50 protein-coding genes (1 of these 50 running past the window's edge) are annotated in these 57671 nt (G+C 62.5%); 18 read left to right on the plus strand and 32 right to left on the minus strand.

From position 1 onward, the window contains the following. From VSR71_RS29915 to VSR71_RS29925, 3 genes are all read left to right on the plus strand, one after another. Positions 1 to 544 (plus strand): alpha/beta hydrolase-fold protein (locus VSR71_RS29915; protein ID WP_342917183.1); only part of this gene is annotated, 544 nt, incomplete at its 5' end. Positions 545 to 670: 126 nt separating this feature from the next. After that, the gene (locus VSR71_RS29920; protein WP_342917184.1) at positions 671 to 808 is read left to right on the plus strand and encodes a hypothetical protein; all 138 of its coding nucleotides are present in this window, start codon (positions 671 to 673) and stop codon (positions 806 to 808) included. Between the two features lie 165 nt (positions 809 to 973). Next, entirely contained in the window at positions 974 to 2176 is a 1203-nt protein-coding gene (locus VSR71_RS29925) for a GGDEF domain-containing protein (protein WP_342917185.1), read from the plus strand. A gap of 6 nt (positions 2177 to 2182) precedes the next feature. Here the strand turns inward: VSR71_RS29925 and VSR71_RS29930 are convergent, their stop codons facing one another. Beyond that, complete coding sequence (locus VSR71_RS29930) at positions 2183 to 3199, minus strand: AraC family transcriptional regulator (protein WP_342917186.1); 1017 nt, start codon at positions 3197 to 3199, stop codon at positions 2183 to 2185. A 181-nt stretch (positions 3200 to 3380) separates the two neighbouring features. On the opposite strand from VSR71_RS29930, the gene VSR71_RS29935 reads away from it, so the two are divergent. The 5 genes from VSR71_RS29935 to VSR71_RS29955 all read left to right on the plus strand — a co-directional run bounded on the left by VSR71_RS29935 (position 3381) and on the right by VSR71_RS29955 (position 9149). Next, positions 3381 to 4514, plus strand: coding sequence for an acyl-CoA dehydrogenase family protein (locus VSR71_RS29935; RefSeq protein ID WP_342917187.1), 1134 nt, complete (start codon positions 3381 to 3383; stop codon positions 4512 to 4514). A gap of 44 nt (positions 4515 to 4558) precedes the next feature. Then, entirely contained in the window at positions 4559 to 6082 is a 1524-nt protein-coding gene (locus VSR71_RS29940; protein ID WP_342917188.1) for a CoA-acylating methylmalonate-semialdehyde dehydrogenase, read from the plus strand. Between the two features lie 238 nt (positions 6083 to 6320). Beyond that, a complete protein-coding gene (gene mmsB / locus VSR71_RS29945; protein ID WP_342917189.1) occupies positions 6321 to 7226 on the plus strand; it encodes a 3-hydroxyisobutyrate dehydrogenase in 906 nt (301 codons plus the stop codon). Continuing rightward, positions 7223 to 7993 (plus strand): enoyl-CoA hydratase, encoded by a 771-nt coding sequence (locus VSR71_RS29950; RefSeq protein WP_342917190.1) that lies wholly within the window; start codon positions 7223 to 7225, stop codon positions 7991 to 7993. Before mmsB ends, VSR71_RS29950 begins: the two co-directional genes overlap by 4 nt. 10 nt (positions 7994 to 8003) lie before the next feature. Then, positions 8004 to 9149, plus strand: a complete 1146-nt coding sequence (locus tag VSR71_RS29955) for an enoyl-CoA hydratase/isomerase family protein (protein WP_342917191.1) — start codon at positions 8004 to 8006, stop codon at positions 9147 to 9149. Positions 9150 to 9200: 51 nt separating this feature from the next. Here the strand turns inward: VSR71_RS29955 and alaC are convergent, their stop codons facing one another. From alaC to VSR71_RS29975, 4 genes are all read right to left on the minus strand, one after another. Further along, positions 9201 to 10412 (minus strand): alanine transaminase, encoded by a 1212-nt coding sequence (gene alaC, locus VSR71_RS29960; RefSeq protein WP_342917192.1) that lies wholly within the window; start codon positions 10410 to 10412, stop codon positions 9201 to 9203. Between the two features lie 120 nt (positions 10413 to 10532). Next, on the minus strand, positions 10533 to 10925 hold the full coding sequence (locus VSR71_RS29965) for a hypothetical protein (protein ID WP_342917193.1): 393 nt from the start codon (positions 10923 to 10925) through the stop codon (positions 10533 to 10535). Positions 10926 to 11003: 78 nt separating this feature from the next. Further along, the gene (locus VSR71_RS29970) at positions 11004 to 11831 is read right to left on the minus strand and encodes a siderophore-interacting protein (protein ID WP_342917194.1); all 828 of its coding nucleotides are present in this window, start codon (positions 11829 to 11831) and stop codon (positions 11004 to 11006) included. Positions 11832 to 11913: 82 nt separating this feature from the next. Beyond that, positions 11914 to 12612: a PadR family transcriptional regulator gene (locus tag VSR71_RS29975; protein WP_428979475.1), complete on the minus strand. Its 699-nt coding sequence runs from the start codon at positions 12610 to 12612 to the stop codon at positions 11914 to 11916. Between the two features lie 231 nt (positions 12613 to 12843). Here VSR71_RS29975 and VSR71_RS29980 point away from each other — a divergent pair, with 231 nt between their 5' ends. Further along, entirely contained in the window at positions 12844 to 13896 is a 1053-nt protein-coding gene (locus VSR71_RS29980) for a hypothetical protein (protein ID WP_342917196.1), read from the plus strand. A 36-nt stretch (positions 13897 to 13932) separates the two neighbouring features. Here VSR71_RS29980 and VSR71_RS29985 read toward each other — a convergent pair whose 3' ends face one another. The 21 genes from VSR71_RS29985 to VSR71_RS30085 form a co-directional block, all read right to left on the minus strand. Further along, positions 13933 to 15294 carry a cytochrome P450 gene (locus VSR71_RS29985; protein ID WP_342917197.1) on the minus strand — a complete coding sequence of 454 codons (1362 nt, stop codon included), beginning with the start codon at positions 15292 to 15294 and terminating at the stop codon, positions 13933 to 13935. A 16-nt stretch (positions 15295 to 15310) separates the two neighbouring features. Next, the gene (locus tag VSR71_RS29990; RefSeq protein ID WP_342917198.1) at positions 15311 to 16489 is read right to left on the minus strand and encodes a hypothetical protein; all 1179 of its coding nucleotides are present in this window, start codon (positions 16487 to 16489) and stop codon (positions 15311 to 15313) included. Continuing rightward, on the minus strand, positions 16489 to 16830 hold the full coding sequence (locus VSR71_RS29995) for a hypothetical protein (RefSeq protein WP_342917199.1): 342 nt from the start codon (positions 16828 to 16830) through the stop codon (positions 16489 to 16491). Before VSR71_RS29995 ends, VSR71_RS29990 begins: the two co-directional genes overlap by 1 nt. A 469-nt stretch (positions 16831 to 17299) precedes the next feature. Next, positions 17300 to 18790, minus strand: coding sequence for a glycosyltransferase family 2 protein (locus tag VSR71_RS30000; protein WP_342917200.1), 1491 nt, complete (start codon positions 18788 to 18790; stop codon positions 17300 to 17302). Between the two features lie 12 nt (positions 18791 to 18802). Further along, on the minus strand, positions 18803 to 19975 hold the full coding sequence (locus VSR71_RS30005; protein ID WP_342917201.1) for a nucleotide sugar dehydrogenase: 1173 nt from the start codon (positions 19973 to 19975) through the stop codon (positions 18803 to 18805). A gap of 85 nt (positions 19976 to 20060) precedes the next feature. Next, positions 20061 to 21056: a hypothetical protein gene (locus tag VSR71_RS30010; RefSeq protein ID WP_342917202.1), complete on the minus strand. Its 996-nt coding sequence runs from the start codon at positions 21054 to 21056 to the stop codon at positions 20061 to 20063. 54 nt (positions 21057 to 21110) lie between these two features. Beyond that, positions 21111 to 23318, minus strand: a complete 2208-nt coding sequence (locus tag VSR71_RS30015) for a glycosyltransferase (protein ID WP_342917203.1) — start codon at positions 23316 to 23318, stop codon at positions 21111 to 21113. A 66-nt stretch (positions 23319 to 23384) separates the two neighbouring features. Continuing rightward, positions 23385 to 25547 (minus strand): hypothetical protein, encoded by a 2163-nt coding sequence (locus tag VSR71_RS30020; RefSeq protein WP_342917204.1) that lies wholly within the window; start codon positions 25545 to 25547, stop codon positions 23385 to 23387. A gap of 11 nt (positions 25548 to 25558) precedes the next feature. Beyond that, a complete protein-coding gene (locus VSR71_RS30025; RefSeq protein ID WP_342917205.1) occupies positions 25559 to 27490 on the minus strand; it encodes a hypothetical protein in 1932 nt (643 codons plus the stop codon). Positions 27491 to 27570: 80 nt separating this feature from the next. Then, complete coding sequence (locus VSR71_RS30030) at positions 27571 to 29010, minus strand: capsular biosynthesis protein (protein ID WP_342917206.1); 1440 nt, start codon at positions 29008 to 29010, stop codon at positions 27571 to 27573. Positions 29011 to 29095: 85 nt separating this feature from the next. Further along, positions 29096 to 31096 (minus strand): capsular polysaccharide biosynthesis protein, encoded by a 2001-nt coding sequence (locus tag VSR71_RS30035; RefSeq protein ID WP_342917207.1) that lies wholly within the window; start codon positions 31094 to 31096, stop codon positions 29096 to 29098. A 55-nt stretch (positions 31097 to 31151) separates the two neighbouring features. Next, a complete protein-coding gene (locus VSR71_RS30040; RefSeq protein WP_342917208.1) occupies positions 31152 to 32897 on the minus strand; it encodes a polysaccharide biosynthesis/export family protein in 1746 nt (581 codons plus the stop codon). A 2-nt stretch (positions 32898 to 32899) separates the two neighbouring features. Further along, a complete protein-coding gene (locus VSR71_RS30045) occupies positions 32900 to 34033 on the minus strand; it encodes a chain-length determining protein (protein WP_342917209.1) in 1134 nt (377 codons plus the stop codon). After that, a complete protein-coding gene (locus tag VSR71_RS30050; protein WP_342917210.1) occupies positions 34030 to 34692 on the minus strand; it encodes an ABC transporter ATP-binding protein in 663 nt (220 codons plus the stop codon). Before VSR71_RS30050 ends, VSR71_RS30045 begins: the two co-directional genes overlap by 4 nt. Next, positions 34689 to 35480 carry an ABC transporter permease gene (locus VSR71_RS30055; protein WP_342917211.1) on the minus strand — a complete coding sequence of 264 codons (792 nt, stop codon included), beginning with the start codon at positions 35478 to 35480 and terminating at the stop codon, positions 34689 to 34691. The genes VSR71_RS30050 and VSR71_RS30055 overlap by 4 nt, the downstream gene beginning before the upstream one ends. 1150 nt (positions 35481 to 36630) lie before the next feature. Then, positions 36631 to 37713 carry an MBL fold metallo-hydrolase gene (locus tag VSR71_RS30060; RefSeq protein ID WP_342917212.1) on the minus strand — a complete coding sequence of 361 codons (1083 nt, stop codon included), beginning with the start codon at positions 37711 to 37713 and terminating at the stop codon, positions 36631 to 36633. A 166-nt stretch (positions 37714 to 37879) separates the two neighbouring features. After that, a complete protein-coding gene (locus VSR71_RS30065; protein ID WP_428979477.1) occupies positions 37880 to 39277 on the minus strand; it encodes an FAD-binding oxidoreductase in 1398 nt (465 codons plus the stop codon). 68 nt (positions 39278 to 39345) lie between these two features. Then, the gene (gene hpaI / locus VSR71_RS30070) at positions 39346 to 40161 is read right to left on the minus strand and encodes a 4-hydroxy-2-oxoheptanedioate aldolase (protein ID WP_342917214.1); all 816 of its coding nucleotides are present in this window, start codon (positions 40159 to 40161) and stop codon (positions 39346 to 39348) included. A 50-nt stretch (positions 40162 to 40211) separates the two neighbouring features. Next, positions 40212 to 41687 carry an NAD-dependent succinate-semialdehyde dehydrogenase gene (locus VSR71_RS30075; RefSeq protein ID WP_342917215.1) on the minus strand — a complete coding sequence of 492 codons (1476 nt, stop codon included), beginning with the start codon at positions 41685 to 41687 and terminating at the stop codon, positions 40212 to 40214. A gap of 35 nt (positions 41688 to 41722) precedes the next feature. Then, positions 41723 to 43246: an altronate dehydratase family protein gene (locus VSR71_RS30080; RefSeq protein WP_342917216.1), complete on the minus strand. Its 1524-nt coding sequence runs from the start codon at positions 43244 to 43246 to the stop codon at positions 41723 to 41725. Between the two features lie 53 nt (positions 43247 to 43299). Then, a complete protein-coding gene (locus VSR71_RS30085; RefSeq protein WP_342917217.1) occupies positions 43300 to 44316 on the minus strand; it encodes a tripartite tricarboxylate transporter substrate binding protein in 1017 nt (338 codons plus the stop codon). A gap of 141 nt (positions 44317 to 44457) precedes the next feature. On the opposite strand from VSR71_RS30085, the gene VSR71_RS30090 reads away from it, so the two are divergent. Next, a complete protein-coding gene (locus VSR71_RS30090) occupies positions 44458 to 45393 on the plus strand; it encodes a LysR substrate-binding domain-containing protein (RefSeq protein ID WP_342917218.1) in 936 nt (311 codons plus the stop codon). Here VSR71_RS30090 and VSR71_RS30095 read toward each other — a convergent pair. Next, positions 45390 to 46142, minus strand: a complete 753-nt coding sequence (locus VSR71_RS30095; RefSeq protein ID WP_342917219.1) for a sulfite exporter TauE/SafE family protein — start codon at positions 46140 to 46142, stop codon at positions 45390 to 45392. The two genes, VSR71_RS30090 and VSR71_RS30095, sit on opposite strands and share 4 nt — an antisense overlap. Positions 46143 to 46534: 392 nt before the next feature. Between VSR71_RS30095 and VSR71_RS30100 the strand changes: the two genes are divergently transcribed. Genes VSR71_RS30100 through VSR71_RS30110 form a run of 3 tightly spaced genes read left to right on the plus strand, consistent with a single transcriptional unit; the run spans position 46535 to position 49108 of the window. Then, positions 46535 to 47968, plus strand: coding sequence for a cytochrome ubiquinol oxidase subunit I (locus VSR71_RS30100; RefSeq protein WP_342917220.1), 1434 nt, complete (start codon positions 46535 to 46537; stop codon positions 47966 to 47968). 4 nt (positions 47969 to 47972) lie between these two features. Next, positions 47973 to 48980: a cytochrome d ubiquinol oxidase subunit II gene (gene cydB, locus VSR71_RS30105; protein WP_342917221.1), complete on the plus strand. Its 1008-nt coding sequence runs from the start codon at positions 47973 to 47975 to the stop codon at positions 48978 to 48980. Further along, positions 48980 to 49108: a DUF2474 domain-containing protein gene (locus VSR71_RS30110; RefSeq protein ID WP_342917222.1), complete on the plus strand. Its 129-nt coding sequence runs from the start codon at positions 48980 to 48982 to the stop codon at positions 49106 to 49108. The genes cydB and VSR71_RS30110 overlap by 1 nt, the downstream gene beginning before the upstream one ends. 61 nt (positions 49109 to 49169) lie before the next feature. Here the strand turns inward: VSR71_RS30110 and VSR71_RS30115 are convergent, their stop codons facing one another. From VSR71_RS30115 to VSR71_RS30135, 5 genes are all read right to left on the minus strand, one after another. Continuing rightward, positions 49170 to 50513: an epoxide hydrolase gene (locus VSR71_RS30115; RefSeq protein WP_342917223.1), complete on the minus strand. Its 1344-nt coding sequence runs from the start codon at positions 50511 to 50513 to the stop codon at positions 49170 to 49172. 267 nt (positions 50514 to 50780) lie between these two features. Beyond that, a complete protein-coding gene (locus tag VSR71_RS30120) occupies positions 50781 to 51371 on the minus strand; it encodes a VOC family protein (RefSeq protein WP_342917224.1) in 591 nt (196 codons plus the stop codon). Between the two features lie 36 nt (positions 51372 to 51407). Then, entirely contained in the window at positions 51408 to 51710 is a 303-nt protein-coding gene (locus tag VSR71_RS30125; protein ID WP_342917225.1) for a hypothetical protein, read from the minus strand. A 106-nt stretch (positions 51711 to 51816) separates the two neighbouring features. Beyond that, a complete protein-coding gene (locus tag VSR71_RS30130; RefSeq protein WP_342917226.1) occupies positions 51817 to 53394 on the minus strand; it encodes an aldehyde dehydrogenase (NADP(+)) in 1578 nt (525 codons plus the stop codon). Then, the gene (locus tag VSR71_RS30135) at positions 53391 to 54035 is read right to left on the minus strand and encodes an isochorismatase family cysteine hydrolase (RefSeq protein ID WP_342917227.1); all 645 of its coding nucleotides are present in this window, start codon (positions 54033 to 54035) and stop codon (positions 53391 to 53393) included. Before VSR71_RS30135 ends, VSR71_RS30130 begins: the two co-directional genes overlap by 4 nt. Positions 54036 to 54304: 269 nt before the next feature. Here VSR71_RS30135 and VSR71_RS30140 point away from each other — a divergent pair, with 269 nt between their 5' ends. The 5 genes from VSR71_RS30140 to VSR71_RS30160 all read left to right on the plus strand — a co-directional run. Beyond that, a complete protein-coding gene (locus VSR71_RS30140) occupies positions 54305 to 54802 on the plus strand; it encodes a winged helix-turn-helix transcriptional regulator (protein WP_342917228.1) in 498 nt (165 codons plus the stop codon). A 147-nt stretch (positions 54803 to 54949) separates the two neighbouring features. Continuing rightward, positions 54950 to 55807, plus strand: coding sequence for an ABC transporter ATP-binding protein (locus VSR71_RS30145; RefSeq protein ID WP_342917229.1), 858 nt, complete (start codon positions 54950 to 54952; stop codon positions 55805 to 55807). 6 nt (positions 55808 to 55813) lie between these two features. Continuing rightward, positions 55814 to 56650: an ABC transporter permease gene (locus tag VSR71_RS30150; protein ID WP_342917230.1), complete on the plus strand. Its 837-nt coding sequence runs from the start codon at positions 55814 to 55816 to the stop codon at positions 56648 to 56650. Between the two features lie 5 nt (positions 56651 to 56655). Further along, positions 56656 to 57459: an ABC transporter permease gene (locus tag VSR71_RS30155; RefSeq protein ID WP_342917231.1), complete on the plus strand. Its 804-nt coding sequence runs from the start codon at positions 56656 to 56658 to the stop codon at positions 57457 to 57459. Positions 57460 to 57638: 179 nt separating this feature from the next. Further along, positions 57639 to 57671, plus strand: partial view of a LamG-like jellyroll fold domain-containing protein gene (locus tag VSR71_RS30160; protein WP_428979476.1) — the beginning only. The gene runs 2022 nt beyond the window's last position; the window shows 33 of its 2055 coding nt (coding positions 1-33); its start codon is at positions 57639 to 57641; its stop codon lies beyond the right edge, outside the window.

The raw sequence follows: 57671 nt of genomic DNA on the forward strand, positions 1-57671 counted from the left end.
GGGAGCGGGCTTCTACCTCGACGCCACCGAGGCGCCCTGGAGCAGGCACTGGCGCATGGAGAGCTATGTCGCCGAAGAACTGTTCGACCTGGTCACCAGCGCGCTGCCGGGCGAAGCCTCCCGCGTGGGGATCTTCGGGCATTCGATGGGCGGCCACGGCGCGCTGGTGCTGGCGCAGCGTCATCCGGAGCGCTTCCGCTCGGTGTCGGCGTTCGCGCCGATCGCCGCGCCGACGCGCTGCCCGTGGGGCGAAAAGGCCTTCACCGGCTATCTCGGCAGCGACCGCGGTGTGTGGGCGCAGTATGACGCCACCGAGCTGATGGTGCGCCAGCAAGACGCGCCGTTCCCGGCCGGCATCCTGGTCGACCAGGGCCTGGACGACCAGTTCCTGCAGAGCCAGCTGCATCCGGATGCGTTCGAGGCCGCCTGCCAGGCCGTGGGCCAGCCATTGCTGCTGCGCCGGCACAGCGGCTACGACCACGGCTATTACTTCATCACGACCTTCATCGCCGACCATGTCCGGCACCACGCCGGGCAGCTTTAGCGCTTGAGCGCTCCGGCGCACCCGCGGCCCCGCACCGGCCCCCAATCAGGGGATGCCCGGTGCCGGGCCAGATCCCATAATTGCTGCTCGACCGGCCTCAGAGCCGGAACAAGATGGGGTCACATCATGCACCACGTCGTCTCACTCGGCGGGTATATCCTCGGCTGCCTGGCAGCGTTGCTGATCGCGGCAAGATGGTTGCTGCACAATGACCCGGTGCTGCGCGCCGACGAGCCGCACGAAGCGCCCCGGCGAAGCGACTAGCCACGCGCCGCCGCAGCCCCGACGCAGGCGGCGGCAACCTCACATTCGACGGACAACGCGACGGCGCGCCCTATCCGGGTGCGCGCTGGCCTTGCTCGACCGTATCATTACGGGTTGCGCGCCGGACCGGCGCATTCCCGTCACGCCCGCAGCCAGCCCCTTGCGATGTCCGTCCCGATTGCCCTGCTTACCATCACGACCGCGCTCAGTGCCATGATGCTGGCCATCGTGTGGTCGCTGCGCCGCTGCGGGCTGCCCGGCGTGGGCGAATGGTGCAATGCCAACCTGACCGCGACCGGAGCGCTGGTACTGTTTTCGTTGCGCGGCATGATCCCGGATCCGTTTTCGGTCGGCGTGGCCAACGCCACGCTGGCGTGGTCGCTGGCGCTGTTCTACGCCGGCTGCGTCCGCTTCTGCGGCGGCATGCCGCCGTGGCGGCGCCTGATCGCGGCGACGGCCGTGACGACTGCCGGTGTGCTCGCCTGGCGCTATGCCGTCGATGTCTTCACCACGCGCGTCGTGATTGTCTCGGTGTTCCACGCGGTGCTGTGCGCGCTGATCGGGCTGACCTTGCTGCGCCGCCGCCCGCGTGGCCAATCGGCACGTTTCTTTATCACGACCGCCTGCTTTGCGCTGTTCTTCGCCACCGGCCATGCGGTGCGCGGCACGCTGTCCGCGCTGCAGTGGCTGGGCAATCCCTACCTGCAGGAATCCATGTTCCTCAACACGGTGTTCCTGACCCTGGGCGCGCTGGTGATGCCCGCGATGACCATGGGTGCGGTGCTGATGATCCATGACGCCATCGTGCGCCGGCTCGAAGCGGTCGCCAATACCGATACGCTGACCGGCGTGCTGTCGCGCAAGGCATTCGAGGAAGGCGCCCTCCGCGAGCTGGCGCGCGCTGCCGGCGGCAAGCCGGCCCCCGCGCTGCTGATCATCGACATCGACCATTTCAAGTCGGTCAACGACACCTACGGGCACGCGGCCGGCGATGCCGTGCTGCAGGCGTTCGCGAAACTTGCGGCGGCGCAGCTGCGGCCCGGCGACCTGCTGGGCCGTCTCGGCGGCGAAGAGTTCATGGTGCTGCTGCCCGCGACCGGCGAGGCCGGCGCCAGCGCGGTGGCGGAGCGCATCCGCGCCAGCGTGCAGCGCCATGCGGTCGCGACGGTAGCGTCGGACGGGGCCACCCACACCGTGCGCTATACCGTCAGCGGCGGCACCGCCGGCTGGCATCCGGGCCTGACGCTGGCGCAGCTGAGCGCGCATGCCGATGCGGCGCTGTATCGCGCCAAGGTGGGCGGGCGCAATCGCATCGCGGCGCACAGCGGGCCAGCCCCGGCTACGCAGGCGCACGCGCTGGATGCCTGAGTCGCGTCAATCCTGTTCCGCCACGCGCCGGTAAGCGCCGGGCCGCGAGCCGGTCCAGCGCCGGAACGCCCGGTGGAAAGCGCCCGGCTCGGCAAACCCCAGTTCCGCCGCGATATCCGCAACCGGGCGGCCGGAGTGGCTGAGCGCCTCGATGGCAAGATCGCGCCGCAGCCCGTCCTTCAGGTCCTGGTAGCTCACGCCCTCGTCCATCAGCCGGCGCCGCAGCGATGAGGCCGACAGGTTCAGGCTGACCGCCAGCGCCTCGAAGGTCGGCCACAGCTCGGGCCGCTGATTGCGCAACAGTCGGCGCACGCGCGCGCCGACGCTGCTGCGGTCGGAATACTTCACCACCACGTTGTGCGGGGCATCGCGCAGGAAAGCCTTCAGGCTGCGCTCGTCCTGCCGCACCGGCTGGTCCAGCAGCGCGGCGTCGAACACCAGCGCCGTGGCCGGCTGGCCGAAGGCGAGCTGGCGCGAGTACATTACGCGGTATTCGGCGCTGTAAGGCGGCTCCGCGTAGTCGAACGCCGCGAGCCGTACCGGCACGCGCCGCCGCAACAGCCAGCTCATCAATCCATGCAGCATGATCAGCATGGTTTCCTTGGCAAACACGCCGGGCTGCCGCCCCAGCGCCGCGCTGGGCGCGGTCAGCACCAGCGCGGCCTCGTCCCCATGCCGGTCCAGGCGCACGCCGATATCGTCCAGCAGCAGCCGGAAATACCGGGTAATGCGCTCCAGGCCCTGCCCCAGCGTGCGGCTGCCGACGACCGCGTGGCACAGCATGGCAAAGCTGCCGCACTTCATGCTGCGCGAATCCTGGCCGAAGAACTCATCGTCCAGCGCGGCGGCGACCCCCAGCCACAGCTCGCTGTAGCTGGCCGCCGACACCCTGGCCTGCGGCACTTCCAGCAATTCGGGCGCGATGCCGGCGCTGCGCAGCACCGGCCCCGGGTCGATCCCGCGCGCCTGCAGCCCGGCGATGGCATGGTGGACAAAACAAAGCGCGACACTGCCTTTTTCCATGGTCCGGCGGGTGGCAAACGAGTTCAGGAAGATTGGCGGATTTTGGCATAGGAGCCCGCCCCCGGCGTTCCTACACTGCTCGCAGGCCAGGACGCCGAGCGCGCATTCTGCCTCAGATGCAGCGCCGCGCCAACGCGCTTTACAGAAGCCCCCCTGCGGAACACCACCACGCCAACCCGCCATGCACAGCGACTACACCGAACAGCAACAGATGATCCGCGACAGCGCGCGCGCCTTTGCCAGCGAGCGCCTGGCCGCCGGCGCCGCCCAGTGGGACCGCGACGGCCGCCTGCCCGAAGAGGTCGTCGCCGAAATGGGCGCGCTGGGCCTGCTCGGCATGATCGTGCCGGAGGACTGGGGCGGCACCTACACCGACTATGTCGCGTACGCGCTCGCCATCGAAGAAATCGCCGCGGGCTGCGCGGCCTGTGCCACGCTGATGAGCGTGCATAACTCGGTCGGCTGCGGCCCGATCCTGCACTACGGCACCGATGCGCAGAAGGAACGCTACCTGGCGCGGCTGGCCAGCGGCGAGCTGATCGGCGCCTTTTGCCTGACCGAGCCGCAGGCCGGCTCCGAAGCCCACAACCTGCGCACGCGCGCCCGCTTTACCGACAACGGCTGGGTGCTCAACGGCAGCAAGCAGTTCGTCACCAACGGCCAGCGCGCCGGCGTTGCGGTGGTCTTCGCCGCGACCGAGCCCGAGCGCGGCAAGAAAGGTATCTCCGCCTTCCTGGTGCCAACGGACACGCCGGGCTTTGTCGTCCACGCGCCGGAGAAGAAGCTCGGCATCCGCGCCTCGGACACCTGCGCCATCACGCTGGAAGACTGCACCGTGCCGCACGACGCGTTGCTGGGCGAGCCCGGCGAGGGGCTGCGCATCGCGCTGTCCAACCTCGAAGGCGGCCGCATCGGCATCGCGGCGCAGGCGATCGGCATTGCGCGTTCGGCGTTCGAGGCCGCATGCCGCTATGCATCCGAACGCATCCAGTTCGGCCGCCCGCTGCGCGAGCATCCGCCCATCGCCAACATGCTGGCCGACATGGCCACCGAGCTGAACGCCGCGCGCCTGCTGGTGCACCGCGCCGCGCGCATGCGCAGCGAGGGCCTGCCGTGCCTGTCCGAAGCCTCGCAGGCCAAGCTGTACGCGTCCGAACTGGCCGAGCGCGTCTGCTCCAAGGCGCTGCAGATCCACGGCGGCTATGGCTACCTGGAAGACTACCCGGTCGAGCGCCACTACCGCGACGCCCGCATCACCCAGATCTACGAAGGCACCAGCGAGATCCAGCGCATGCTGATCGCGCGCAGCCTGTAAGCCTGTCTTTGCTTCTCATACAACCACACCGTCCGGAGACAACCATGAGCGCAGTGCCCAAGACCGACAACGCCGTGCCGACCGTACCGCTGCTGATCAATGGCGAATGGGTGGAATCGTCCGCCACCGAGTTCCGCCAGGTGGTCAACCCCGCCACCCAGGAAGTGCTGGCGCGCGTGCCGCTGGCCACGGCCAGCGAAGTCGCCGCCGCCGTCGGCGCCGCGCACCGCGCCTTTGCCACGTGGCGCCACACGCCCATCGGCGCACGGCTGCGCGTCATGCTGCGCTACCAGGCGCTGATCCGCGAGCACAGCAAGCGCATCGCCGCCATCCTGACCGCCGAGCAGGGCAAGACCCTGGCCGACGCCGAGGGCGATATCTTCCGCGGCCTGGAAGTGGTCGAGCATGCCTGCTCGATCGGCACGCTGCAGCAAGGGGGCTTTGCCGAGAACGTGGCCTCGACCGTCGACACGTACACGCTGCAGCAACCGATCGGAGTCTGCGCCGGCATCACGCCGTTCAACTTCCCCGCGATGATTCCGCTGTGGATGTTCCCGATGGCGATCGTGTGCGGCAACACCTTCGTGCTCAAGCCGTCGGAGCAGGATCCGCTGTCGACCATGGAACTGGTCAAGCTGGCGCTGGAAGCCGGCGTGCCGCCGGGCGTGCTGAATGTGGTGCACGGCGCCAAGGACGTTGTCGATGCGTTGTGCACGCATCCGGACATCAAGGCGGTGTCGTTCGTGGGCTCGACCGCCGTGGGCACCCACGTCTACAACCTCGCCGGCGCGCACGGCAAGCGCGTGCAGTCGATGATGGGCGCCAAGAACCACGCCGTGGTGCTGCCGGACGCGCACAAGGAGCAGACGCTGAACGCGCTGGCCGGTGCGGGCTTCGGTGCGGCGGGCCAGCGTTGCATGGCTACCTCAGTGGTGGTGCTGGTAGGCGCGGCTCGTGACTGGGTGCCCGAACTGGTGGCAAAGGCTAAGACATTGAAGGTCGGCGCGGGCGTTGAAGCCGGCACCGATGTCGGGCCGGTGGTCTCGGTGGCCGCAAAGGAACGCATCCTCGGCCTGATCGCCGCCGGCGAGCGCGAAGGCGCGAAGCTGGTGCTCGACGGCCGCAACGTGCAGGTGCCGGGCTATCCGGAAGGCAACTTCATCGGACCGACCATCTTCACCGAGGTCGGCACGGAGATGTCGATCTACACCGAGGAAATCTTCGGGCCGGTGCTGGTGGTGATCGGAGTCGAGACGCTGGACGACGCCATCGCGCTGGTCAACCGCAACCCCTTCGGCAACGGCACCGGCGTGTTCACGCAGAGCGGCGCCGCCGCGCGCAAGTTCCAGAGCGAAATCGACGTCGGCCAGGTCGGCATCAATATCCCGATCCCGGTGCCGGTGCCCTACTTCAGCTTCACCGGTTCGCGCGGCTCCAAGCTGGGCGATCTCGGGCCGTACGGCAAGCAGGTGGTGCAGTTCTATACGCAGACCAAGACGGTGACGGCGCGGTGGTTTGACGACGCGACGGTGAATGACGGGGTGAATACGACGATCAGTCTGAAGTGAGGCGTGGCACGACGGCCAACGGTTTGCTCCCCTCTCCCGCTTGCGGGAGAGGGGTTGGGGGAGAGGGCCAGCGCTTGCAGGACCGATTTCCCGAGCAAACCAATCGCGCACGACGCTTGCCGGATTAAGCCAATGCAGTAGCCACTGACACTCCCGCCCTCACCCCCGCCCCTCTCCCGCAAGCGGGAGAGGGGAGAAAACAAGCGGGATTTGGGACTTATCACGAAGGAGACACCCCATGCATATCGCCTTCATCGGCCTCGGCAACATGGGCGCGCCCATGGCGCGCAACCTGCTCAAGGCCGGCCATACCCTGACCGTGTTCGACCTCAATGCCGCCACCGTCGCCGCGCTGTGCGCCGAAGGCGCCGCCAGCGCCGATACTGCGCGCAAGGCCGTGGCGGAAGCTGATTTCGTCATCACCATGCTGCCCGCCGCCGCGCACGTGCGCAGCGCCTACCTTGGCGAAGACGGCGTGCTCGCCGGCGTGCGCCCCGGCGTGCCGCTGGTCGATTCCAGCACCATCGATCCGGCCACCGTGCGCGAGCTCGCCGCCGCCGCGCGGGCCCAGGGCAATGCGCTGGCCGACGCCCCGGTTTCCGGCGGCACTGTCGGCGCTCAGGCCGGCACGCTGACCTTCATGGTCGGCGCCACCGAAGCGCTGTTCGAGCAAGTGCGCCCGGTGCTGGCCGGCATGGGCCGCAACCTGGTCCATTGCGGCGGCACCGGCACCGGCCAGGTTGCCAAGATCTGCAACAACCTGATTCTCGGCATCTCGATGATCGGCGTGTCGGAGGCCATGGCGCTGGGCGTGAAGCTGGGCATCGACGCCAACGTGCTGGCCGGCATCGTCAATACCTCGACCGGCCGCTGCTGGGCCTCCGATACCTGCAACCCTTGGCCCGGCGTGATCGAAACCGCTCCGGCCGGCCGCGGCTACAGCGGCGGCTTCGGCGCTGACCTGATGCTCAAGGACCTGGGCCTGGCCGCCGATGCCGCGCGCAGCGTGAAGCAGCCGCTCTTCCTGGGCGCGCTGGCGCAGCAGGTCTACCAGGCCATGAGCCACGCCGGCGAAGGCCAGCTCGATTTCTCCGGCGTGATCCGCCAGTACCTGTCCGCCACCGACAAGGAGCGCCAGCCATGATCGAATTTGCCCTCGATGGCCACGTCGCCACGCTGACGCTGAGCCGCCCGCCCGCCAACGCGTTTACCGCCGACGGCCTGCAGCAATTGCGCGACCTGGTGGCAAAGATCGATGCCAACCCCGAGATCCGCGCCGTTGTCGTGACCGGCGCCGGAGAGAAGTTCTTCAGCGCGGGCGCCGACCTGAACGGCTTCGCCGACGGCGACCGTGCCCATGCGCGCACGATGGCGCAGCAATTCGGCAGCGCCTTCGAAGCCCTGCAGAACGCGCGCCCGGTGGTGATTGCCGCCATCAACGGCTATGCCATGGGTGGCGGCCTGGAATGCGCGCTCGCCTGCGATATCCGCATCGCCGAAGAACACGCGCAGATGGCGCTGCCTGAAGCCGCCGTCGGCCTGCTGCCGTGCGGCTGCGGCACGCAGACACTGCCGTGGCTGGTCGGCGAAGGCTGGGCCAAGCGCATGATCCTGACCAACGAGCGCGTCGACGCGGCCACCGCGCTGCGCATCGGACTGGTCGAACAAGTGGTGCCGCGCGGACAGGCGCTGTCCACCGCGCTGGAAATGGCGCAGCGCGCCGGCAAGGTCAGCCCGCGCGCCGCCGCCTACAGCAAGCAGCTGGTGCACCTGGCGCGCCAGGGCGTGCCGCGCCAGGCAGCGCTGGCGCTGGAGCGCGAGCGCTTTGTCGACCTGTTCGACGGCGCCGACCAGCGCGAAGGCGTCAACGCCTTCCTCGAGAAACGCGCGCCGCAATGGCGCAACGCCTAGGAGCAACGCCATGCGCCTGACCGAATCGGCGATCTCGCCGCGCAATGCCGGCACGCAGGATGCCGCCGAGCCCGAGGCCCTGTTCGACGTCGTCAACGGCGTCGGCATTGCCACGCTGAACCGGCCGCGCCAGCTCAATGCACTGTCGTACCCGATGATCGTCGCGCTGGGCGCGCAGCTCGAAGCCTGGGCGCAGGACGACGCCATCCGCGCCGTGGTGCTGCACGGTGCCGGTCCCAAGGCCTTCTGCGCCGGCGGCGATATCCGCGCCTTGTACGACAGCTACCGCGACGGCACGCCGCTGCACCGCCGCTTCTTTATCGACGAATACACGCTGGACTACCGCCTGCACCGCTATCCCAAGCCGCTGGTGGCGTTGATGGATGGCGTCGTCATGGGCGGCGGCATGGGCCTCGCGCAGGCCGCGCACCTGCGCATCGTCACCGAGCGCTCGCGCGTGGCCATGCCGGAGACCGGAATCGGGCTGGTGCCGGATGTCGGTGCCAGCCATTTCCTGTCGAAGCTGCCGGTGCAGCTCGCGCTGTATCTCGGCCTGACCGGCGTCACCATCGGCGCCGCCGACGCGCTGCTGTGCGGCCTGGCCGATGCCGCCGTCGACAGCGGCACGCTGGCCGGGCTGGAGCAGACACTGGCCGGTATCGCGTGGGGTAGTGACGTGCTCACCGACCTGCGCCAGGCGCTGGTGCCCGAACCCGTGACAGGCGCCGCCGACGCACCGCTGCTAGAGGTGCTGCCCGCGCTGCTGCGCCATTTCCCCGCGCACGCCACGCTGCCGGAAATCCTGGCCGGCCTGGCGTGCCAGGACGACCCGCGCTACACCGCGTGGGCCACGCGCACCATCGACGTGCTGCGTACGCGCTCGCCACTGTCGGCTTGTGCGACACGTGAACTGCTGCTGCGCGGCCGGCGCATGGACCTCGCCGACTGCTTCCGCATGGAGCTGGCGGTGGTGGTCAACACCTTCTCGCAAGGGGATTTCATCGAAGGCGTGCGCGCGCTGATCGTCGACAAGGACAACGTGCCGCGCTGGCGCACCTCCAGCTATGAGGCTGTGGCGCCGGAAGATGTGCAGGCACAGTTCCAGCCGTGGTGGGCGCCTGGCGAACAGCCATTGCCGCTGGTCCTTCCGGCCTGAACGCATCAAGCCAGGACCTGCGCCCCATCCGGGGCGCAGGTCACCTCGCCATCAGGCTTTTATCAGCCCATCCGCGCGGAACATCGCCTTGATGCCCCGCACCGCCTGCCGGATGCGCGACTCGTTCTCGATCAGCGCAAAGCGCACGTACTCGTCGCCGTAGTCGCCAAAGCCGATGCCCGGCGACACGGATACCCTGGCCTTTGCCAGCAACTGCTTGGCGAACTCCAGCGAGCCCAGCGCGCGGTATGGCTCCGGAATTCGCGCCCAGATATACATCGACGCCTTCGGGATCTCGACCGGCCAGCCTGCCTCGATCAGCCCCTTGGCCAGCACGTCGCGGCGCGACTGGTATTGCTCGGCAATCTCGCGCACGCATTGCTGGTCGCCTTCCAGCGCGGCGATGGCCGCGATCTGCACCGGCGTGAAGGTGCCGTAGTCGTGATAGCTCTTGATGCGCGTCAGCGCCGCCACCAGGTCCGGGTTGCCGACCATGAAACCGATGCGCCAGCCCGCCATGTTGTAGCTCTTGGACAGCGTGAAAAACTCCACCGCGATGTCCTTGGCGCCCGGCACCTGCATGATCGAGGGCGCCTGATAGCCGTCGAAGACGATGTCCGCATACGCCAGGTCATGCACGACGAAGATATCGTGCTTGCGCGCCAGCGCAATCACACGCTCGAAGAAATCCAGCTCCACGCATTGCGCGGTCGGGTTCGACGGAAAGCCCAGCACGATCATCTTCGGCTTGGGATAGCTGCCCCGGATCGCACGCTCCAGCTCGGCAAAGAAATCGATGCCCGGCACCAGCGGCACCGAACGGATATCGGCCCCGGCAATCACCGCGCCGTAGATATGGATCGGATAGCTGGGATCGGGCACCAGCACCGTGTCGCCGCGATCCAGCGTGGCCAGCATCAGATGCGCCAGGCCTTCCTTCGAGCCGATGGTGACGATGGCCTCGGTATCCGGGTCGATCTCGACGTCATAGCGCTCGCGGTACCAGTGCGAGATCGCGCGCCGCAGCCGCGGGATGCCCTTGGACGTGGAATAGCCGTGCGTGTCGGGCCGCTGCGCTGCCTCGGTGAGCTTGGCCACGATATGCGCCGGCGTGGCGCCATCCGGGTTGCCCATGCTCATGTCGATGATGTCCTCGCCACGGCGGCGGGCGGCCATCTTCAGCTCGGCGGTGATATTGAAAACGTACGGGGGAAGGCGATCGATGCGCGCGAAGCGGCGCTTGCCGGAGGAAGCGGCAGTCATGTGGAGTCCTTTACGTAAGCGCCCGGAACCGTCCGAGCGACGTCGGCAACTGCTGTCTCAGCTGCCGGGGACCCATGTTAGCGGGGATGCGGCCGTTGCACAACCGGCATGTGCAGATGCCTAGAGCCTGCCCCCCGGCAGACCTGTCGGCCGGTTCGCGGGCAGATGGCGCACGATGCAGTCGAGCGCGGCAGAATCGGAGCGCCCACCCAGCGCCGCGCTGACCGAATCGCGGTACTGTTGCGCAGAGATGCGCTGGTAGTACAGGCGCGAAGTCTGGTCCAGCCAGTAGACGTAGTCGTCGTCGCTGCGGCTGCCGCTGGTGCGCAGCCACTCGCTGATATTGTTCGTCCCGACCATCATGTTCGGGCACGCGGTCCGCAGCGAATCGAGATAGGCATTGAAGTCGGTGGCCTGGCGGCTGCGCACGGCGTCCGGCGCGCAGGCGGCCAGCATGGCAACGGATGCCGCGGCAGCGGCGATGATGCGCAACGGCTTGGATGCAGGCAGCACGTCAGTCCTCCCGGCGGTAAAGTTGCCTGCCATCTTATGGCAACGCCGCGCCCGCGTACACCGTGCCGCCGCCGTGGCTCAGTCGTCCAGCGTCTCGTGTACCGCCGCGTCGCCGCGCTTCCAGTAGGCCGATGCGCGGATGCGCTTCTTGTCGATGCCGCGCTCGCCGACCAGGTACTGGCGCACCGCCTTCATCGCGGCCGCTTCCCCCGCCGCCCAGACATAGCCCTCGCCCTGCGGCAACGTGACCTGGCGCAGCGCCGCTTCCAGCAGGCTGCCCTCCAGCGCCTCGCCGCGATGCAGCCAGTGCACCTCGACATCAGCCCGGCTCGGCAGCGAGATCTGCGCGGCCGCATCGCCCACTTCCATGACGACAATGGCGCGCGACTCCGCGCCCAGCTCTTCCAGCCGGCGGCCCACTGCGGGCAGCGCCGTATCGTCGCCGATCAGCAGATGCCAGTCGAAGCCCGTCGGCACCACGAACGAGCCGCGCGGCCCGCCCACGCCCAGGTACTGGCCCGGCCGCGCCTGTGCCGCCCAGGTCGACGCAGGGCCATCGCCGTGCAGCACGAACTCGATATCCAGCTCCTGCGCGGCAGCGTCGTAGCGGCGCGGCGTGTAGTCACGCGCGGCCGGTCGAGGCTGGCCTTCGGGGAAGCTGATGCCGTCCGGGCCCACCTGCGGCAGCACCGGCTTGTCGGCACCGTCCACGGGGAAAAACACCTTGACATGGTCATCGAACGACGCCGAGACAAAGTCTTCCAGCTCGGCGCCGCCCAGCGTGACGCGCAGCAATTGCGGCGTGACCTGCGTGATGCGCACCACTTGCAACAGGCGCATCCTGAGTGGATGGCGTACGCGCTGCACGGATAGATCGCGATTGGATTCAGGAGCGTTTGCAGTCATAGAGGAATTCCTTGGTTGCGGACCCGACACTGGCCGGGTCCGGGTGCCGATGACGGATGCCAGCGTCAGCGCCACCGGGGTATCAGGCCCTGGGCCCGGCTTCGATTTCGGCCACTGCGCGCATCAGGATCGCGGCAATGCGGCGCTGCTCGTCGGCGCCGGCTTCGCTGCGTATCACCATCGCGCGTTTGATGGCGGCACGCGCCTGCATCAGTTCAGGCACCCAGCCGCCCTGCTCCGGTTCCGGCTGCGGCTCGCCGCTCATGGCCCGGCGCATCCATTCCATCTTGCGCGCGACATGACGCAGCTTGGCCAACATCACATCGACACGCTCGCGGTTCGCAGCGAGATGCGCCTTGCCGGTTTCAGACAGCTGGTAGCGCTTCTTGTTGCCTTCGGTGTCGACGGTGGCGTAGCCGACTTCCTCCAGATAGGTCAGCGCGGGATAAACCACGCCGGGGCTCGGCTTGTAGAAGCCGTTGGTCCGCGTCTCCAGCGCCTTGATCAGCTCGTAGCCGTGGCTGGGCTTTTCGTCGAGCAGGCTCAGCAGCAGCAGTTGCAGGTCGTCGGCGCTGAACTTGCGGCCGCGGCGCCAGCCTTCGTTGTCGAACCCGCCCGGGCCATCGCCGCCGAAGCCGTCGTCGTCGCGGCCTCCCCAGAAGCCGGCGCCACCGCGCCCCATGGCGTGACGCATGAGGTGCGGAGCGAGGCGCATGAAAGCGTCCCGAACCTTGCCGTGAGTGGCGTGGGGGTGGCTTGGATGGTGATGATGGTGGCGCATAAGCCCTCCGATGTATCGTCAGATAGATCGTAAGATATATATCGTACGATCTAAAGTCAACCCCGGATACGGCCACGTCCGCGCGCCGGTTGCGTGCCTTACCGCACGAAGCCAGGTTGTTTATCCCTGCCCCGCTTTCCAACATTCATTTAACGCCAAGCAGCGCGACAGACGCCGCGGCACCCGAACAAAGATGGTTTGAACAACAACAAGTCCTACCGGGGAGACAACATGGGCGCCAACACACAGCGCAGGCTCACTGCAATCTGTCTCGGCGCCATGATGCTGGTGCCATGGGGAATGGCGCACGGCGCCATGGAGGATGCGCTGCTGAGCGCGGAACCGGTGGTTCCGGCGGCGCGGGGGTTTTACGCGGAAGCGGCCTATGACGGAGGTGGCCATTACCAGGGCGGGCATTTCCGCACGGGATACAAGCTGTCGCCCGCGTGGTCGCTGGAGGCAGGCTACTGGCGGCGGCACGTCACCTATGGCGACGATTCCGCCGGTATCGACAGCTGGCTGGCGTCCACCAGCTATGGCCTGGTCACGACGCCCGATGCAGGCAGGAAGCTGACCTTGCGCCTGTCCGCGTGGGGCAACTACACCGGCAGCCTCAGCAAGAGTGGCTCCGCCTCGTCCGGCAAGTTCAGCGATTTCACCATCGCGCACCCGAACGACACACAAGTGCAGGCCGACGTGATCTACACCGGCCAGCCCTGGACCAACCACTTCCTGACGGGCTTCCTGAGCGCCGGCTACAGCTGGGTTCGCGCCGGCGATATCCAGGGCACGCTGAAACAGGGCTCCTGCCTGTACAACGTCAGGGTCGGCGCCGACAACATGGCCATCGGCACGCTGGCGGCGCCGTGCCGGGTCGGCCGCGCCACCATCTCCAACGGCGGCTTCCGCATGAACGCCGGGCAGATCGGCCTGGACGCAGGCGATGGCTTCAACGACGACGGCGCATTCATCGGCGCTGGTGGCTCATGGCGGTGGCGCTATGGCGCGTGGAGCCTGGTGGCCGGCTACCACGCGCAATACTTCTTCCGTGAACTGGACGACCGCTATACCGCCTATGGCGCGCCCAAGTCGCAGTTCAACCAGACCATCCTGCTGCAGGCGTCATACGCGATCAACCGCTACGTCGACGTATTCGTGCGCGGCCAGGGCGCGCAGAACAGCCTGATGGGATATGTGCCGATGCTCTACAACCCGGTCACGGCGAGCAAGCTCGACCGGTCATTTGCGTTGTTCTCGATCGGGTTGCGCATCAGCGGGTTCTAGCGGCCGGTTCTGCCAGCCGATTCTGGCGCGCGCTGGTCAGCGGCGATGCAGGCGTACCCGGACGCCGTTGCCGGACCGGATCGTCACGCGCCCGACCACCTTCGGCACATGGCCAGGATCCGCTTCAACACGATAACGGCGCACGATGCTGGCAAGGATCAGCACCGCTTCCTGCGTGGCGTAGGCAGCGCCGATGCACACCCGCGGCCCCTTGCTGAACGGGATATACGCGCACTTCGACGACTCCTTGCCGGCTTGCGTATCGAAGCGGTCGGGATCGAACTCGTCCGGCCGTTCCCACAGCGTACGATGCCGATGCAGCAGCCACGGCGAAATCAGGATCGGCGAGCCCTCCTTCACCGACTTGTCGCGGATGCATTGCGACTGCGCCGCCTCGCGCACGAAGAACCCGACCGGCGGATACAGCCGCAGCGTCTCGCGGAACACATTGCCGACCGCCGGCAGGCTCTTGATATCGCTCAGCTCGAAATCGCGCTCACCGACTGCCTCCTGGATCTCCGCAAGCATCTTGTCCTGCAGATGCGGGCATTGCGAGATCAGGTAAAGCGCCCACGTCAGCGCACTGGCCGACGTCTCGTGGCCGGCCAGGAACAGCATGCACACCTGGTCCACCAGCTCTTCATAGGTGAAGCGGTCGCCGTTGACAGGATCGACCGCGTCCATCATGCCGGCCAGGATGTCCTGCTTTGCGCTCCCCCGCCCGCTGTCTCGCTCCGCCAGTCGCCGCGCAATGATCTCCGACAGGATCACACGGATCTTCCTGGCCGCGCGCTTGCTCTTCCACGCGGAGATCACCGGAGGCAGCCGATAGATCATCAGGATCATTGCCCGCTGCGCGTGATGCTGGAACTCCAGGAACGCGTCGTAGATCTCCTTCGCCGCTGACTCCTCCAGGTTCTCCGACAGGATCGTCCGGAAAATGATGTCCGCGGTCACGTACGTCATCTCGCCGTCAACCTCATACGACCGCCCGTCCGCCACCGCATCCAGCCGCCGGGTCATGCCCGCCACCGAATCGGCCATCAGCGAAAACACCAGCTTCAGACGCGCCTGCGCGAACGCCGGCTCCACCAGCCGCCGCTGCCGCTCCCACACCCTGCCGTTGGTCGTGAAAATGCTGGTGCCCAGCAGCGGCTCCAGCATCCGGTGCATCAGCTTGTGCTTGGGATATTCATGCGTATCGCCCAGGATCTTACGCACCCAGTCGGCATCGTTCACCATGAAAATGTCCATGCCGGGCTGCGAGATCTTGCCCATCTTCATCGAATAGCTGCGCTCGAACAGCACATCGATCCACGAATTCCAGCCACGCAGGAAGCGCAACAGGAACGAACTCTTGCGCGTATGCGGCTTGGGGTAAGGCGGCTGGAAATTCATTGCAATGGAGGCGAAATCAATAAGGCTGGACGCGGCTCGGACCGGCCGTCATCCGGAAATAGTCGTACTCATTCGGCAATGCGCTTGCCATCAGGTACTGGAAATGCAGGCGCTGCTTGCTGCGCTTCATGCGCGCGTAGTCCTGCTTGCTGAACATGCGGAAGGGGCGCACTACCTGCTGGATCGGGCGGCCGACCTTGGCGCCCTTGATACCGGAAATGTCGAGCGGATTCGCTTGCGAGAAGCACAGCGAATCGGCGCGCGCGTTCATGTCGAGCCATTGCATGTCTCGCTCTTCGGCGAGACGCTTGAGGTCCTGATGGAAGGGCTTGGCCGAAGGCATCAGGCTGAGCAGCGGAATGCACTGGCCGAGGGTGATCAGCGTCACGCGGCGACGCTGCGCGGGCGCCAGCGCATCCGTCAGCTTCGCTGCCAGCGCGACGCTGACGATCGAGCCAACGCTGTGGCCAACCACCAATGCTTCATCGCAGTCCGATGCCTCCAGGTCCTTCCGGATCCAGTCAGCAAAGGTATCGATTCGTGCCTTGATATCCTCCGGCTCCCGCTCGCCCCACCCCTGCACGAAGCGATAGATCTGTAGGAGCCAGAAGACCGCCAGCCGGTTCGCCAGCGCAACACCACCACTAAACAGCGCGGCGGCCGCAGCAACTCCTCCCGCCAACGCGAACCACGCATTGCCGCCTGCGGCCGACAGCAGCGCCTTGACCCCGATGCCACAAGCTGCCGACAGCAGCACCAGCAGCAACAGGAAAATCAGCGGATACAGGGCACTGTAGAAAGGCCCGCGGAATGTATTGCTGAGCCGGCCAAAAGCGCCACATCCGATATAGCGCGCATACCTGCCCAACGTCGAGAACACCAATCTGGGCAAGCTGGATTCCCAATGCTTGCGCACGAGATCGTCCCAATGCAGGAACTGGTATTGCGTGGACACCGCATGGCCATCCCACTCGCCATCCACGCTCCAAGCACTCACATGCTCACCCAGCCGCGACCGCTTGCCGACGGAAATCTCGCCACCATGGTGGACCGCTTGCTTGTCCGATTCCTCACGATACAAGCGGTGATAGTAGGCCGCGCCGCGAGGGTCGAAACCGCTGACGTAATAGACCTTGCGGTGCTTTACTTCGCTGGACCTGGCCGGCGAGCGCATTTCTTGAACCACTGCACTCATCACTGCGTCCGGTGGTGCAGCTTCTTCTTCAGCACCAGATCCACCACCGGCTGCTCACGCTTGTTTGCCCGGCGGCAGTGGTCCTGCTGGAATTTGTCGGTAAACCAGATAATGAAGCGCGCCCACCAGCGGTGTTGCTCGCGCCACGCATGCGATGAAACGGATTCCCAGGCATAGCCGTTAAACAGCGTCGCATTGACAAAATGGTCCAACGCCCGCACCCCGGCACGGCCACGTTCGGTCTTGCCGAAGAAGCCGATGTAGACGATCAGGAGGTATCCGAGGACGGCTAGCGGGACGATAAAGACCATCAGCAGGAAGCCGGCGATGCGTTCTCTCATGGGGGCGGGGGCGGTGGTATGAAGGCGCGTTCGGGCCGGGGGCAAGCGAAGCAATTACAGGTCACACCCTGTAACCTCGTGCTGAACTGTGTAAGTCAGGCGCGCAATAGTATAGCCACAGTCAGCACCTCTATACGCCGGTAAACAAGCAGCTTCGAGAAGTCGTGGAGGGCATTGTTCGCATTGTTGTACTTTTGAAACACTATAACGGGACATGGTTTTCCCCAACCGAAGGCATATGGCACCACTAGCGCACCGGTATGAGGGTTTCATCTAATTCAAGTCGCGCACGCGAAGACCGTTATATACAACAATACAACGTCAACGGACGATAAAGGACACGCATGCTGGCTCTCAGCCTTGCTTTACTGGCATTTATCGCATTTGCCGCTGTAGCGATTGCCTCCGCCGCAGCCGATTGGCAGGATGACCATATATAGCAAAATGCTCAGGGTGCCAATATGATAGGTCACCAACCCGCAATGGGATGCGCCAATTCATCGCCGTAAAGTCGCGCGCCTTCCAAACCTGCTTTCACATCACATTCTTTCAAAACAATGGAATCTGGTGCCGGAAACGGGCGGGCCCTCGCCCCAGATAGAATGTCTGCCGTCAATTGAGGCTGTCTGCCCGTCCTCAATGTCGCAATGTGCCAATGAGACCAAGCCTCCCAATATGCTAGACGCTGAGGTGAAATCCCGCTATCAGAGTATCCAGTTGCCTCCGCAGTCATCAACGACCCTTCTCGGTGAGAACCGAACGCAAGGGGCTGCCTTACACGATGTACAGCAGCAGACCCAAAAGCCAAGCGAAGTCTTGCAAGGAACTCGCTATCCGCACCCGTTCGCACGTTGTCCCACATCCCGGCCTTCTGATGCACCTTATCCCTTCGGAACAACGGCGACGATGGATTGATCCGTGCCAGTGGATGCACTTGCCGCGAGAAAAACACGCCATCGTCTTGAAGACGAATCCAGTTCGATGTCGTTGCGACTAGACGCTCGTCTTCCAAAAGCGGCTTCACCTGTCGCTCAATCTTTGATGGATGCGACCAGTCATCGGAGTCATGACAGGTGACGAACGTCCCTTTCGCGCGGGAAAGCCCGATGTTTTTCGCTAAGTAAGTTCCCCCATTACGTTCGAGCTGAATGAACTTAACCCGATTGTCACGGCGCGCCCAGGATTGGACAATTTCTGACGTACCATCACGGCTCGCATCATCAATCACAATCAATTCGAGATTTTGATAGCTTTGCTTAAGAACTGATGCGATTGCCACAGCCGCTCTATCACCGGTTTCGAAAGTTGTCATCAGTACAGTGACCAGAGGACCATCGACGTGAGCCAAAGGCTCTGCAGCTTTCAGGTTCCCAGGAGCGGGCGGCTTATCGACGTTTCGTAAGACCAGAGAAGGCACATTAAAAGTCCCTAAATAGGCATTCAACCGTGACAGTCGCTTCGCCGGCTCCTCTGCTAAAGCATTTGACATATGCAGATGCAATTCTGGGTATTGTCCTTGACGGCCCTCTGCAAGAGCAGAAGTCAGAAGACGCTGCGCAGCTTCCGATCGATTTGTCCGAAGCAGCAACGCCGCCTTCAACGACCAAGCGTTGACATCTGATTCGAGGAGCTCGAGCGCGAATTCTGGCAGATAAGGTGCCATAGCCGCCGCCAAAGCCGGCAACTGGGCGGCACAATCATCTCTACGCAACAGCACCCGCCCGCACTCCTCTGCCTTCTTTCTGTGTCCGCAAGCAGCAAACGACACCGCCTGGGCAAAGATTCCTTGCCAGGAATGATCGGCAGGCTCGTGGGAGATCACCGAGGCGTACATGCCGAGGCGGTAGTATGACCACAGCCTCCATCCGTTCGCCCGCTTGCCCTCTACATTCATATGCGCGAGTGCGTACGCAAACCTTCTCTTGCGCAGATGCCACAGTGAAAGCAAGCGATTCAACATCCAAAAATCCACTCAGAAATCACCACCAAAAAGATCCCGCGTATACACTCGATCCTCGATCTCTCGAATTTCATCCGTCAATCGGTTGGCAACGATGATATCAGCCTCGCGCTTGAATGCCGCGAGATCATTGACGACTCGGGAATGGAAAAAGTCGGGATCCTTCAGTACTGGCTCATATACGATCACTTCAATGCCCTTGGCCTTGATACGCTTCATGATGCCTTGGACAGACGAAGCCCTGAAGTTGTCCGACCCCGATTTCATGATCAAACGATAAATTCCGACCACCTTTGGCTTGCGCCGAAGAATATCCTCCGCGACAAAGTCCTTCCGCGTACGATTAGCCTCAACAATCGCGTTAATCAAGTTCTGAGGGACATCACTATAGTTCGCCAACAGCTGTTTTGTATCTTTCGGCAGACAATATCCCCCATATCCAAACGAAGGATTGTTGTAGTGGACACCGATTCTGGGATCTAGACATACGCCCTCGATGATCTGACGCGTGTCAAGGCCATGCACCTTGGCATAAGTATCGAGTTCATTGAAATAAGCCACACGCATTGCAAGAAACGTGTTTGCAAAAAGCTTTATCGCCTCCGCTTCGGTACTGTCCGTCAGAAGCACCTCCACATCTTTTTTAAGGGCTCCTTCGACTAAAAGATCGGCGAACTGACGCGCTCTGCTCGACCGCTCTCCCACAACAATGCGGCTGGGGTGAAGGTTATCGTGAAGAGCCTTACCTTCCCTCAAAAACTCAGGCGAAAAAATAAGATTGTCGCAGCCAATTTCCCCTCGCATCCGCTCTGTAAAGCCAACCGGTACCGTCGACTTAATTACCATAACGGCATCGGGGTTGATCGCAATAACATCCCGAATTACCGACTCAACCGATTTCGTATTAAAGTAATTAGTTTCCGGATCATAATCGGTTGGAGTCGCAATAATCACGAAATCCGCGTCACCGTAAGCCTTTTTCTTATCCAGGGTAGCGCGCAGCGACAAGCTCTTCGTAGCAAGATAGTGCTCAATATCAGAATCCGAAATCGGCGAAATTCTGTCATTCAGTTGAGCAACCCTTGTCGCATCAATATCTAGCGCCACCACCTTGTGATTCTGCGAAAGAAGCACTGCATTAGACAAGCCTACGTAACCCGTACCGGCAATCGCAATTTTTAACATGTTTCAAACGTAAAAAAGCAAACATCTTTCGCAAAGTGGCTCACCACATGACCCGAACCTAAGCAATCGAAAGTCAGCCCAACGGTTAATCTTGGAATCTGGAAGATTCAAATGCTTTGCAGACGCGGTCGTGCTTCAATTCCAGATACCGTGGCACAACCTTCATTGGATACTTTTGCAGCGAACGGGTTGAACAGTCCAATGCCTCCTGATACAACCCAAGCTTCATTAGACCTTCCGCCGCAAAATAAAGCGCCTCAAAATCCAGAACCTCGGCATTATCAGAAATCACATTCAACAGTCTTGTTCTTTCATCTTCTATAATATTCGAAACCGGAATATGTCGTAATCTATTAAGAAACACTTTATCATCGAACTGGTATACAGCGGCACACGCAACTCTCAAACGGCCAATATCGCTATCAGCGCCGCGACAGGATCTTTCGACGAATTCCTTAAACTCCTGTACTTTCACCAGCGCACGAGCAACATCATGCAACGCGAATGGAACTTCAAGCGTGTGAAATTGCGCACCAACGCCCGCAGACAGCAGTCGCTCAACGTGCAAAGCATCCTGTGCATGCCGCGCGTCATAAAAAATATAAGAATCGCAACGGACATCGCGCAAATTCTCTATTTCGTCAAACTGCAGCTCAACTTTTTTTCGCTCAGCCTCCCACCTAGTTTCCTCGGGAATTACTGCATCACTAATAAATATCTGTGGCGCAATTGCTATTGATCGGCTAGCGCGAAACAGCGAGGAGAAATGTAAGCTACCATATCCTCCCATTGAACTACCATAACAAACAATGCCGCGAGCGGTGTCGGCCGCAATCTCCTTTACACGTTCTGCAATTGCGCGCAACCCGTCTGTATGCCACCAGTGATTTCGATGCTGGACAATAAAAATTGCCGGCATCCGGCGAGAGTGAAAAAAACCTGGGCCAAAGGGCGTACCATTTCCCTTCAGATTCCACGCAGAAAAGCTCACCACGAGGTGATCACACTCACCTCCCCACACAAATTCGTTAGCAAATGCACTCGCGTCTGCGTGCGCAAATATCAGCCCAAGATCACTCACGTCAACACCATCAATTCAAATACTCAAAGCGCAATAAGTTGAGAAAAATAGTCCCTACTCATACTTTGGTTGGCCGATATTCCAAATATGCGGAACAAAGGCACGCCCCATTTCTTCGCCGAAATGATCCATGAACACCTTTTGCACGCCGTGCTTCGCCAGATACATCATTCGCTTCTGACCTGTCTTGCTATAAAAAAGGCTATTTGGGGAATTTTTTCGATACAAATACAGCACCCGTGGCACAATCGCTATCTTAAGGCCCTTCAGCGCTGCCTTGATATAGAACCGATAATCCACCATCGGTACAGCTCCAAAGTCGATTTCGTATCCTCCGACTGCACGGAATTTTTCCGCCCTAATAATGAAGGTACCTTTTCCGAAAAAGTTGCACGCGAAATTTGTTTCGTTGTTGCCGCCGAGGGCCAGCGACGCATATTCCACGCTAGGAAGCTGCACCCCTTTCTGATTTGCATGCTCGAACACCCCAGCAAAGCAACTTAGGACATCGACGTCCGGTTGCCGTGCGAAAGTTCGAACGTATGTCGAGAGCATCTTGACGTCGGCAAGATCGTCATCATCAAAGAAGCATATAAGAGTGCCCCGAGCGTGCTCAACTCCGAAGTTACACGCCGCGCCCTTATACCGCTTGTCATCCAATTTCAAATACTTCGCACCATACTCTTTACAAATATTCGCATTGAGTTCAGCTGCTTCGCTATTGTCATCCACAACGATTATCTCGACATCTTGATAACTCTGCCTGGCGATCGAATCAAGCGCTTGCTTTAGCAGCTCCGGGCGATCTGCCGTTGGAATGACTACAGAAACCAGAGGTCCCGACGAGATATCCGAAGTATCAGCCAAATGGGAGTAGTCCACTCTGGTCAGCAGGTCGATCCACTCCCTACGGTTATCATCCATATCAAACGAAAGACGCGCCGGCTTGCGGTTGCTTCGGCTCGAGAAATGGCTGTCGATGCGTGCCGCTAAATCCGTGTGATCGCCAGCTTTGCAAAATACGTCAGCGTGGTGCTCGTCGGCCACGAGCTCTTTGATCCCAGGAATATCGGAGACAACGAAATCCACTGATTCCAGAATTGACTCCACCACCACGCAGGATGATGTCTCACCCAATGTTGGAAATACACACAGCCCCTTGACTCGGCGCGCGAAATCGAAAATCAATGCCGGTTTAGTATCAAAGACAAAGTGCGGGACGACGCCGATCGCACCTAAACGTTCGCAGACGTAATCTTTGGCATCCACTCCATCAATTTTCGTCCCGTTTCCTGCGAACACGACATTGAAATCCTTCCCAGTATTTTTCAAGGTATCAATGGCGTCCATGAAAACATCAATTCCCTTCAGCCGTTCGAAACGACCATAGAAAACGACGGTATCTTTCTTCGCATCCGTAGGAAGAGATATCGGTTTGTCGCCGGCGGCAGGATCTGCCTTCGAAATTATGTTCGGTTGGATATGAATACCATTAATACCGAACTTCTCTTTGAACCAGTCGGCATAGTATTGACTGGGCGTAAACACTCTATCCGCGAGTCGTAGTGAGCTTCGCTCCATGTACATCACCGCCGACTCGGACCATGTTTGCACCTTCTTCGAGCCAAAGAAATACGACAGCTCATGATTTCCGTGAGCTGAGATGACAAGGTCAGTATTCTGGAGCATCAAGCCTTGCCTCTTGGCTACCGCACTGTAGAAGGCCAAGCCGCCGAAGTCGTGAAAGATGACTTTGTCGAAAGCCCCGTCGCGCTGCTCAAGGAAGCGAGAGATTGCGTAGGAACGCTTCATCTCGACGGAGCCATAGTCCTTCAAGTTGGTACCGAGCCCGATGAACTTTACCCCATGCTCCTCGCGAAGCACCTTCTCCCAGTGAGCAAAATTGCCCTTTGAATAATATGGATGCGCCGCATAAAGAACCGTTACCTGAGCGTTTCCCTCGCTTGCCACGGCTGCGATCATGTTAAAGAAACAAGTCGCGATACCGCCGCCAGCAGTGGGTCCTTTTAGCCCTGCTGTAACAAAAAGAAGTGACGGCCGCCACTCAGCAGCAGCTCCAATCGACGTACCTTCCGACCAGCGGCTATGACTCCACTTGATATTATCAACAAAATGAACGCGATCATGATCGACGACCAACTTCCGATATGCCTCAATAGCGCGTGCATAGTTGCCCTCCCGATACGCTGCATTTGCGATCTTTGCTAGTGAGTAAGTTGCCTGCGGATCTTCTTTAATCATTTTCAACTCTATTTTCGAATATCGCTTCCAGCCTACGCGAATGAATAAAATTCTGCTATTTAGAATTCAAATCACGTTGGATGCGAAATAGATGCCTTTTTCGCTCGAAACATTTTGATCGGAAATCCGAATTGACCTAGCTTTCCAATAATCTTTCCACATCTTGATCGCCTCTTTCTCTGCCGGCCTATTTGCGTCATCCAGGACGACGTCGATACGATGCTTCCCTAAGTGATCGAATATCTTCGGAATTGCCGGATATCTTGCGTTCTTGCAGGTCAGCTCCGGCGGCCCATCAACTAGAACGAGAATTGATAAATCGCGGCCCTCATTATGCTGTGCGATCTGGCGCAATGAGCTCGCGCAATCATAGTGAAGATACTTGGCACCGCTATCCTCGTGATCTAACAAAGGTGAATGAATCAGGTTAACGTAGCTGACTAAATCGCGCGATTTGAGTAATTTTAGTGTCTTGTCGTGATACGCCCGATCATGTTCGAAAGATACAACCCTTTTGCCGGCTGACAGCTCACCGCGATGTTCAAGACTCATCTGTGCAACCGCCCTTGCAAAAAGCACAGTCGACGTGCCGCTGCCAAACTCAATAATGAGGTCGTACTTTTCTTCATGGATCTTTCCAAGCAAGAAAATCCCCAAATCTGGACTGATGGGCCAACCGTGGAAATCGAGCGCACTATCGTCGAGCGGCAACCACCGTTGTATTCCGATGAATGCTTCAATTTGCTTTATCGAATTAGCTGTTGCATTCACCAATTCACGTTTTTGTCGCATCTCGACTTCTGCGAATAGTGCTTTTTGCTTTTCAAACTGCTCCTCGAACAGTCGGTCTGCGCTATCGTTGACATCCCCGGCAGTTAGCAACTCCATCGCCGCAGTAGTCGAATCCACTTGGGCCGCTACAACCTCTTTTAGAGCATCGACGCTCTTCTGTAGCTCGCAAATCTTGGCCGCTCCCGCATCAAGGCGTTCTACAAGCTGGTATGTTTGATTGCTGGCTTGCGTTGCTTCTCGAAGGGCGTCCAGCGCTAGTACGCGTTCAGTAAGCTGCACAACGCGCTTCAGTTCGGCTTGCTGTTGCCCCTCAGTCTCCACCAAGAGCGCCGTCTGTCTTTCCACACTAGTCTGAACAAACTTGGCAACGCTGGATGAAACGACCTCGCGTACAGCCTCGAGTGAGTTCTGGGCAAAATACCGTTCCATTGCCGCGTTAGAAACGTCCAGTTTTGAGACAATAAGCTGCTGTAGCGACTGAATGCCGTCATTCAGTTCATCTGCTTTCGTAGTGGCGACGTAAATACGCTCAGCGATCTGTCGAGATACCTCTGTCTCGCTCACCACCTTCCGCTCCCCGTCCAACTCGAGCACACGACGGGTAAGTTGAGCAATGTGGCTTTCCAAAGAAGCCACCTTATCAGTTTCCCCCTCCAACTCATGTACGCGACGGGTGAGTTGATCAATGCAGCCCTCCAGAGAGGCCACCTTGTCAGCCGCCTCCCGACTATTCGTCAAGAGTTGCTCGGTGGTGGCCGCATGCGCGTGACGCGCCTCTTCGGCCTGACTGACGCTCATGCGAATGTCGCGAACGAAAAGCGCGTGCCCGACACCAGGATGTCTTCCTGCCTGGGTCAAGACATGGATGAATCCATAGGTGGACAAAAATTCCCGGGCGTTAGTCAGGCCTACGCAGTCGTACAGAGACTCCTCTCCTTCCATCTGAACGATACGACCTACAAGGACATCGATCTGGCAGAGGCTTGATCCGTCTCCAAGTATCGACAGCATCGGCAGGCAGTCAATGACAAGCCAGTTCGGCGCGACCGCGGCATCCGCCAAGTGCTCATTTAAAGATATCCCCGAACGGCTGTCCGAGACTTCGACCGTGATATTGGGCCAAAGGTGAGCGAGTACTGCTGGGTCAAGCAGTCCACTCTCTGAACCGATATTTGCTTTATAGTAAATCGCGTGCTGCGTTCCATCTGTAATCAGTTGATGCACCACCCGGAACCCTGGCCGGTGCCCAAGATTCTTTTTCAGATATGGTAGATGTCGCTCCTCCGCCTCGACGAAGGTGATACTCAAAGCCGGACCTTGCACAAAGAACTGGACTAGCGGATCGGTACCATTGCCGGCACCGACGTAACTTACTGCCTTCGGTGCCATGACCGAAAACAGGTGCTGCAAATATGAATACAGCGACAAATCTGACATTGGTACCTTTATCACTTATTGCGCCTTTCTTCACGAAAAGCTGTCACTTCTTTTCTCAGAATGAACGGCATCCGAAGCCAGCCCAAGGGCGAAGTCGCGTTGCCAAGCATCTTTGAGCCCAGTCGATAAGAGAGATGCCGGCGCATGCGGTCTGCCTCCTGTGCATCGCGATAGGAGGCGATCGACGGAAGCCTCTCCTTGCCGCGCTGTCGTCTTTCGGCGCGAAAGCGCTTAGCCTCCTTCGCCAGGCCCAAGGGCATCGTCAGCCAGCCACCGACGTTATACGAATGCTTGATCATGGTTGCCCCTAATCGGTAACTCAGTTGGCGACGGACACGATCTGCAGCACCGTAGTACTCCTCCTGGCGCTTTGCGATGGTTGCGCTGCTACTGGGTACGCGCCTCTCTCCCTCTTCCTGCATTCGTTGAATCCGATCAACTAGAGCGTTGATTTCCCTTTGCAAGCTGCCATTTCGCTTCTCCAGCACGGTCCGGCCTGCCTCCAATTCGGCAACCCGCGTTTCCGCCTTGCTCTTGTGCTGATTCGCGAGCTTCAACCGCTCGTCCGCTTGGTTTTGCTCCGCCGAGGTGGAGCTGCTCTTTTCAAGTGCCTTGCGAAGATCGATATGGCTACGCTCAAGTTCTTCTTGAACGCCCAGCAGCGTCGCTTCCATTTCCCGCCTCTGCATACGGAAGTTTGCCGACTCCTTGGTCAGAGCATCCAGATCTCTCTCAAGCTGCACAACTCTAGCGCCATCCTTCGAATGATCCTCGTTCAGTTTCGTCAACTTTTGCTGAGCGTCGGAAGCGCTCGACTTCTGATCTTGTAATTCCTTCTCGAGCTTTTCGAGCGCCTTTTTCCTGTCTTCTGAAAGGCTCAGGAACTGCGAAGCCCTCGTCGATTCCTCTAGCAAGTCATTGCGATAACGCTCATTTTGCTCTTGTGTTTCGTGCAGCTTATTGAGTTGTGCGAGACCTTCGTGCTGCACTTTTCCGAGCTTCTCATCCATCGTCTTCATTGATGCCTTTAGCGCATCAATTCTGGCAGCAAACTCTGACTCTCTCTTTTCCAGAGTGGCACGATGTTTCGTCTCGGTACGTTCAATCGCAACGAGCTCACGCCAAGCCCCGTGGACGAGGACCGATCCCTCTACGGAAACGGCAAGCGGTAGATTGGCAGCAGTCTGCAGTTCTTCATATAGCTGTTCAGCCGCCGGATACTCGCAAACTATCGCCTTCGCCAGATAGCTTCGGACTGCTCCTGTCGTGTCGGCCTTAGAGGAAAGAAGGTTTCTTAATGCGCTACCAGGAATCCCCAAGCCGTGCTGAGGTTCGTGACCAGCGGCATCATTGGCAGGGATTTCCAATAGCGACTTCATAGGCGCATTAATTCGCGCTTGCACCTGTTGAAGATAACCACTTGCCGACGCCCTCACCTGTTGTGCTTGGACAAGCAATGAGCGTTCAGCATTTCGGTAGAAGAAATGCAGCAAGGCTTCATTGTAGGCACACCACTCGGCCACTATCTCCTCGAGTGAATTGAAGTCATTTTCCGATTCGATTGATTGGGCAAGAAGACTTTCCGGCGAGTCGTATACCAAAACAAAGGCAATGTTCGGATCCAAATTCTTCCAGTAGTCGAGGAGTTGCAGCGCATGTGGGTCCGCCCAGCCCCAGAGCTTCTGTTCAATATTCCCGAGCATCAAATCCAGGGCCATACCGTGCCAGATCGGGCCCGCTTCCACTTGAGGAAGGCTGCGAACAGACTCGAGCGCCGTGCGATCAGGACATGGATGGGCCTTGAGGAGCATCGAGCTAATTTCAGCGGGTGTCAGCCCTTCCCTGCGTGAAGTCAATGCCGGAGCCATCCCGCATTTGATGAGAAGAGCCTCGACATCCTGATACTCGGAAGTGGGATGCCCCACGATCACTATCTTGTTCATATTATTCGCTCACCTGCATTCCACGATATGCATTTATACTTCCAATTTTCCCTGCGCCTAACGGCACCGAAAAATGCAAACTAACCAACCAGCGCGTCAACCGCAGCTTCCACCCAACGAGTCATTGACGTTAGATCAAACTCACCATAAGAGTCGATTGCAATAAGGCCTACTGCTGAAGCAAGCTGACCGCACCAACGCCAAATTCGAAAGTTTCGCGTCCTCAATTTGCCAATTTTCTTCTCTGCGTAGAAAGACAAATTTACCTGCGATGCGTAGATCAGGCCATTGCGGAATCGTGTGAAAGCCCTTGTATCAACCGGTGGCGATTCCAACCAGAAACTGTCTAACGATCCTTGATAGGTAATTCCCGGCTTTGCGTAAAAACACCGACCAAGTGCAATTACTGGAACCCGGTGATACAGGGCCTGCAAGCCGGTGGTCGAGTTAACGGTTACCAAACCACTGCATCGGTGCAGCAAAGAAGGCAAATGCGCGTCATGGATATATATAATGCGGTCAGTCGCGCCGAAGCGCGCTGCACAGTCTGCGATCGCCGCCGCATAGTTGGTATGTCCGCGGTCCATCGGATGATGCTTGACCACGAGCAGGCTGTCTGCAGGAGCGTGGTTCGCGAAAGAGTACACCGCCCATTCGATGAAGTCCTCGATGCGCCGCCATGGACTATGCACACGGATCTGGCTATCGTTGTATACCTGCAGCGCTACCAGAAAAAAAGGAGGGTGATTCTCTGCAAGGAGACGCGCCAAGATTTCGCGCTCGTCTGCGCGATAGCGATGTTTACGGTAGGCCGCCCGTAGCCACAGTCCAATCTCATGCAAGCCAAACGGCTTGTGATGGCGGTAGTGAGGATACTTCCGGCGATTGGCAATACCGCCACCAAAGTATAGGAACGAGTACCATGCCATTTTTCCGAAGGCATGTTTGAAGTGCTGTTTTTGCGTAGGCCAAGGTACGACAGGCAGTTCGCCTGCATCCCATGACGCAATTGGAGAGTCTGCATTGACGCCCCCACTTTCCAAAGTGATATAGTCCGGTCGCACATAGCCTTCCTCAAATACCCAGAAGGCGATGCACTGCTCCTTTGCCAAGCGTGCGGCGATGCGGTGATGCCGTCGACTGCTGCCGAATACCACAATCGCATCGACTTGCCGCTCCACTAGAATTTTTCGAAGGAACACTTCCCAAGCCGGCATGGACTGCCTAAATCGCTCGATTGAGCCGCGACGATAAAAAAGGTCGTCGCCGCCGTTGAAATTGACCTTACTTACGCGCCCCCCGGCCGTCTCGAGGTAATCGCGCAACCTGGCAAAGAAGGGGCCATTCGGGCCTTGCAGCAGCAGTACATGTCTGTACCTCGTCAACTGATGCAGCCCTGCCCGCTCCGGCCCACTGGAGCCTTGAATTGGGGCGTGCGCGACATCTCCGGGGTTAGAGTGCCCGGATATCGTCACGCGATTGCTGCTGCGATCATGACCAATTTCTCTGAACATCAGCATTGCCCGTTCCCTTCTTCCTCAATTCTTATTCTTGCTTGTACGCCGTTGCATCCCTCTTCCTGCTAAGCCTTGTCTACAGCGTGGCCTATGTCGCACGTTGCCGCGCGGCTACCCAGAAGCGCAACAATGGCCTCAATAGATTGGGCAAGAATCCGGATCCGGTCGTGGAGGCCTCTTGCCGCCACTCCAGCATATGACTCACTGCTTGCTCTGGCGTAGCGAAGCCCGCCTCACTATTGCGCAATACATAACGTGGATAGAGAATAAGAGTGCCGGCAACAAGCATGTCGAGTGTTAGCTTGCGGCGGCGTCGCTCCACAGACATCTTGTCGAAAGTCAGTCCCCAACCGGCATAGAATGGTGTGCCGTGCGTAGTTACCGGCTTGCCTCGCAGGAGCGCCTCAAAACCAGCCAACGATGTCAGCACGTGCACGCTGTCCACGGATTCGATCAACTGGTGCATCGGATAATCGATGACGAGTTCATCGCAACCAGCAGCAAGCGCGGCCTCTTTAGCACGGCTTCCGCGCAGGCCCGCCATGACGTCCGGATGAGGTTTGTAGACGAGGTAAGCCTCCGGCTCATCCGCTCGCACCGCCATGAGCAATTCGCGATTCGTTCGGATACCCAGTGCGCCATAACGCAATGAAGCGTCGCTTTCCACCTGCCCAACCACCAGCACAATTTTTCGCATGCCGGCCGGCCGTTGCCATTCACCCTGTCCGACGTTGTACTTGGTTAGCCGAGATCGCACTATAGATTCGCGTAGATTGCTAGCGCGCCGCAGCAGCAGTTCATCAAAATTTGAGCTCGCAAGGACTTGTTCCAAATCTGAGGATCTGGTCGCGTCGTAATAAATGCCGTTGCGATCAAAAACCCACGAAACGGGGCGTATCAACTGTGCACCCAGACCCACGGAACGCAAAAATCCATCCTCGACGGTGATCGTGGTGACATCCTCCCTGAACGGTTGACCTAGCTTGCGCCCCCATTGCAAGACGGTTGCGCCAGATGGGACTGCCTCCAATTTCCGATGGAAAGAAACCTGGGAACCCTGCAAGTAGTCACGCACAATGGGTCGCTTCCAGCGCGAAAAGCCGACGGCATGCAGACGGGCCGGAAACTGTTGATGCGTGCGACGCTGCAGTGCGAGATATGCGATCGCATCTTCCGGCTCGCAACGTTTGCCGCTATGGGGGTCCACATAACGCGTGTAGCGCACAAGCGCAGCAAATGCGAGTTGTGCCAGTGCAATGGGCTGCCGCCGCGCCGGGGCGGGTTGCGCATCGTGCGTCAGTCCCCATCCAGCATAAAAGGGCATGCCGAATGCGTGAACTGGTCGCCCATGCAGCAACGCTTCAAAGCCGACTTGGGATGTCACAGTAAATACAGCAGTTGCCGAACGAAGCAAAGGCACCACATGCACATTGTCCTGCAAGCGGCGAACGCCTGGGAAGCGCCCGGTTTCCAGCAATGCCCCGAGATAACCGCGCTTCCGCCCAAGAGATACTTCAGGGTGTTCCTTGACAATAATCTCGCAAGCCGGATAAGTCTCCTGCGCGGACACCAGCATGCGTTCGAAGCAGGCAGCATCCGCCATGCCATACTGTATGGAAGCGTCATTGGCTGTCTGGTCCACAACAAGTACGTACGGTCGCGCGGGTAGCACCTGCGGATCCGGTGCGTGGTTGTACTTGGAGATGCCGGATTCACGCCAAGCATGAATCAGTGCGTGCGCGCGGCTAGCCTCGTCGGGGCTCAACGGTAATTGCGCAAGTTGCTCGAGCAACGAGGGGCCAGTGGCGTCGTAGTAGATACCAACATCGTCGACCACCATCGAACAGGACGGAGATTCTGCGCCCGGAGAAATGGAACGCATGAAGCCATCCTCAAGGCGCAGGAACTGCTGCACCGCATGCCTCCGTACGTACTCCTCGGCGCGACGCGCGCTCGGCCTGCGCCCCCACGCGGCAATTCGGTTAGGTCGTTGCTTGGAAAGAAACGAACGCATCAATACCACTTCTTCACCAAGAAAGGCGTGCAAATGCTTGATGCGGTAGATGCCGCGAGAGAAGACGCCAAGCATGGCTAGTCTTGTTCCTCTATGGTCTAGGTATGTCGCCGCCGGTACCGAATTGCACTTACAGACCCAATACAACCTTCGCACTGATCGCAATCTGATAAAGAATCTGGAATACATCCTTAGCAAACTGGCGCGTCTTAAAGTCCACCTTCGGCAACACCATGATCTCGTCGCCCGCGCGCACCGCGTCATCCTTCTTGCCGTCCGAGAAGCTGCCGTCCCGATGCGCGATAATCACGCGCGACGTGTCAGCGTTCTGTGAGAAACCTCCGGCCTGCTGGATGAACTCATCCAGGTCCATGCTTTTGTCGTAGGCAACGGCATTGGGAAACAGCACCTCGCCGCTAACCATCACAAGACCATCCTTGACCGGTACGCGGAGGATGTCGCCGTTTTCAAGAAGCAGGTCGTTGCGAGCGGTGGACTTTGCAATCAGTGTCTGACCGGTCGGCTCAATCTTCTTTGCGCGTTCCACCCACTGCAGCATCAGCGCGGCTTCTTCCTTGCGCAGTTGAGCCTCCTCCGCCGTGCCGGAGCGCGCTGTCAATACACTGGACTCCAAGGTCTTTAGCGTCGCTCCGAGCAGCGCCTTCTGGCGCGCCTTCACGCTCTGGCGGAACAGCTGGATGCTTTCAGGATCCGATTCCGGCGTGTACTGGACCTGGCTGAGCAACTGGCCCATGCGGCTGCCGTATGGCAGGACGAATTCCTGCGGGCCGGTGTGTTCGCCTTCAACGCGGACAGTAATGGTTCCCGGCCGCTTGTCGGCAGTGAATTCAATCTCGTCGCCATCCCGCAGGTCGATCTGGTTGCCTTGAGAGATGGGGAAATACTCGACGTTCCGGATAGTCCCGGTATTGCGCACCACCCGCACGTTGGTGGCTTCAGGCAGCGGCTTGGCCAGGCGGACGAGCTGGTCGAGGCGGGCCTGTTCGCCCATGAACTCGAATCGCTTCGCGTTTTCTGCCAGACCGCTGACTTTCACGGTCTTCTTGCGGGACTGGACAAAAATGACATCGCCATTGTTCAGTTGCCGCGATGTCAGATCGCCCTTCAGCAGAAAGTCATACAGGTTGACGACCTCCAGCGTCTGGTTGCCACGCTTGATCGCGACATCCAAAAACGATCCGCGGTCCGGGTCGATACCGCCGGCCTGGTCGAGATAGCGCAGGACGCTGTCGCTCGACGTGCCGTCGTACATGCCGGGACGGCGAACAGCGCCGGTCACATACACGCGCACCGGTTGAGCTGCGAGCAGGCTGGCATAGATCGACACCTTGCTGGCAAACACCCGGCGCAGCGCGTTGCTGATTGCCGTCTGCAGGTTGCCGTTGGTGATGCCCTGCACGCGGAACGGGCCGATTTCGGGCAACAGGATGGTGCCGCCGGCGTCTACCGTCAGCACCGTGTCGACGTTGTAGCCATTCCAGATCCGTAGCTGGATTCGGTCACCGACGGAAATCACATGACTGGGATTAAAGACCGACGCGCTGTCGCGGCTGAACGCGCCGGTGAAGAGCTGTGCGCCAAAGGCGTCGCTCGCCATGTTGGCGGTGTAGTCGTTGTTCTGCGGAGCGCTCTCTGGCAGAAGAGTTTCGGTGCGAGCAGGGACCATGGGCGCAGCAGCGGCCCCCGTGCTGAACGTGGTGCCAGGTGACGTGCCGCCCTGTGCTGCAATGACCGCGTAATCCATTTGCCCGATGGCGGGCGACTGCGCCATGCGCGTTCCGGTCTGCGCGAGAGCGCTATTGACGGCCGCGAGTCCTGCGGCTGCCACTGCGAGGGTGATGATTCTTCTAAGCATGACTAGTCCCGGTGGTCGCGGATGATGGCGCTCATCAGTTGCACGACGCCAGCAAGCATCAACGTCATCAGGACAAAGACCACGATGTTGTAAATGCGCCTGGGTTGAAGCGGATATTCCGGGCGCGTCGGGCTTTGCACGACGGCCACGTTCTTGAGTTTGCGCGTCGCCTCGATGCGCGCTTTTTCCAGCGCGCCGATGGCGGTCTTGTAGATATCGAAGGCGAATTCCGCCGCGGCTTGCAGGCGGTCGTGCTCTTCCACGACGCGGTTCAGGCCGCGGCCTTTCGTAGAGACCATCCGGCCGCGCTGCTCTGCCATCTGGCGCTCGACCGCGGCGATCTGGGCGTCAATCTGCTGGATCGCCGGGGACTGGGGCGTAAAGACGTCCTTCAGGGAATTCCGCTTGACATGCAGTTCGGCAAGGGTTGCCTCGGCGTTTGCCACCACGGTCGAGAGGCTCTCGACTTCGCCGCGCGGCGATACCAGGCCATTGGCGTTCTGGTAGGCAACCAGCGCCTGGCGTGCCGCCTTCAGGCGTTCGCCCTGGTCGTGTACCTGCTTCTCGATATAGACCACCTGCTCGCTGGCGATGCGGTGCGTCATCTCGTTCATGAAGCGTTCGCCGTCGCGGACCAGTTCGGTGCTGACGGCGTGGGCCATTTCCGAGGTGTACGCCTGCACCTTGATAACTAAAACGCGGGCGAAGTCATCGTATTCGACGCTCACGCGTTTCAGGTAGTAATCATGGAAACGCTCAAGCGATGCATCCTCGAACCAAAGCCGGGACAACGGGTCCCGGCCGCTGTCCGCGTAGTGCTTGCGCAGGCCCAGGCGCTCGTCCAGCTTCTTGAGCATGTCCGCGGAGAGCAGGTACTCCCGCAGCAGCAGCAGGTCCTGTGGCGCGGTATTGCCGACCAGCAGCGAAGTGAAGTCGGTCGCACTGGCACCCACGCCGTCGCTGCGCTCGATGACAACGCGCGCTTCCGACACATAGAGGTCGGAGGCAATCACGCTCCAGTACACAACGGCGACAAGGCAGGCGGCGATAGCCACCTGCCAGATGCGGTTCAGGCTGTTCATGCGTGTCAGGCGGCCAATTTGCCCTGCGGCGCCCGACGTAATCGTCTTCATCATGCTGTGATGCTTTCCCTGTACTCGCGCAGTGCATCCTCGACGGAATCGAACCAATGCGCGCGGCCCTGATGCAGCCAGACCGCCGCCTGGCAAAAGTTTTTCAGTGTGGATTCGCTGTGCGAGACCATCACCAGGCCTGCCCGGCCGGCGAGATCTTCGAAGGCTTTCTGGGACTTTCGCTTGAACGCCGCATCACCGACCGCTGTCAGCTCGTCCACCAGGTAGGTATCGAAATCAAAGGCAAGCGACATGGCGAAGGCCAGGCGCGATCGCATGCCGGAGGAATAGGTCTTTACCGGGTCATCGAAGGCGTCGTTCAGTTCAGAGAACTCGCGCACGAACTCGAGCTTGTCGGCAAGGCCATCGCTGATGCCATGGATGCGGCAAACGAATTTCGTGTTCTGCCGGCCGCTGAGCGAGCCCTGGAATCCGCCGGACAGCCCGAGCGGCCACGAGACCCTGCAGTTGCGCTCGATGCGCCCGCTGTTGGGCTGGTCGATCCCACCGACCAGCCGCAACAGCGTGGACTTGCCTGCGCCGTTCGCGCCAATCAGCGCCACGCGGCTCCTGGGCGGGATACACAGCGATACGCCCTTCAGCACCCACTTGGAGCCATGGGCGGTGCGATAGCGCTTGTGCACGTCGGTGATTTCGATCATTGCGCCGTCAGCCTGGTTGCGTATCGCATATGCAGGGCCAGGCCGAGGAATACCGTGACCAGTGCCCAGAAGGCCAGGAAGCCGAGGCTGATATGTGCTTCGCCGCGGTACGCTGCGAACCAGCCGCCGCGCATGGCTTCGAGCCCGTGCGTGATCGGGTTCACCAGCACGGCGTTGCGCATGCCCAGCGGCAGGCTGGACACCGAATACATGACGGCGGACAGGAAGTAGAGCGGCGTGAAAGCGATCTTGATGAGCTTGCCCAACCCCGGCAGGAGCGTGCCGATCACGGAAAGCATCAGACCAAGGCCAAGCCCGAAGGCCCACAGAAGGAACGCCGACCACATGACGAGCAGTGGGTCGGCCGGTCGTACGTCGATGTCGAGCAGTGCAAGCGCGGCCAGCAGTACCGCGCCGACGATGACGTACAGGAATGCTTCGACTGCGGCACGAACCAGTACGGTATCGACCGGCTGTACTTGCCGGTAAGAGAACAACGCCTGGTTCGCAGCGATGGCTTCCATGCCTCGTTGGGCAATGTTCCGGACCAGGAAGAATCCCCACACGCCGACAAGGATGAAGACTTCAATGTTTGCGTCCTGCCTCACCTGGTGCCGGATCACGCCGAAGACCACCATCAGGAAGACGATGTGGGCCGACGGTTCAAGCAGGATCCAGAGCCAGGCCGCGCGCCCCCCCGCCAGGCGACCAGTGGCCTCGCGCAAGAACAGCGCCTTCCAGACGGAAACCGCGACCGAGACGTCCGACCGGACCGAGGTCCGGCTCATTGCTTTAGGTCGCTCAGGGCAGTGGCACCCAAGCCGCAAGCCGCGAAAACATGTGCGCCAACCGGCACTTTTATGTGAGGCATTGTGTCGAATGCCGCCGGCCGATAAAGCCTCTTTGTCGAACCCTGTGGCGATGCCTTCGAGCGTCGCACCGGGTTGGTGCGAGGACGCCGGCCGACCACTGAACTACAGGCTGCGGGCATGCTGCCGGCGACCACTCCCCGATTTGCTCCACGCATTATTCGTTTGTGTTTTTTTCTGACCCGGTGGTGTTTTGCGCCACCGCTACTTTTGCAGCGCGCAATAATACGGGGCAGCCGCGGTGCTGGCAACATCTGGTAACAATTTCCCACACATGCCCCCCAAAAGGGGGATGACGGCACATTTGACTGCAACTAGATGCATTTTGATCCACTCGGCGAACGATGAGTGGCCCACTCAGCACTACTGAAATCCGCGCCAGGCTTGGGTCTTGGGGCTGCTTACCATAATTTTATTGCACCGCACAATCAGATTAATCCTATTCTTCGCCAGAGATACGAGATAATCGCATGACCAATTAATTATTCAAAATATTTCCCCTCCGCAAAATAGTTGGAGAAAATATTCAATCAAATCGATCCAAGTGAAAATAGTTAATCTATGTAACCCATCAGTCATAAATGATGATGGGGGTAAGTCACGTGGTGAAGTTCCGATGGCACCGGCTCGGACTGCTGGGCGAAGGCCCATGTGCGCCGCCCTGCCTATCGTCTGTGGGGAATCGCACCGACGCAGACTTCTCGGAATTTGTCACTGAGAACTAGGCGGAAACCCTGGCCTATTTCAGCGGATGCAGAAAACACGAACCTGCTTTGTGGTGCAGTGGATCACAGGTGGGTTAAGACACGTCCGGGTACGCCCTACTTTGTAGTCGCCGCATTGTCTGCTCCGCGCGGAACCTTAAAAGTCGTGCAGCGGATTCGGAGTTTTCTGAACTCGCCTTCCGCGCTGCAGCCGGTCCGTTCGACTCGATCCGCGAAAAAAAAGCGGCAAACATTTGCCGCCATCCAGTAGACAATTGCGTGCTCAGCGAGAGCCGGGGAGTCGATGGTCGTTGTACGTCAGCAACAACATCGGGGCACAACAAGCCTTCTCGCCCCACCGTCAGCTACCCCAACCGATACCAATAGCACCCATCCGCGCCCAGCTCCCGCACCGCTTCTCCCCGATGCAGCAGGTAGTTCAGATGCGCGATGCTCTCCCCCGTCGCCATCCCCAGCAACCCGCCCGCCCCCGTGATCGGCCGTGAAAACAGCTCGCCGAACACATCAACCGCCCGCTTCGGCTCTGCCAGTGCTCCACGCAGCCGGTCCAGCGCCTGCATCTGGCTTGCCCGCAGGTAGTCGATGCGGGCGTGCAGCCCGCGGAACGGCTCGTTGTGGGCCGGCAGCACCAGCACATCGTCCGGCACGGCCGCCTTGACCTTGTCCAGTGACGACAGCCAGTCTTCCATGGGATCGGCGTCGGGTTCGGTCGGAAATACCGACACATTGGATGAGATCTTGGGCAACACCTGGTCGCCGGAGACGAGCAGCTTCAGTGAGGGGCAATAGAGGCAGGCATGCTCCGGCGAATGGCCGGTGCCAACGACGACTTTCCAGTCGTGGTCGCCGATGCGGAGGGTGGCGCCGTCTTCCAGACGCCTGAAGCTTTCCGGCAAGGCGTGGACGAATTTGCCGAAGCCGCCGAAGCGGGTCCGGTAGACCTCGATGGCGTCGTCGTCCCAGCCGGCGCGGCGGTAGAACTCGATGGCGTCGTCTGGCGCGGCGCGTCCGGTATCGGCGGCCAGCACGCGGCACATCAGGTATTCCATCCGGGTCATCCACAGCTGGCAGCCAAACTTGCGCCTGAGCCAGCCGGCCATGCCGATATGGTCGGGATGCATGTGGGTGACAAAGAGCCGCGTCAGGCCGTCTGACAGCGCGCCGCCGTCGCCGAACAGCGTGCGCCAGGCCTGCGCCGTTTCAGGCGTCTGCAAGCCGGAATCGACCGCGGCCCAGCCTGAGCCGTCTCGGATGGCCCAAAGGTTGATGTGGTTCAGCCCGAGCGGCATCGGCATGCGCAGCCAGAGCACGCCGGGAACGATCTCGCTGGCGTGGCCGGGCTCGGGCGCGTCGCCGCAGGGATAGTCCAGTTCGGGCTTCTTGAGGGGAGTGGAGACAGCGGCGGTATCGTTGGCGGGGGCGCTCATATTGGTCTCGGCGGGGGCCGGGCGTGTGCCGGAGGCCGGCATGCGCCTGTTCCGGCGTTCTGGATACCCCTCACCTTAGCCGAGACGGCAGATTCTTGCCACGGCGGCTGTGCACCCTCCGCGGCCGCGGGGCCGGCGCTTGCCAGAATCCGCCAATAGTGACCGTTCAGGGCGCCGGCAGCACCTTCCCCGGATTCAGCAGGTTCATGGGATCCAGCGCCCGCTTCACCTGCCACATCAGTTCCAGCTCGACCTGCGACTTGTACCGCACCAGGTCGTCCCGCTTGGCCACGCCGATGCCATGCTCGGCCGACACCGAGCCGTTGCCGGCATAAGCCAGGCCATCCACCAGCGTCGACACCGGCTCATACCACTGCGCCAGGAAATCCCTGGCCGCCTGGTCCCGGGGCCGCAGCGGGTTGAAGTGGACGTTGCCGTCGCCCATGTGCCCGTAGATCACCATGCGCGCGTCCGGCACCAGTTCCAGCACCCTGGCCGAAGCCTCTTCCACAAACGCCGCGATGCGCGACAGCGGCACCGAGACATCGCACTTGATGCTGCCGCCGGTACGCGTCTGCGCGTCGGAGATCTCTTCGCGGATGCGCCAGAAGTTCTGGACGTCGGACAGGCTGGCGGCAACGGCGGCATCCAGCACCAGCCCCTGGCCGAAGCCGGACTCCAGGATCTCCATCAGCGTGGCGTTGAGGCTTTCGGCGTCGGTGCCGGAAGTCAGCTCGACCAGCACCATCCAGTCATGGCGGTCCTGCAGCGGCGCGGCGACGTTGCCGAGGTATTCCAGCACCAGTTCCAGCGCGGGCCGCGAGATCAGCTCGAAGGCGCTGACGGCATGGCCGGAGAGGCGCTTGGCTTCGCCGAGCAGCGCCACCGCGGCGGCCGGGTCCTTGACCGCGACCAGCGCCACGGCGGTGCTGCGCGGCTGCGGCATCAGCTTTAGCACCGCGCCAGTGATGATGCCGAGCGTGCCTTCGGCGCCGACAAACAGATGCTTGAGGTCGTAGCCGGTGTTGTCCTTGCGCAAGCCGCGCAGCGACGAGAAGACGCGCCCGTCGGGCAGCACCGCTTCGATGCCGAGCACGAGGTCGCGCATATTGCCGTAGCGCAGCACTGCAGTGCCGCCGGCATTGGTCGACAGGTTGCCGCCGATCTGGCACGAGCCTTCGGAACCGATGCGCAGCGGGAACAGGCGCCCTTCCGCTTCGGCGGCGCCGCGCGCGGCGCTCAGCGTGACGCCGGGCTGCACGGTCAAGGTGTCATTGATGGTGTCGACCTCCAGCACGCGGTTCATGCGGCTCAGGTTGACGACCACCGCGGTGCCGCTGTCGTCGGGCACGGCGCCGCCCATCAGCGAGGTGTTGCCGCCCTGCGGCACCACCGGCACGCGCTTGGCATGGCACCACTGCAGCACCTGGCTGACCTGTTCTGTCGACGACGGCAGCACCACCACCTGCGCCTGGCCGCGGTAGATGCCGCGGTAGTCGGTGACGTAGGCCTGGGTGTCGGCCTCGCCGGTGCGGCAGGCGTTGGCGCCGACGATGGCTTCCATCGCGCGCAGCGTGGATTCCTGGGTGTTGGGTACGGCTTGCATGGTTTGTCCTGGAGCGGGTCCGCGGGTCAGTACGCGGCGGAAGGCTTGTCGGCGGCAGCGTCGGCCTCGGCCGCTTTTTGCTCGCGGAACGATGCCGCCAGCTTGCGCGCGGCGTTGGCATAGACCAGCACATCGACGCCGGTGGCCACGAAGGTGCAGCCGAGTTCGAGGTAGCGGCGCGCGAGTGCGGGATCGGAGGTCAGCGTGCCGGCGGCCTTGCCGCTGGCGATGATGGTGCGCATCGCGCCTTCGATCGCTGCCTGCACTTCGGGATGGCCGGGGCGGCCGCGATAGCCCATCGATGCGGCCAGGTCTGCCGGGCCGATAAAGACGCCGTCGACGCCGTCCACCGCGCAGATGGCTTCCAGGTTCTGCAGCGCGGTGACGGTCTCGGCCTGCACCAGCAGGCAGACCTCGTCATCGGCCACGTCGAGGTAATCGGTGCGCGAACTCCAGCGCGAGGCCCGCGCCACCGCGCTGCCCACGCCGCGGATGCCTTGCGGCGGATAGCGGGTGGCGCCGACGAGCGCGCGCGCCTGCTCGGCGGTGTCGACCATCGGCACCAGCAGCGTCTTGGCGCCGATATCGAGCAGTTGCTTGATCAGGGCCACGTCGCCGGACACGGCGCGCACCACCGCCTGCGACGGGTAGGAGCCTACCGCTTGCAATGCCTGCAACGTGGTTTGCACGTCGTTGGGCGCATGCTCGCCGTCGATCAGCAGCCAGTCGAAGCCGGCGGTGGCCGAGACCTCGGCCAGGTACGGCGTGGCCATCGACAGCCACAGGCCGATCTGCGGCTGGCGCGCGGCCAGCGCGGTCTTGAAGGGGTTGTCTGCGGGCATGTGGATTGTTCCTGTTCGATCTGGCGATTGCGTGGCGTTTGCCCGGCGCTTCAGCCAAGCTGGCCCTGGCAAAGGTATTTGGTGTGCATGTAGTCGTCCAGGCCGTGGCGCGAGCCTTCGCGGCCGTAGCCGGATTCCTTGACGCCGCCGAACGGCGCAGCCTCGGCGGCGATGGCACCTTCGTTGATGCCGACCATGCCGGTCTCAAGCGCCTGCGCCACGCGCCAGATGCGGCGCACATCGTTGGAATAGAAATACGCGGCCAGCCCGAACGGCGTGTCGTTGGCGTCGCGGATGACTTCAGCTTCGTCGCGGAAACGGAAGATCGGCGCAACCGGGCCGAAGGTCTCTTCGCACGACAGCTCCATCGCCGGCGTGGCATCGACCAGCACGGTCGGCGCATAGTAGTGCGGACCATCTTCCGTGCGCACGCGCTTGCCGCCGGTGACCACGCGAGCGCCACGAGCGACGGCGTCTTCGACGTGGCGGGCGATCTTGTCGACGGCGCGCGCATTGATCATCGGGCCGATCTGCGCGGCCTCTTCCGTCGCGGGGCCTACGTGGAGCGCGCCGACGCGCTGCGCCAGCCGCTCGACAAAGTCGTCGTGGACCGCCTCATGGACATAGACGCGGTTCGGGCAGACGCAGGTCTGGCCGCCGTTGCGGAACTTGGACGCCATCAGGCCGTCGACCGCGGCATCCAGGTCGGCGTCCTCGAACACGATGAACGGTGCATTGCCGCCCAGCTCCAGCGACAGCTTCTTCAGTGTGGCGGCGGACTCGCGCGCCAGGTGCTTGCCCACTGGCGTGGAGCCGGTGAAGGTGATCTTGCGCACGCGGCTGTCGAGCAGCCAGGCATCGACCACGCCGGGCGTATGTTCGCGCGAGGCGGTGACCATGTTGAGCACGCCCGCCGGAATGCCGGCCTGCTGTGCCAGCCATGCCAGCGCCAGCGCCGTCAGCGGCGTGTCTTCGGCGGGCTTGGCCACCACGGTGCAGCCGGCGGCCAGCGCGGGAGCGATCTTGCGGGCGATCATCGCCAGCGGAAAATTCCACGGCGTGATCGCGGCGACCACGCCTACCGGCTCCTTGAGGACCAGCAGTTTGCGGCCCGGCACCGCTTCCGCGACGATGTCGCCGCAGATGCGGGTCGCTTCCTCGGCGAACCATTCGACGTAGGAGGCGCCGTACTGCACCTCGCCGCGCGCTTCCTTGAGGGGCTTGCCTTGCTCGGTGGAGATGATGCGCGCCAGGTCTTCCTGGTGCTGCAGGATCAGTGCATGCCAGCGCTTGATCAGCTGCGCACGCTCGCGCGCGGTGCGCCGGCTCCAGGCCGGGAATGCGGCGGCGGCGGCGTCCACCGCCAGGCGCGCATCGCCGGCATCGCTGTCGGGCACGCTGGCAAAGGCCTCGCCGGTGGCGGGGTCGGACACGGGCAGGCGAGCGCCGAGGCCGGCATCGCGCCATTGGTCGTCAATCAGGTTCTGGGTGCGCAGCAGCGCGGGCTCGGCAAGGTTCAGGGCCATCGGAAATCGGGAAAGAATGGTGAAACGGCCGGCAATCAGCTGACGATGCCGAGGTGCCAGGGTACGAACTCGTTGTCGCCCAGGCCCAGCAGCTCGCTCTTGGTCGGCTCGCCGGAAGCGGCGCGCAGGATATGCTGGAAGATGCGCTCGCCCATCTCGGGCACGGTCAGTTCGCCGTCGAGCACGAGCCCGCAGTTGATGTCCATGTCCTCTTCCAGCCGGCGGTACATGGCGGAGTTGGATGCGAGCTTGATGGTCGGGGCGGGCTTGGAGCCGAACATCGAGCCGCGGCCGGTGGTGAAGCAGATCAGGTTGGCGCCGCTGGCGATCTGGCCGGTCACGGCGACCGGGTCATAGCCGGGCGAGTCCATGAAGACAAAGCCGGCCTGGTCGATCGGCTCGGCATACTCGTACACCGCCTGCAGCGGCGTGGTGCCGCCCTTCATCGCCGAGCCCAGCGACTTCTCGAAGATATTGGCCAGTCCGCCCTGCTGGTTGCCGTGGCCGACCACCCCGTTGAACTGCGCGTTCTGGCCGGCGGTGTAGCGCTCCCACCAGGCCAGCCGGTCGAGCAGCTTCTGCCCGACCTCCGGCGTGACGGCACGGCGCGTCAGCATGAATTCAACGCCGTGGATCTCCGGCGTCTCCGACAGGATGGCGGTGCCGCCATGGCGCACCAGCAGGTCCATGGCCGCGCCCAGCGCCGGGTTGGCGCTGATGCCCGAGAAGCCGTCCGAGCCACCGCACTCCAGGCCGATCTTGAGATGGCTGGCCGAAACCGGCTGGCGCACCGCGGTGTTGGCCGCGGGCAGCATCGCCTCCACCGCGCGGATGCCCGCCGCGATGGTGGCGCGCGTGCCGCCGGTGTCCTGCATCACCAGCGTATGCACCGCGGGTCCGGGCTCGAGGCCCTGCGATTCAACCAGCGATGCGACCTGGTTGCGCTCGCAGCCCAGCCCGACGATCAGCACGCCAGCGAGGTTGGGATGACGCGCATAGCCTGCCAGCGTGCGCCGCAGCACGTCGAAATGCTCGCTCGGGGACGACATGCCGCAGCCGCTGGTCTGCGCGAACGCGACCACGCCATCGACATTGGGAAAGGCCGCCAGCCGCTCCGGGGTGAAATGTGCGGCAATCTGCCGGATCACCGTCGACGAGCAGTTGACCGAAGACAGGATGCCGATGAAATTGCGCGTGCCGACGCGGCCATCGGCACGCACGAAGCCGTTGAAGGTGGCGCGCTGCGCCTCGGGCACGTAGTCGACCGGACGCACGTCCTGGCAGAACGCCGGGTCGCGATAGAAATCGACCAGCGTCAGGTTGTGCGAATGCACGTGCTCGCCGGGCACGATATCGCGCGCGGCCACGCCGATCACGGTATCGAACTTGCGCACCGGCGTGCCCGCCGCAATGGCGCACGCCGCGATCTTGTGGCCGGCCGGCACCTGCGCGCGCACGCGCACCGCGGGTTCGGCAAGCTGCTGGCCCAGCGACAGTTCATGCCGGGCGACCAGCACGTTGTCGTTGGCGTGCAGGCGGATGACGGGATTGGGCTTCACTTGTGATTCGCTTGGTTGGACGGCTGGTGTGGCGACAGGTGGTGCGACTGCGCTCAGCTTTGCTGCAGCAGTTCCTTGAGCTTCAGGCGCTTGATCAGGTCGGTTTCCTGCGCATAGACGCTGGCCACGTACTTCTTGTAGTCGGGGCCGTCCAGGTACATCAGCGGCGCATCCAGTCGTGCCGCGACCTGCTTGAATTCATTGCTCGCCACCGCGGCACGGAACGCATCGCGCAGCGTCTTCTCCACCGCGGGCGGCAGACCCTTGGGCGCGCCGATACCGTTGGGCGCTTCCACCACCACGTTGTAGCCGAGCTCCTTCAGCGTGGGCGTGTCCTTGAAGCGCGATGCGCGCTGCTCGCCCCAGGTCGCCAGCAGGCGCAGCTTGCCGGCTTCCACGTGCGGTGCCCACGAGCTGGAATCGGCGAGCAGTTCCACCTGGCCCGCCAGCACGTCCTGCAGCGCGGCGGCGCCGCCCTTGTAGGCGATCGCGTTGAACTGCACGCCCGCGGCCAGCGCAAACTGCTCCATGCCGACATGGGTCGCGCCGCCGATGCCGGCGTGCGCATAGGTGATCTTGCCGGGGTTCGCCTTGGCTGCCGCGACCACGTCCTGCAGCGTCTTGTAGCGCGAGTTGGTCGGCACGGCGATGCCGAAGGTCTGGCCCGACGTGCGCGCCAGGTAGGTCAGCTCGGTGCGCGGGTCCAGCGGCAGCATGCCGAGCTGGGCGAAGCGCGTGACCGAGATCGGGATCTGGCCGATGGTGTAGCCATCCGGCGTGGCGCGCGCCAGCGCCTTGGTGCCGATCATGCCGGAAGCGCCGGCGCGGTTTTCCACCACGATCGACTGCTTGAGAATGCCGCTGGCCACCTGGCACAGCGCGCGCATCGACTGGTCCGCCGTGCCGCCGACCGGCCACGGGCAGATAAAGGTGATGGGACGCTCGGGATACGCGGAGGCCAGCGCGCGCGAGCCCGGCAGCAGCACGCCGGCGGCACCGGCAGCAACGCCGGCGGCAGCGCCGATGAGCAGGTTGCGGCGCTTCAGGTCGATGGGGAGTCCTTGGGTCATTTGCGGGTGTCTCCGTTTTGATTATGGGCGACCGGTGCAGGCCCGGCGTCGTCATGCCAGGCATTCTGTCGCGGTCGAACATAACAATCCAATCAGAAACTGGCATTGCTTCATAACGTTTCCGTTAGGTAGACTGCGGCCATGGTCAAGATCGATCGCGCGCTGCGCTCCAACATCAAGCTGCGCCATCTGCAATTGCTGGTGGCGCTGGATGAATTCCGCCACCTCGGGCGGACCGCGGAATTCCTGTCGGTGAGCCAGCCCGCGGTGTCACGCGTGCTGACCGAAGTCGAGAAGATGCTGGGGCTGACGCTGTTCACGCGCTCGACGCGCGGCACCGAGCCCACGCCCGCCGGCGAATCGCTGGTGCGCTTCGCGCGCTCGGTGCTGGCACAGTACGAGCAGACCCGCGACGAGATCGCGGCGGTGCAGAGCGGCGCGTCGGGGCGCGTGCAGGTGGGCTCGATGGGCGCCGCCCTGCCGGTCCTGCTGGCGCGCGCGGTGGGGCTGCTCAAGGACCGCCATGCGCGTGCCACCGTGCTGGTGGAGGAAGGCGACCTTACGCACCTGCTGCCCAAGCTGCGCCTGCGCGAGCTGGACCTGATCGTCGGCCGGCTGGAGCCAGGCTATGCGGCGCCGGACCTGGTGACCGAGGCCTTGTATGACGAGCCGATGGTGGTGGTGGTCAAACGCGGCCACAAGCTCGCGCGCAAGGCGCGGCCGGGGTGGGCCGACCTGGCCGCAATGCCGTGCGTGCTGCCGCCGCCGTGGGCTTCGCTGCGGGTAAAGATCGAGCAGGCGTTCTACCGCTACGGGCTGCATCCGCCGCAGGACGTGATCGAGACATCGTCCTACCTGGCGCTGGCTACCTTCGTCGGCCAGCGCGGCGCGGCCGCGTTCATGGCGCAATCGGTGGCGCGTGCGATGCAGGCCGAAGGCAAGCTGCAGGTGCTGTCGATGGAGGTGCCGGTGGAACTGCCGCCGGTCGGCATCATCACGCTGCGCGAACGCGCGCCGTCGCTCAGCGCCGAGCAGATGCTGGCCTGCCTGCGCCAGGCCGCCGCGGAAGGCGCCTAGCCGCGCGCCAGCAGCGCCGGCACCGAAGTCGCCAGCAAGGCCACGCCGGACGCCGTCAGCAGCGTCAGCACGACCTTGCGGAAGGTGGCCTCGCTGATGCCCAGGTACAGGCGCGTGCCGAGCAGCGTCGGCACCAGCATGGCGGGCGCCACTACCAGGAACATCGGCAGCATGTCGGGCGTGACGATGCCCTTGCCGACATAGGCAGCCATCGTCATCGCCAGCGTGGCGAGGTTGAAGTTCTGGATCACCGCGCGCTGCTCATCCTTGTCGAAGCCGCGCAGCGTGCACCACAACGTCGGGATCACGCCGGTGAAGCCGCCGATGCCACCCATCACGCCCCCGGCCGCGCCGGCCACGCCGTCGGCCACGCGGCCGCCCACGCCGATGCGCGGCAACTGGCGCGCCATCAGCATAACCGGGCACCACAGCGTCAGGAAGCCGCCCAGCACGACCTTGAACCACAGCGCATCGAGCATCGGCAGGACCGCCACGCCGAGCGGTATGCCAGCCACGCCGCCGGCCACGAACGGCCACAGCCGCCGCCACGACAAACCGCGCCGCACCGATGCCGCCGCCAGCAACTGGCCGGTGAGCGCGCCGAACACCGTCATTGCCGCCGCCAGCCGGGGCTCGATGGCCCAGGCCCAGAACGACATCGCCACCATGCCGAAGGCAAAGCCAGACAGGCCCTGGACAAACCCGGCGACGGCGGCGCCGGTGATCACGATCAGCAAGGTGGAATCCATGGAGACAAGACGCGCGCCACCACTGTGGGCGCCAGACAAGGCATCGGGGCAAGCGCGTGACTATGCACTTCTTTGCCGGGCATGTCAGCAGTGCTACCTGCTGCACCGCGCAAAACTGATACGGTGATTTTTCCAAGAGGTGATGCTGTTATTGCCGACGGCCAATCGGTAGGATGCTCCCTGGCAGTCGGCCCAACCTGTGCCTCGCGCTCTGCGGCGAAATGTCACCCGGCCGGCCCGCTGCCCATCGCGCGGCACGCGGCGTACACTACGCTCACCGCACGCGCCTACGGCCCGCGCCCCCGGCGCCCCCGCCGGCCGGCCGGCCTGCCCCCCGCAGTGCCGCGCCCGTCCCGCAGGCGTGCGCCAGGCCAGCGCCACGGAGAACAATTATGTTTGGTTTGACCGCGCTCGACCTCGCCCGCATCCAGTTTGCCTTCACGATTTCCTTCCACATCGTCTTTCCCGCGATCACCATCGGCCTGGCCGCCTACCTGGCGGTGCTCGAAGGCTGCTGGCTGCGCACGAAGCGCCCGCATTACCGCGACCTCTACCACTTCTGGTCCAAGATCTTCGCCGTCAACTTCGGCATGGGAGTCGTCTCCGGGCTGGTGATGGCCTACCAGTTCGGCACCAACTGGAGCTTCTTCTCCGAGTTCGCCGGCAGCATCACCGGGCCGTTGCTGACCTATGAAGTGCTGACCGCCTTCTTCCTGGAGGCCGGTTTCCTTGGCGTGATGCTGTTCGGCTGGAACCGGGTCGGGCCTGGCCTGCATTTCTTCTCCACGGTCATGGTGGCGCTGGGCACGCTGATTTCCGCCACGTGGATCCTGGCGTCGAACAGCTGGATGCAGACCCCTGCCGGCTTCGAGATCATCGACGGCCGCGTGGTGCCGACCGACTGGTTCGCGGTCATCTTCAACCCGTCCTTCCCCTACCGCCTGCTGCACATGAGCGTGGCGGCGTTCCTGGCCACGGCGCTGTTCGTCGGCGCCTCGGCGGCGTGGCACCTGCTGCGCGGCCGCGACAACCAGGCCATCCGCAAGATGCTGTCGATGGCAATGTGGATGCTGCTGATCGTCGCGCCGGTCCAGGCCGTGATCGGCGACCTGCACGGCCTGAACACGCTCAAGCACCAGCCCGCCAAGATCGCCGCGCTGGAAGGCCACTGGGAAAACCATGGCAACGAAGCGCTGCCGCTGCTGCTGTTCGGCTGGCCCGACATGCAGCGCGAGGAAACCCGCTTCGCGGTCGAAGTGCCGCGCCTGGGCAGCCTGATCCTGACGCACACCTGGGACGGGCAAATCAAGGGGCTGAAGGAATTCGCCCCCGAGGACCGGCCTAATTCCACCATCCTGTTCTGGTCCTTCCGCGTGATGGTGGGCCTGGGGCTGCTGATGATCGCGCTGGGCGCCTGGAGCCTGCTGTTGCGCCGGGGCGAACGGCTGTACCGCGCCCGCGCCTTCCTGCATATGGCGCTATGGATGGGCCCGGCGGGCGTGATCGCGATCCTGGCCGGCTGGTACACCACTGAAGTCGGCCGCCAGCCGTGGGTGGTCTACGGACTGCAGCGCACTGCCGACGCGGTCTCGCCGCACGGCGTGCCCGAGCTGGCGCTGACGCTGGGAATCTTCGTGATTGCGTACTTCTTCGTGTTCGGCGTCGGCATTGCCTACATGATGCGGCTGGTGCGCAAGGGGCCGGTGCTGGAAGCGCCAAGGCCGGAAGGTGGCCCGGGACGCGAGCATACGCCTGCCCGCCCGCTCTCCGCCGTGGACGACGACGAAGTCCTCGCCCCCAACCCCGCCGCGAGCACCCGGAGCTGACACCATGGGCATCGATCTCTCCCTTCTCTGGATCGTCATCATCTTCTTCGGCGTGATGATGTACGTGGTGATGGACGGCTTTGACCTGGGCATCGGCATGCTCTTTCCGTTCGTTCCCGACCGCCATGACCGCGACGTGATGATGAACACGGTGGCGCCGGTCTGGGACGGCAATGAAACCTGGCTGGTGCTGGGCGGCGCCGGGCTGCTGGCAGCGTTCCCGCTGGCGTACTCGGTGGTGCTGAGCGCGCTCTACCTGCCGCTGATGCTGATGCTGCTGGGACTGATATTCCGCGGCGTGGCGTTCGAATTCCGCTTCAAGGCCAACGACCGCGAACGCCCGGTGTGGGACGCGTCCTTTATCCTGGGCTCGGCCACCGCCAGCTTTTTCCAGGGCGTGGCGCTGGGCGCCTATATCGACGGCATCAAGATGGAAGGCCACCGCTTTGCCGGCGGCCCGCTGGACTGGCTGGCGCCCTTCCCGCTGTTCTGCGGCGTCGGGCTGGTGGTGGCGTACACCGTGCTGGGCAGCACCTGGCTGATCATGAAGACCGAAGGCGACCTGCAGCAGCGCATGATCAGGCTGGCCGGGGCGCTGGCGTGGCTGCTGCTGGCGGTGATCGCGGTGATCAGCCTGTGGACGCCGCTGACGCATGCGGAAATCGCCGAGCGCTGGTTCAGCCTGCCGAACCTGTTCTGGTTCTCGCCCGTGCCGATCCTGGTGGCGCTGTGCATGCTGATGCTGATGCGGGCGCTGCGCCGCGAGCCGAACATGGCGCCGTTCCTGTACGCGCTGGGACTGGTGTTCCTGGGCTACAGCGGGCTGGCGATCAGCGTCTGGCCCAATATCATCCCACCCGGGATCTCGATCTGGGACGCGGCCGGGCCGCCGCAGAGCCAGGGCTTTGCGCTGGTCGGGGCACTGTTCATCATCCCCTTCATCCTGATGTACACGGTGTGGGCCTACTACGTGTTCCGCGGCAAGGTCCGCCACGGCGAGGGCTATCACTGATGGCCGCGCCGACGTGGCTGCGCCGGCTGGGCTGGCTGGTGCTGATCTGGCTCGCCAGCGTGGCGGCGCTGGGGGTGGCGGCATGGGCGCTGCGGATGGTCATGCAGAGTGTGGGATTTCGCAGCTGAGGTGTGAGTTCGTGGGCCAGGCGGTGGACGCCATGGAGGAAGTCCATCGGCGTCCACGAGTTCAGCGCAGCGACCTGAATGCCGCCCTGAGCTCCTGGGCGAAGATCACCGGCTGCTCCCATGCGGCGAAGTGGCCGCCTTTCTCAACCTGGTGGTAGTAGATGAGGTTGGAGTACGCCTTCTCTGTCCAGCTCCGCGGCGCCCGATATTGCTCGCCGGGGAACACGCTCACTGCCACAGGGATCTTGACGCCTTTGGCATTAAAGAAGCCGCCCTTGTATTCCCAGTAGAGACGAGATGCGGAGACTCCGGTGTTGGTCAGCCAGTACAACGTGATGTTGTCAAGGATTTCATCACGCGTCAGTTCGCCTGTGGCGCTCGTGGTCCGGTCCAGGGCCGAGGCGACCGCCGCGGCTGGCTGGCCGTCCGCATCATTGTGGTCGAGAAGCCAGGCGGCGAGGCCCACGGGTGAATCGGCAATGCCGTAGAGCGTCTGCGGACGCGATCCCATTATCCGTGCGTAGTCCACTGCCTTGAACGTAAGGGCGAGCTGCTCGTAGGCACGATTTTCCTCCGCTGACAGACCGGCAGGCGCGGGAGCGCCGATCTGGAGCGCCTTGTCGACGTCGGCTGGAACCGTCGCGGGCATGTTGGTGTGGATGCCAAGCAGTCCCGCGGGAGCCTGCAAGCCCATCTGATCGACGACAAACGCACCCCAGTCGCCGCCCTGAGCCACGTATTGCTTATATCCGAGACGGTGCATCAGCTCCGCCCAGGCACGGGCCATGTGCTCGGGCCCCCAGCCTGTGCTCGTCGGCTTTGCCGAGAAGCCGTAGCCCGGCATCGACGGGATGACGACGTCGAACGCCTCTTCCGCCTTCCCGCCATGAGCGACCGGGTCCGTCAGCAATCCGATGAGCTTGATCTGTTCGAGCACGGAGCCGGGCCAACCGTGATTAATGATCAATGGAAGCGCATTGGGCTCTTTCGAGCGAACATGGATGAAGTGGATGTCAGCCCCGTCGATGGTCGTGACGAACTGTGGAAAGGCATTCAGTTTCGCTTCCGCCTTTCGCCAGTCATAATCCGTCGCCCAATAGCGCGCGAGCTTCTGCATGGTCGCGAGTGGCACGCCCTGCGAGGAGTCTGCAACGGTCTCCCGTTCCGGCCATTGCGTTGCGGCGATCCGCCGACGAAGCTCGTCAATGGTTTCCTGCGACACATGGATCTTCGGGAAAGGACGGATCGACTCGTTTTCAGCCGTTGCGCGCTGGGCCGCGGAGGCCTGGCCAGCAGCCGGGACGGCATGCGCATGACTGAAGGCAGTGGCCAGGGTAAGGCCAAGTACAGCCGCGGCCGATGCAAGAAGGCGCCGCCGGGTTGGCACTGACGATGATTTAAGCATGGTGATCTTCCGAATAAGAGCGCGAGTCTGCGACGCGCTCTGTTAGCGTTAGCGTATTGATGTGGCTGGGATTGGCGTCATAGCCATGAGCTCCATCTGCCAGCGCGCTGAGGGGCTTCAGGCTGACCGCGAAGCTGAATGTTGGCAAGGCGATGGCGCGCACGCGACAACCCACCGCCCGGCCTTTAAACCTGCCGATCCACCCTGACGCGAAAAGTCTGGCGCTCTACGCCCGCCTCTTCGACGGGCAGCGTGGGGCACCTTTGCTTACGCCGGCAGTTCCTGGCCAGATTGCTCCCGGACGATGTACTCGGCGTACCAGTCCGGCCAATTCTCATCGTGCTTGCCGCCGTTGCGCTTTTCGTGCTCGCCGTGCGCGGCCGCTGCACGCCGGAGCGCTGCCGCGAGTTCCGTCGACGAGGCAAAGGTCGTGTCCGCATTCACGCGTCCGGGCAATCGCGCGGTGACCTCCTGCAGCAGCCAACCGTTTCCGTCCGGGTCGCGGAAGGTGGCGTACGACGAGTAGGTCTGCCGCTGCGGATGCGGGCCACTCTGGGGAGGTTCCCCCACGCCACGGTGGAACACTTCGCTAACGTCGACACCGAGATCGACGAGCTCGGTGCGCGCAGCCTGAATGTCGGACACGACGAGATAGAGTCCCTGCGCCGAACCCGGCAACGCCGACGTGATTCCCGTACCGAAGTGAATCGAACACGGCGAGCCCGGAGGCGTGAACTGCAGGATCCGGAACGCTTCGCCCTTGGTGAAGTCGGCGTCGAGCTTCCAGCCCAGGCCGCCGTAGAAGCGCTTGGCGCGATCCACGTCCGAAACGGGGATCACAACGACTTCGAGCTTCATGTCATTAGTGGCAATAGTCTTCACAATTGAACTCCTTCAAAGGAATGGCGTCGGCTGGGTCGGGCCAAAACCGGCATACGGCTTCAGTGCAATGACCTTTGGGGGTTCAAGAAACCCGGATTTCACCAAAGGCAAGTTGGAAAATCTGGTCCGGAGGCTCTCCGCATCGTCGCTCTCGGCAACGATGCATGCGCCACCATCGCCCCGCAGCCAGATCTGCCTGACGATGCTGTCGGCATAGAGGTGGCGGATAACTTCGGACTCGGCTTCGCGCTCGTCGCGTGTGGGTGCCTGTCGGGGAGCGGGGACAGCGAGTGAGACCAGTACAAGAAATTGCATGGGGGATCTCCTATCAGTAAATGGTTGCGGCGTACGATGATTTCGTGGCCCGCGCCATTGCGGCGCTGGCCGGGTACTGGCACCGTTCGCGCTGCCTGCGACCCGATCAGGCTTTCGACAGGTCGCCATCCGTCAGGCGCCAGAGGCCTAGCGGGTTGTCATGCTGCAATGCTTCGGGCAACAGCTCGTCGGGAAAGCCCTGGTAGCAGACCGGTCGGAGGAAACGCTCGATCGCGCTCATGCCGACCGACGTAAAGCGGCTATCCGAAGTGGCCGGGAACGGGCCGCCGTGGATCGATGCGTAGGACACTTCCTGCGGATGCGCAAACGCGTTGATGACGATGCGGCCGGTGCGGCGTTCAAGGATCGGCAGCAGGCGGGCCGCAAGCACATGATCTGCGCGCTCGATATGCATCGTCGCCGAGAGCTGACCGCGGAAGCGCCTTGCGATCGCGACCAGCTGCTCGTCATCCTTCACGCGTACCAGCAGCGCGGCCGGACCGAATACTTCTTCGAGTAGCGCCGGCTCTTCAAGCAGGCGTGCGCCATCGACCTCGAACAGGAATGACTGGCCGTCCCATTCGCCTGCGGGTGTGGCTCCCGCGGCGATTTCTTCTGCGCCCGCGGCGAGCTGGCGCTCCACGTTCCTCAGGTACGCGTGGTTGATGCCCGGTGTGAGCATCGTGCGCGCCTGCATGGCGCTGACGCGGGCGATCATTGCCTGTTTGAGCTGGCTGTAGCCGAGACCGTCAATGGCCAGCAGAATCGCGGGCTTCAGGCAGGCCTGACCCACGTTCACCAGCATGCGTTCGGCAAAACCGTCGCCAATCTCGCCGCCGCGCTCAAACAGCGCGATGGGCAGCACAAAGGTAGGATTGACGCTCGTCATCTCGGTGAAGACCGGGATCGGGTCTGGGCGCTGCTGGGCACGGCGGTATAGCGCCATACCGCCCGTCTCGGAGCCCGTGAACGTCACGCCCTTGATAAGCGGATGGTCCACCAGCGCCTCGCCGATCGCAACGCCGTCGCCACGCAGCAGTGAAAACACGCCTTCATGCAGGCCAGCGTCCTTCACGGCCTGCTGGATGATGCGGCCCATGATTTCCGACGCGCCGGGATGGGCGTTGTGTGCCTTCAGGATGACTGGGCAGCCCGCCGCAAGCGCCGATGCGGTATCACCGCCAGCGACCGAGTATGAGATAGGAAAATTGCTCGCGCCGAAGATCGCGATCGGACCCAGCCCGATCTTCTGCATCCGGTGATCCATGCGCGGGCGCGGTTGGCGCCCAGGTTGCGCGGGATCGATCGTTGCCTGCCGAAAGCGCCCCTGGCGCACGACCGCGGCGAACTGCCTGAACTGGATGGCCGCCTTGGCGGCTTCCGCTTCGAGCTGCGCGGCCGGCAGACCGGTCTCCAGCGCTGCGCGTTGGGCGAGTGCCGGTGCATTGGCATCGAGCCCTTCGGCAATGCGCTCCAGGAAGCCTGCCCGTACCGCAAGGCTCGTGTTGTTGTAGCTGTCGAACGCTTCGTCAGCCAATTGCGCCGCGCGGTCGACCTCGTCGAGAGCACCGAATGCGAAATCTGGTGCGAGCTTGAGATTGGTCGCGGGATTGAGCGCCTGCATGGTGCCCGCCGTGGCGCCCACGTCCCGCGCGCCGATCAGGAGATTGCCAGTGAGGTTCATGCTGCGCCCTCCTGCGATACCACGGCCAGGGCGGCAACCAGTTCGGCCGTCGTCAGGATTTCGTGGGCAAACGTCGGTCCGTTCAGGTGATGCGCGGCGTGCATCATTTCCTTGGAGAAGGCTGCCGTGGCATCGCGCACGAGCGTGACGTGATAGCCAAGCTCCATGGCGAAGCGGGCCGTCGACTCGATGCAGGTATTCGCCAGCAGGCCGACGGCGATCACGTGCGTGATGCCGTGCTGCTTCAACTGGAAATCGAGGTTGGTGTTGGCAAAGCCGCTTTGGCCCCAGTGTTCCTGGATGATGATGTCGCCGTCCTGCGGTACGAAGTCCGGATGCCATTCACCGCCCCACGTGCCCTTTGCGAAGGTGTGACGCTTCTGCACGAGGCGTTGCGTCGGATTCGGGTGATCCCAATCGTCGTAATCACCGGGTTGCCACTGACGATGCGGTACGTAGAACACCTGGATGTTGGCTTTGCGTACTGCCGCTACCGAAGCGCGCAGGTTGTCGAGCAGTCGGACCTCGTTGGCGACGTCCTTGACCATCGGGAACAGCTTGCCGCCATCAGAGAGGAAATCGTTGTACGGGTCCACCAGCAACAGGCCGGTTCGCTCCGCGCGATACACAGGGTTAGTCATTTCGGTTCTCCATTCAGAAGATAGTGCGATCGAAATCGTGTTTCGCAGTGGCGCCGGACTGCTTGGGTCGCTTGATGCGTGACGTCTCACGTATCGGTACGACGAAGTATAGGTATGAAAATCATAGTGTCAAGAAAAACAGAGACTTAGAGCCGATCCACGGGCGAGCGGCGAATGAGCCGCAGTTGCGGGCAGCTCGAATCTGAATAGGGGGATGTGAGATCGCACCCGTGCTACTATGAAATTAATAGCAACTACGGAGACCAGACGTGGTACGTGTGACGGAGAAGGCAAATACAGTGTGTCCGGTGGCACGTTCGCTGGATATCGTCGGCGATCGCTGGACTGTCCTGGTGCTCCGGGAGCTGTACATGGGTGAAACGCGTTTCGACGAGATACAGATCCAGACGAACGCGACGCCTCAAATGCTCGCTACCCGTTTGAAGGCGCTCGAGGCGGATGGCATGGTTGAGCGTCAACCGTACAACGAGAAGCCACTGCGTTACGAGTATCGGCTGACCAAGAAAGGATGGGCTTTCTATCCCGTCGTCTACGCGTTGCGGGCGTGGGGAGAAACATGGTGCAAAGACGACGGGGAAGAAGTCGCCATGCACTTTGTGCATCGTGAGTGCGGCCACGATGTGGGTCTCGCCAGTGTGTGTCCTCAGTGCGGGATCGAGGTGCGGCGGGAAGACCTGGATGCATCGCTTGGCAGCCAATTTGCGACGGAGCGCGCAGAACGACGCGCTGCCTCCAAGGAGAAATAGGCGTCCGATGTCTCGCCTCAGGCGGTCGGGGGGGACCCTGCGGCGAGTCCCCCTGCAGGCCGTTTGCTGTCTCGCTTGAATGGCCGCGCCAGGTGCGCGCGGGGCGCTCGTGTAGAATCCCCCGCCCTTCCCAGCGCCCCCCCGCCCATGCCACAAATCGCCGTCAGCCAGCTGCGCAAGACCTATCGCATCCACGAGCGCGACCCCGGCATCGCCGGTGCGCTGCGTGCGCTGGTGCGGCCGCGCCATCGCACCGTCGAGGCGCTTTCCGGCGTCTCGTTCGAACTGGAGCGCGGCGAACTGCTGGGCTTTATCGGCCCGAACGGCGCGGGCAAGTCCACCACCATCAAGATCCTCGCCGGCATCCTGCGGCCCGACGGCGGGCGCGTGGAAATCGACGGACGGGTGCCGTTCGCCGACCGCGAGCGGCACGTGGCACGCATCGGCGTGGTGTTCGGGCAGCGCACGCAACTGTGGTGGGACCTCCCGGTCGGCGACGGCTTTGCGCTGCTGCGCGATATCTATCGGGTCGATCCGGTGCGCTTTGCCCGCACGCGCGACGAACTGGTGGCGCTGCTGCACCTGGAGCGCCTGCTCGACCAGCCGGTGCGGCAGCTGTCGCTGGGCCAGCGCATGCGCGCTGAGATCGCCGCGGCGTTGCTGCATGAGCCTGACATCCTGTTCCTGGACGAGCCGACCATCGGCCTCGATGCCCCCTCCAAGCTTGCGGTGCGCGACTTCGTGCGCCGCGCCAACCGCGAGCGCGGCACCACCGTGCTGCTGACCACGCATGACATGCATGACATCGAGGCGCTGGCGCGGCGCGTGATCGTGATCGGCCACGGCCGCATGCTGGCGGACTGCGGCGTCGAGGCGCTGCGCGCGCAGGTCGTGGCCGCGCGCCGGCTGGACGAAGGGCTGCCGGAAGACGCCGAGGACGAAGGCATGACCATCGAGGCCGTGATCGCGCGCTTCTATGCGATGCACGGCGCGGCCGAGGCCTGACCCGTGATGGCGCCGCGCGAGCTCGCGCGCCCCTATCTCGCCGCGTTCCGGTCGCGCTTCCTGCAGCTGCTGCAGTACCGCGTGGCGGCCTATGCGGGATTCGTCACGCAGTGCTGGTGGGGCGGGATCAAGGTGATGATCCTGGTGGCCTTCTACAGCGGCGCGGCGGCCGCGGATGCGCCGATGTCGCTCGCGCAGGCCATCACCTATACCTGGCTGGCGCAGGGCCTGCTGGTGCTGCTGCCGTGGATGGGCGATCCCGAGGTGGCGCTGGCGGTGCGCACCGGCGCGGTGGCCTACGACCGGCTGCGGCCAGTGGATGCCTACGCATTGTGGTTCGCGCGCTCGTCCGGCTGGATCGCTGCCCGCGTGCTGCCGCGCGTGGCGCTGATGCTGGCCTTTGCGGCCGTTGCCTTGCCGCTGGCCGGGCTGGCCGAATGGGCCTGGCAGCCGCCTGCCGGCCTGGCGGCTGGCGCCGGCTTCATCGCCTCGGCGCTGCTCGCGCTGCTGCTGTCGACCTCGCTGGTGATGCTGCTCAATATCGCGGCGGCGGCGGCGCTCAACGAGCGCGGCATCAATACGCTGGCGGCACCGGTGGTCATCGTGTTTTCCGGCAACCTGCTGCCGCTGGCGCTGCTGCCCGATGCCTGGCAGACCGCGCTGCTGGTGCAGCCGCTGGCGGGCGTGATGGATATTCCGGCGCGCATCTATTTCGGCCAGCTGGATGGTGCGGCGATGCTGGCCGGGCTGGGCCTGCAAGGCGCGTGGACGGTGCTGCTGGTCGCGTTCGGCCATGCGGCGATGGGCCGCACGATGCGCCGGCTCGACGTGCAGGGCGGGTGAAGCGCATGAGCTCGCTCTCGTTGTTCGTCCGCCTGGTGATGGCCTCGCTCAGTGGCCAGGCACGCTATCCGGCCTCGGCACTGTTGCTGACCGTGGGGCAGTTCCTCGTCACCGCGGTCGAGGTGGTCGCGGTCTGGGCGCTGTTCCACCGCTTCGGCGACGTACAGGGCTGGAGCCTGGGCGAGGTGGCGCTGTTCTACGGGCTGGTGAACTGCATGTTTGCCATCGCCGATGCCCTGGGACGCGGTTTCGATGTGCTGGGCACGACGTTGCTGCGCACCGGCGAATTCGACCGCCTGCTGCTGCGGCCCCGTCCGCTGGCGCTGCAACTGATGGGGCACGACGTGCGCATCAGCCGGCTGGGACGCCTGCTGCAGGGGCTGATGGTTCTGGCATACGCCACGGCCCAGGCCGGCATCGACTGGACCCCGGCAGCCGTCGCGATCGCGCTGCTTGCGGTCGCGGGCGGCGTGGCGCTGTTCCTCGGCATCCTGGTGCTGCAGGGCACGCTGTCCTTCTGGACCGTCGAGAGCCTCGAGATCGCCAACGTGCTGACCTACGGCGGCGTCCAGGCGACCCAGTATCCGCTGGCACTGTATGCGCGCTGGTTCCGCTACGTGCTGACCTTTGCCGTGCCGCTGGCCTGTGTCGCCTACTACCCCGCGCTGGCGATCCTGGGCAAGCCCGACCCGCTCGGCGCGCCCGCGTGGACCGGTCTGGTATCGCCGCTGGCGGGTTTCGTCTTCCTGTCGATGGCGATGGGCGCATGGCGCGTCGGGCTGCGCCGCTATGCCTCCACCGGCAGCTGAAGCCCCCTTCGTTTGCAATACCCGCAAGAATCCGAATAGCGGCATCAGCATTCTTTCCCCCTCTGTCACCACGGTGACAACCCCTGTTTTTACTCTGCGAGCGCATTGCGGGGAGCGCAATCCGCCACGCGGCACCGGCCGCCGGCGCAGAACAACGCAGACTCACAGGGGAATGACAAATGGCAGGAAAGCATGCAGCGCGCGGCGCACAC

It is taken from the genome of Cupriavidus oxalaticus, from assembly GCF_038900635.1.
Classification (GTDB): domain Bacteria; phylum Pseudomonadota; class Gammaproteobacteria; order Burkholderiales; family Burkholderiaceae; genus Cupriavidus; species Cupriavidus oxalaticus_B.

Excerpts from the sequence above, each read along its gene's own strand:
- VSR71_RS30045 (WP_342917209.1), bottom strand. The coding sequence starts at position 34,033 with ATGATGAAGACGATTACGTCGGGCGCCGCAGGGCAAATTGGCCGCCTG.
- VSR71_RS29940 (WP_342917188.1), top strand. The coding sequence starts at position 4,559 with ATGAGCGCAGTGCCCAAGACCGACAACGCCGTGCCGACCGTACCGCTG.
- VSR71_RS30100 (WP_342917220.1), top strand. The coding sequence starts at position 46,535 with ATGTTTGGTTTGACCGCGCTCGACCTCGCCCGCATCCAGTTTGCCTTC.
- VSR71_RS30005 (WP_342917201.1), bottom strand. The coding sequence starts at position 19,975 with ATGTTAAAAATTGCGATTGCCGGTACGGGTTACGTAGGCTTGTCTAAT.
- VSR71_RS30130 (WP_342917226.1), bottom strand. The coding sequence starts at position 53,394 with ATGAACCTCACTGGCAATCTCCTGATCGGCGCGCGGGACGTGGGCGCC.
- VSR71_RS30020 (WP_342917204.1), bottom strand. The coding sequence starts at position 25,547 with ATGTCAGATTTGTCGCTGTATTCATATTTGCAGCACCTGTTTTCGGTC.
- VSR71_RS30155 (WP_342917231.1), top strand. The coding sequence starts at position 56,656 with ATGAGCTCGCTCTCGTTGTTCGTCCGCCTGGTGATGGCCTCGCTCAGT.
- VSR71_RS29980 (WP_342917196.1), top strand. The coding sequence starts at position 12,844 with ATGGGCGCCAACACACAGCGCAGGCTCACTGCAATCTGTCTCGGCGCC.
- cydB (WP_342917221.1), top strand. The coding sequence starts at position 47,973 with ATGGGCATCGATCTCTCCCTTCTCTGGATCGTCATCATCTTCTTCGGC.
- VSR71_RS30085 (WP_342917217.1), bottom strand. The coding sequence starts at position 44,316 with ATGACCCAAGGACTCCCCATCGACCTGAAGCGCCGCAACCTGCTCATC.
- VSR71_RS30035 (WP_342917207.1), bottom strand. The coding sequence starts at position 31,096 with ATGCTTGGCGTCTTCTCTCGCGGCATCTACCGCATCAAGCATTTGCAC.
- VSR71_RS29930 (WP_342917186.1), bottom strand. The coding sequence starts at position 3,199 with ATGGAAAAAGGCAGTGTCGCGCTTTGTTTTGTCCACCATGCCATCGCC.
- VSR71_RS29995 (WP_342917199.1), bottom strand. The coding sequence starts at position 16,830 with ATGAGAGAACGCATCGCCGGCTTCCTGCTGATGGTCTTTATCGTCCCG.
- VSR71_RS30015 (WP_342917203.1), bottom strand. The coding sequence starts at position 23,318 with ATGATTAAAGAAGATCCGCAGGCAACTTACTCACTAGCAAAGATCGCA.
- VSR71_RS29990 (WP_342917198.1), bottom strand. The coding sequence starts at position 16,489 with ATGAGTGCAGTGGTTCAAGAAATGCGCTCGCCGGCCAGGTCCAGCGAA.
- VSR71_RS30060 (WP_342917212.1), bottom strand. The coding sequence starts at position 37,713 with ATGAGCGCCCCCGCCAACGATACCGCCGCTGTCTCCACTCCCCTCAAG.
- VSR71_RS30150 (WP_342917230.1), top strand. The coding sequence starts at position 55,814 with ATGGCGCCGCGCGAGCTCGCGCGCCCCTATCTCGCCGCGTTCCGGTCG.
- VSR71_RS30135 (WP_342917227.1), bottom strand. The coding sequence starts at position 54,035 with ATGACTAACCCTGTGTATCGCGCGGAGCGAACCGGCCTGTTGCTGGTG.
- VSR71_RS30110 (WP_342917222.1), top strand. The coding sequence starts at position 48,980 with ATGGCCGCGCCGACGTGGCTGCGCCGGCTGGGCTGGCTGGTGCTGATC.
- VSR71_RS29985 (WP_342917197.1), bottom strand. The coding sequence starts at position 15,294 with ATGAATTTCCAGCCGCCTTACCCCAAGCCGCATACGCGCAAGAGTTCG.
- VSR71_RS30075 (WP_342917215.1), bottom strand. The coding sequence starts at position 41,687 with ATGGCCCTGAACCTTGCCGAGCCCGCGCTGCTGCGCACCCAGAACCTG.
- alaC (WP_342917192.1), bottom strand. The coding sequence starts at position 10,412 with ATGACTGCCGCTTCCTCCGGCAAGCGCCGCTTCGCGCGCATCGATCGC.
- VSR71_RS29925 (WP_342917185.1), top strand. The coding sequence starts at position 974 with ATGTCCGTCCCGATTGCCCTGCTTACCATCACGACCGCGCTCAGTGCC.
- VSR71_RS29975 (WP_428979475.1), bottom strand. The coding sequence starts at position 12,612 with ATGCGCCACCATCATCACCATCCAAGCCACCCCCACGCCACTCACGGC.
- VSR71_RS30050 (WP_342917210.1), bottom strand. The coding sequence starts at position 34,692 with ATGATCGAAATCACCGACGTGCACAAGCGCTATCGCACCGCCCATGGC.
- VSR71_RS30030 (WP_342917206.1), bottom strand. The coding sequence starts at position 29,010 with ATGCTGATGTTCAGAGAAATTGGTCATGATCGCAGCAGCAATCGCGTG.
- VSR71_RS30115 (WP_342917223.1), bottom strand. The coding sequence starts at position 50,513 with ATGCTTAAATCATCGTCAGTGCCAACCCGGCGGCGCCTTCTTGCATCG.
- VSR71_RS30000 (WP_342917200.1), bottom strand. The coding sequence starts at position 18,790 with ATGTTGAATCGCTTGCTTTCACTGTGGCATCTGCGCAAGAGAAGGTTT.
- mmsB (WP_342917189.1), top strand. The coding sequence starts at position 6,321 with ATGCATATCGCCTTCATCGGCCTCGGCAACATGGGCGCGCCCATGGCG.
- VSR71_RS29935 (WP_342917187.1), top strand. The coding sequence starts at position 3,381 with ATGCACAGCGACTACACCGAACAGCAACAGATGATCCGCGACAGCGCG.
- VSR71_RS30095 (WP_342917219.1), bottom strand. The coding sequence starts at position 46,142 with ATGGATTCCACCTTGCTGATCGTGATCACCGGCGCCGCCGTCGCCGGG.
- VSR71_RS30025 (WP_342917205.1), bottom strand. The coding sequence starts at position 27,490 with ATGAACAAGATAGTGATCGTGGGGCATCCCACTTCCGAGTATCAGGAT.
- VSR71_RS30145 (WP_342917229.1), top strand. The coding sequence starts at position 54,950 with ATGCCACAAATCGCCGTCAGCCAGCTGCGCAAGACCTATCGCATCCAC.
- VSR71_RS29950 (WP_342917190.1), top strand. The coding sequence starts at position 7,223 with ATGATCGAATTTGCCCTCGATGGCCACGTCGCCACGCTGACGCTGAGC.
- VSR71_RS30090 (WP_342917218.1), top strand. The coding sequence starts at position 44,458 with ATGGTCAAGATCGATCGCGCGCTGCGCTCCAACATCAAGCTGCGCCAT.
- VSR71_RS30125 (WP_342917225.1), bottom strand. The coding sequence starts at position 51,710 with ATGCAATTTCTTGTACTGGTCTCACTCGCTGTCCCCGCTCCCCGACAG.
- VSR71_RS29955 (WP_342917191.1), top strand. The coding sequence starts at position 8,004 with ATGCGCCTGACCGAATCGGCGATCTCGCCGCGCAATGCCGGCACGCAG.
- hpaI (WP_342917214.1), bottom strand. The coding sequence starts at position 40,161 with ATGCCCGCAGACAACCCCTTCAAGACCGCGCTGGCCGCGCGCCAGCCG.
- VSR71_RS29920 (WP_342917184.1), top strand. The coding sequence starts at position 671 with ATGCACCACGTCGTCTCACTCGGCGGGTATATCCTCGGCTGCCTGGCA.
- VSR71_RS30040 (WP_342917208.1), bottom strand. The coding sequence starts at position 32,897 with ATGCTTAGAAGAATCATCACCCTCGCAGTGGCAGCCGCAGGACTCGCG.
- VSR71_RS30120 (WP_342917224.1), bottom strand. The coding sequence starts at position 51,371 with ATGAAGCTCGAAGTCGTTGTGATCCCCGTTTCGGACGTGGATCGCGCC.
- VSR71_RS30065 (WP_428979477.1), bottom strand. The coding sequence starts at position 39,277 with ATGGAAGCCATCGTCGGCGCCAACGCCTGCCGCACCGGCGAGGCCGAC.
- VSR71_RS30055 (WP_342917211.1), bottom strand. The coding sequence starts at position 35,480 with ATGAGCCGGACCTCGGTCCGGTCGGACGTCTCGGTCGCGGTTTCCGTC.
- VSR71_RS29970 (WP_342917194.1), bottom strand. The coding sequence starts at position 11,831 with ATGACTGCAAACGCTCCTGAATCCAATCGCGATCTATCCGTGCAGCGC.